Source organism: Methanosarcina sp. 2.H.T.1A.6 (assembly GCF_000979455.1).
In the GTDB taxonomy this organism is placed as follows: domain Archaea; phylum Halobacteriota; class Methanosarcinia; order Methanosarcinales; family Methanosarcinaceae; genus Methanosarcina.
Map to the genome: position 1 here is coordinate 114,354 of NZ_JJOY01000023.1, position 57,671 is coordinate 172,024.

The 57,671-nt window shown below is 43.6% G+C and carries 38 protein-coding genes (2 of these 38 cut by a window edge); 20 read left to right on the forward strand and 18 right to left on the reverse strand.

Annotated features, from left to right (window positions below):
- Positions 1–1,080 carry the 5' portion of an MATE family efflux transporter gene (locus EO98_RS05570; RefSeq protein WP_048139891.1) on the reverse strand. The gene continues 324 nt to the left of window position 1, outside the view, so 1,080 of the gene's 1,404 nt are visible here — the first part of the coding sequence; the start codon lies at positions 1,078–1,080; its stop codon lies beyond the left edge, outside the window.
- 633 nt (positions 1,081–1,713) lie between these two features.
- Between EO98_RS05570 and EO98_RS05575 the strand changes: the two genes are divergently transcribed.
- On the forward strand, positions 1,714–4,038 hold the full coding sequence (locus EO98_RS05575; protein WP_048139888.1) for an ATP-dependent DNA helicase: 2,325 nt from the start codon (positions 1,714–1,716) through the stop codon (positions 4,036–4,038).
- 76 nt (positions 4,039–4,114) lie between these two features.
- Here EO98_RS05575 and EO98_RS19100 read toward each other — a convergent pair whose 3' ends face one another.
- The 3 genes from EO98_RS19100 to EO98_RS05590 all read right to left on the reverse strand — a co-directional run bounded on the left by EO98_RS19100 (position 4,115) and on the right by EO98_RS05590 (position 13,560).
- Positions 4,115–7,360 (reverse strand): PKD domain-containing protein, encoded by a 3,246-nt coding sequence (locus EO98_RS19100; RefSeq protein ID WP_048139886.1) that lies wholly within the window; start codon positions 7,358–7,360, stop codon positions 4,115–4,117.
- Between the two features lie 771 nt (positions 7,361–8,131).
- Positions 8,132–10,891 (reverse strand): PKD domain-containing protein, encoded by a 2,760-nt coding sequence (locus EO98_RS05585; RefSeq protein WP_052735080.1) that lies wholly within the window; start codon positions 10,889–10,891, stop codon positions 8,132–8,134.
- A gap of 488 nt (positions 10,892–11,379) precedes the next feature.
- The gene (locus tag EO98_RS05590; protein WP_052734494.1) at positions 11,380–13,560 is read right to left on the reverse strand and encodes a PGF-pre-PGF domain-containing protein; all 2,181 of its coding nucleotides are present in this window, start codon (positions 13,558–13,560) and stop codon (positions 11,380–11,382) included.
- Between the two features lie 563 nt (positions 13,561–14,123).
- Here EO98_RS05590 and EO98_RS05595 point away from each other — a divergent pair.
- The 5 genes from EO98_RS05595 (at position 14,124) to EO98_RS05615 (ending at position 18,304) form a co-directional block, all read left to right on the forward strand.
- A complete protein-coding gene (locus EO98_RS05595) occupies positions 14,124–14,564 on the forward strand; it encodes a GerW family sporulation protein (protein WP_048139885.1) in 441 nt (146 codons plus the stop codon).
- Between the two features lie 104 nt (positions 14,565–14,668).
- Entirely contained in the window at positions 14,669–15,613 is a 945-nt protein-coding gene (locus EO98_RS05600; RefSeq protein WP_048139883.1) for a DUF2953 domain-containing protein, read from the forward strand.
- 34 nt (positions 15,614–15,647) lie between these two features.
- Positions 15,648–16,613 (forward strand): beta-ribofuranosylaminobenzene 5'-phosphate synthase, encoded by a 966-nt coding sequence (locus EO98_RS05605; protein WP_048140063.1) that lies wholly within the window; start codon positions 15,648–15,650, stop codon positions 16,611–16,613.
- A complete protein-coding gene (locus tag EO98_RS05610; RefSeq protein ID WP_048139881.1) occupies positions 16,610–17,620 on the forward strand; it encodes an NOP5/NOP56 family protein in 1,011 nt (336 codons plus the stop codon). Before EO98_RS05605 ends, EO98_RS05610 begins: the two co-directional genes overlap by 4 nt.
- Positions 17,621–18,304, forward strand: a complete 684-nt coding sequence (locus tag EO98_RS05615; RefSeq protein ID WP_048139879.1) for a fibrillarin-like rRNA/tRNA 2'-O-methyltransferase — start codon at positions 17,621–17,623, stop codon at positions 18,302–18,304.
- 225 nt (positions 18,305–18,529) lie between these two features.
- On the opposite strand, the gene EO98_RS05620 is transcribed toward EO98_RS05615, so the two are convergent.
- The gene (locus tag EO98_RS05620) at positions 18,530–19,045 is read right to left on the reverse strand and encodes a winged helix-turn-helix domain-containing protein (protein ID WP_048132653.1); all 516 of its coding nucleotides are present in this window, start codon (positions 19,043–19,045) and stop codon (positions 18,530–18,532) included.
- Between the two features lie 470 nt (positions 19,046–19,515).
- On the opposite strand from EO98_RS05620, the gene EO98_RS05625 reads away from it, so the two are divergent.
- The 8 genes from EO98_RS05625 (at position 19,516) to cobN (ending at position 37,254) form a co-directional block, all read left to right on the forward strand.
- The gene (locus tag EO98_RS05625) at positions 19,516–20,205 is read left to right on the forward strand and encodes a DUF2162 domain-containing protein (RefSeq protein ID WP_048139876.1); all 690 of its coding nucleotides are present in this window, start codon (positions 19,516–19,518) and stop codon (positions 20,203–20,205) included.
- On the forward strand, positions 20,202–20,831 hold the full coding sequence (locus EO98_RS05630; protein WP_048139874.1) for a MotA/TolQ/ExbB proton channel family protein: 630 nt from the start codon (positions 20,202–20,204) through the stop codon (positions 20,829–20,831). The genes EO98_RS05625 and EO98_RS05630 overlap by 4 nt, the downstream gene beginning before the upstream one ends.
- A gap of 25 nt (positions 20,832–20,856) precedes the next feature.
- Positions 20,857–21,252 carry a DUF2149 domain-containing protein gene (locus EO98_RS05635; protein WP_048139872.1) on the forward strand — a complete coding sequence of 132 codons (396 nt, stop codon included), beginning with the start codon at positions 20,857–20,859 and terminating at the stop codon, positions 21,250–21,252.
- 583 nt (positions 21,253–21,835) lie between these two features.
- The gene (locus EO98_RS05640; RefSeq protein ID WP_235283569.1) at positions 21,836–26,056 is read left to right on the forward strand and encodes a cobaltochelatase subunit CobN; all 4,221 of its coding nucleotides are present in this window, start codon (positions 21,836–21,838) and stop codon (positions 26,054–26,056) included.
- A gap of 332 nt (positions 26,057–26,388) precedes the next feature.
- The gene (locus tag EO98_RS05645; protein WP_235283568.1) at positions 26,389–26,751 is read left to right on the forward strand and encodes a ZIP family metal transporter; all 363 of its coding nucleotides are present in this window, start codon (positions 26,389–26,391) and stop codon (positions 26,749–26,751) included.
- Positions 26,752–26,771: 20 nt separating this feature from the next.
- Positions 26,772–26,921: a hypothetical protein gene (locus EO98_RS19105; protein WP_235283567.1), complete on the forward strand. Its 150-nt coding sequence runs from the start codon at positions 26,772–26,774 to the stop codon at positions 26,919–26,921.
- A 780-nt stretch (positions 26,922–27,701) separates the two neighbouring features.
- Entirely contained in the window at positions 27,702–32,039 is a 4,338-nt protein-coding gene (locus EO98_RS05650; protein WP_048139868.1) for a cobaltochelatase subunit CobN, read from the forward strand.
- 661 nt (positions 32,040–32,700) lie between these two features.
- Positions 32,701–37,254 (forward strand): cobaltochelatase subunit CobN, encoded by a 4,554-nt coding sequence (gene cobN / locus EO98_RS05655; protein ID WP_048139866.1) that lies wholly within the window; start codon positions 32,701–32,703, stop codon positions 37,252–37,254.
- 89 nt (positions 37,255–37,343) lie between these two features.
- Here the strand turns inward: cobN and tsaA are convergent, their stop codons facing one another.
- Positions 37,344–37,814, reverse strand: coding sequence for a tRNA (N6-threonylcarbamoyladenosine(37)-N6)-methyltransferase TrmO (gene tsaA, locus EO98_RS05660; protein WP_048139864.1), 471 nt, complete (start codon positions 37,812–37,814; stop codon positions 37,344–37,346).
- Positions 37,807–38,430: an FmdE family protein gene (locus EO98_RS05665; RefSeq protein WP_311135549.1), complete on the reverse strand. Its 624-nt coding sequence runs from the start codon at positions 38,428–38,430 to the stop codon at positions 37,807–37,809. The genes tsaA and EO98_RS05665 overlap by 8 nt, the downstream gene beginning before the upstream one ends.
- Before the next feature lie 1,435 nt (positions 38,431–39,865).
- Here EO98_RS05665 and EO98_RS05670 point away from each other — a divergent pair.
- Both EO98_RS05670 and EO98_RS05675 read left to right on the forward strand, forming a co-directional pair.
- Positions 39,866–40,654, forward strand: a complete 789-nt coding sequence (locus EO98_RS05670) for a winged helix-turn-helix domain-containing protein (RefSeq protein WP_048139860.1) — start codon at positions 39,866–39,868, stop codon at positions 40,652–40,654.
- 103 nt (positions 40,655–40,757) lie between these two features.
- Positions 40,758–41,681 (forward strand): ribose 1,5-bisphosphate isomerase, encoded by a 924-nt coding sequence (locus EO98_RS05675; protein WP_048140061.1) that lies wholly within the window; start codon positions 40,758–40,760, stop codon positions 41,679–41,681.
- Positions 41,682–41,762: 81 nt separating this feature from the next.
- On the opposite strand, the gene EO98_RS05680 is transcribed toward EO98_RS05675, so the two are convergent.
- The 4 genes from EO98_RS05680 to pyrH form a co-directional block, all read right to left on the reverse strand.
- The gene (locus EO98_RS05680; protein ID WP_342764029.1) at positions 41,763–42,539 is read right to left on the reverse strand and encodes an ABC transporter ATP-binding protein; all 777 of its coding nucleotides are present in this window, start codon (positions 42,537–42,539) and stop codon (positions 41,763–41,765) included.
- Positions 42,532–43,647, reverse strand: a complete 1,116-nt coding sequence (locus EO98_RS05685) for an ABC transporter permease (RefSeq protein WP_048139858.1) — start codon at positions 43,645–43,647, stop codon at positions 42,532–42,534. The genes EO98_RS05680 and EO98_RS05685 overlap by 8 nt, the downstream gene beginning before the upstream one ends.
- 25 nt (positions 43,648–43,672) lie before the next feature.
- The gene (locus EO98_RS05690; RefSeq protein ID WP_048139856.1) at positions 43,673–44,875 is read right to left on the reverse strand and encodes a hypothetical protein; all 1,203 of its coding nucleotides are present in this window, start codon (positions 44,873–44,875) and stop codon (positions 43,673–43,675) included.
- 170 nt (positions 44,876–45,045) lie between these two features.
- Entirely contained in the window at positions 45,046–45,747 is a 702-nt protein-coding gene (gene pyrH / locus EO98_RS05695) for a UMP kinase (RefSeq protein ID WP_048139854.1), read from the reverse strand.
- A gap of 189 nt (positions 45,748–45,936) precedes the next feature.
- On the opposite strand from pyrH, the gene larB reads away from it, so the two are divergent.
- Together larB and larC are read left to right on the forward strand one after the other, a co-directional pair.
- The gene (gene larB, locus EO98_RS05700; protein ID WP_048139851.1) at positions 45,937–46,758 is read left to right on the forward strand and encodes a nickel pincer cofactor biosynthesis protein LarB; all 822 of its coding nucleotides are present in this window, start codon (positions 45,937–45,939) and stop codon (positions 46,756–46,758) included.
- A 39-nt stretch (positions 46,759–46,797) separates the two neighbouring features.
- On the forward strand, positions 46,798–47,988 hold the full coding sequence (gene larC, locus EO98_RS05705) for a nickel pincer cofactor biosynthesis protein LarC (RefSeq protein WP_048139849.1): 1,191 nt from the start codon (positions 46,798–46,800) through the stop codon (positions 47,986–47,988).
- Positions 47,989–48,150: 162 nt separating this feature from the next.
- Here larC and asd read toward each other — a convergent pair whose 3' ends face one another.
- The 5 genes from asd to EO98_RS05730 all read right to left on the reverse strand — a co-directional run bounded on the left by asd (position 48,151) and on the right by EO98_RS05730 (position 52,945).
- Positions 48,151–49,179 carry an aspartate-semialdehyde dehydrogenase gene (gene asd / locus EO98_RS05710; RefSeq protein ID WP_048139846.1) on the reverse strand — a complete coding sequence of 343 codons (1,029 nt, stop codon included), beginning with the start codon at positions 49,177–49,179 and terminating at the stop codon, positions 48,151–48,153.
- A gap of 90 nt (positions 49,180–49,269) precedes the next feature.
- The gene (locus EO98_RS05715) at positions 49,270–49,452 is read right to left on the reverse strand and encodes a 4Fe-4S binding protein (RefSeq protein ID WP_048132683.1); all 183 of its coding nucleotides are present in this window, start codon (positions 49,450–49,452) and stop codon (positions 49,270–49,272) included.
- Between the two features lie 289 nt (positions 49,453–49,741).
- Complete coding sequence (locus EO98_RS05720; RefSeq protein ID WP_048132686.1) at positions 49,742–50,050, reverse strand: hypothetical protein; 309 nt, start codon at positions 50,048–50,050, stop codon at positions 49,742–49,744.
- 213 nt (positions 50,051–50,263) lie between these two features.
- Positions 50,264–51,319 (reverse strand): GTP-binding protein, encoded by a 1,056-nt coding sequence (locus EO98_RS05725; RefSeq protein WP_048139844.1) that lies wholly within the window; start codon positions 51,317–51,319, stop codon positions 50,264–50,266.
- Between the two features lie 1,125 nt (positions 51,320–52,444).
- A complete protein-coding gene (locus tag EO98_RS05730; protein ID WP_235283566.1) occupies positions 52,445–52,945 on the reverse strand; it encodes a hypothetical protein in 501 nt (166 codons plus the stop codon).
- Positions 52,946–53,211: 266 nt separating this feature from the next.
- Here EO98_RS05730 and EO98_RS05735 point away from each other — a divergent pair, with 266 nt between their 5' ends.
- Positions 53,212–54,207, forward strand: a complete 996-nt coding sequence (locus EO98_RS05735) for a radical SAM protein (RefSeq protein WP_048139842.1) — start codon at positions 53,212–53,214, stop codon at positions 54,205–54,207.
- A 1,509-nt stretch (positions 54,208–55,716) separates the two neighbouring features.
- Here the strand turns inward: EO98_RS05735 and EO98_RS05740 are convergent.
- Together EO98_RS05740 and EO98_RS05745 are read right to left on the reverse strand one after the other, a co-directional pair.
- A complete protein-coding gene (locus EO98_RS05740) occupies positions 55,717–56,520 on the reverse strand; it encodes a 2-amino-3,7-dideoxy-D-threo-hept-6-ulosonate synthase (protein ID WP_048139840.1) in 804 nt (267 codons plus the stop codon).
- A gap of 99 nt (positions 56,521–56,619) precedes the next feature.
- Positions 56,620–57,135, reverse strand: a complete 516-nt coding sequence (locus EO98_RS05745; protein ID WP_048139838.1) for a deoxyuridine 5'-triphosphate nucleotidohydrolase — start codon at positions 57,133–57,135, stop codon at positions 56,620–56,622.
- Between the two features lie 302 nt (positions 57,136–57,437).
- On the opposite strand from EO98_RS05745, the gene EO98_RS05750 reads away from it, so the two are divergent.
- On the forward strand, positions 57,438–57,671 hold the beginning of the coding sequence (locus EO98_RS05750) for a DUF2341 domain-containing protein (protein WP_048139836.1). 1,860 nt of this gene lie beyond the right edge of the window; 234 of the gene's 2,094 nt are visible here — the first part of the coding sequence; it begins with the start codon at positions 57,438–57,440; its stop codon lies off the right edge, out of view.

Consider the following 57,671-nt stretch of genomic DNA (forward strand, 5'->3'; position numbering starts at 1 on the left):
TTTTCCTTCAACTATCAGCTGGTGGTCTCCACTGAAAATCCCAAAAAGCTGCTCCGGAAACAGGTAAAGTATCAGGAAACCTGCAACAGACATAACTGTGGTAGTGAGGATGGCAAGTTTTACAGTTTCCCTGACGCGTTCAAAGTTTTTTGCCCCGTAATTGAAACCCACTATCGGCTGAAGTCCCTGGATAATTCCGAACATGGGCATGAGTGTAAACATCAGGAGCCTGTTGATTATCCCGAACACGGCAATGGCTATGTCTCCTCCGTAGAAGGCAAGGAGGTTGTTCAGGATTATTACCATGAAACTCCCTGAAAAGTTTCTGGCAAAAGGGGACACCCCTATGGCAAGGACTTCTTTTATGATTTTGTTGTCCGGTTTGAGGTCAGCAGGGTGGAGTCTGAGTGTACTTTTTCCGCTCAGGAAGTAACGGATAACATAAAGCACTCCTATTGCCTGTGCCAGTACGGTTGCAATGGCAGCTCCCCTTATTCCCATCCCGAAGCTAAAAATAAAGATTGGGTCAAGCACAACATTGAGGCCGCCGGAGATGAGCATGGAGTTCATGGCGACTTTTGCGTTTCCTTCGGAACGGATCACAGCGTTTGTCACCATTGCAAGAGAAAAAAGGATAGTACCGTAAAGGATTACTTCCAGGTATTCAAGTGCATAAGGGAGAATAGTATCAGTCGCCCCGAAAATTTTCAGGAGCGGCACGATATAGATAAGCCCTGCTCCTGTTATCAGGAAGCTCGAAAACAGGGAAAGGAAGATCAGGTTTGCAAATATTTTTTCGGCTTTTTTCGGCTCTCTCTCCCCAAGGCGGCGAGATATGATGGACGCACCCCCGATGCCGATAGCAAGGCTTACAGCCATTCCGATCATCTGGATTGGAAATGCAACTGCAATTCCTCCGATTGCCTGGATGCTTTCGGCCCCATAGGCCCTGCCTACGAATACCGTATCCACAAGGTTGTAGAAGGCTTGCATCAGCATTCCTATGGTTGCGGGTACTGACATTTTAAAAAGAAGTTTTCCGATTTTTTCGTCTGCCAGCATCCGGCTTATTTCGTCCATCCTTTAATTCCTCTGAACTGTTTCCGCATATTAATTCTAATTGTTTTTATATTAAAGTATGAAACTTACAAGAACAGTTAATTGAATATAGTCTTATCGGCTTTATGGTTTATACCATGAAGTCTGAAGATAAGGCAGGAAAAAAACTTTATCTGGCTGTCTTTCTTCTGTCTTTCATATATCTTTCATCTATCTTTCTTCTGTCTTCGGATAACTGGTCAAGCAATAACACCTCACTCAACAAGTAAAAATAAATCCTCTCCCTCTGTGTTGGTGTAGTACCAGGAATTCATTTTTATCTGGCTTATCCGGTGGACAGTATAAATGATTCAATGATTCAATGATTCAATGATTCAATGATTCTCGGAAAAATAGTTCTCCGAAAATAGGCCTCAAAAATAACTCTCAAAACGGGTTTCAATATATTTATCTACTGTTGTTGAGGATAGTTAATCACGGTTCTTAAAGATGGTTAATGACAGTTCTCAGAAAGATATTAAGAGAAACTATATGTTCCTAAGAGAAACTGTATGTTCTCCAGTATACTAAATAAATTAATAAATTTTCAAAATGAATAAATTCCGATGGACTGTTCGGGGTTCAGGAAACCGGAGAGGTATCAGGGTTAAGCGTATGATGCAAAAGAACGGATACATGCGATATTTTACAAAACAAAGTTGCTACCCAAATCAGGCAGAAGCCATGGAGAAGATTCACTCTGCCCTCCTGCATGAGAAAATAGTGCTTTTTGAGGGAGCGTGCGGGACAGGCAAGACTCTAAGTTCACTTGCTCCTGCCCTTCACGTGGGTAAGAAGCTCAACAAGGTCGTAATCATAGTCACGAATGTCCACCAGCAGATGGTCCAGTTTATCCATGAGACCAGGGACATCAACAGGGACAACAGCATAAAAACAATTGTTTTCAAGGGCAAGACATCAATGTGTCCCGAGAACCTCGACTATGAGGAGTGCAAGCTAAAAGGGGAAAACACCTACGATCTCCTTGAGTTTGAGAGGGAAGTCTCTTCAAAGGAAAAAGAACTCAAAGATGCCTCCGAAAAACACAAACGGACAAAAGACCCTTCCCTCTACGCCCTCAGGAACGAGCTTGAAAAAGAAATCGAGGAAGCCCGAAAAAAGGCCCAGTCTTTGAGAAACCACTCCTGCCCAAAGCTTTATGAGGTCCTCAAGTACGAAGGAAATGAATTTTCCTCCTGGCTCTTTTCTGATGTAAGAAGTCCTGAAGAAGTTATGGAATATGCGGAAGACCGGGACATGTGCGGGTATGAGCTGCTTAAAAAGGAACTCAAAAACACAGAACTTCTTATCTGCAATTTCCATCATGTGCTCAGTGCTGACATCTTCATGACCCTCCTTAAATGGCTTGAGAGAGACCCTGAAGATATCATTCTTATCTTTGATGAAGCTCACAACATTGAGGCTTCAGCCCGTTCCCATTCCTCCGTAATGCTTTCTGAAATAACCATTGAAAAAGCCCTTTCCGAGGTCGGGGAGATTCCTGAGTCTGACAGTTCTCCTATGTTCGGGGGAGGCTCCGGGCAGGGTCTCGGGATTCCTCTTGACCAGGACTATGCCTCCCGGATCTACGCAAAAAGGCTTTTTTCCTGTTTGCTGACCTCTATCAGGGATACTTATGACTCAAAGTTGAAGTTCGGGGAGAGGAACAGGCTTGGAAAACACTGGCAGGATATTCAGATTAGCGATCCTTATGAGCGCCTCGATGTCCTGAAAGTTCGTTTTTTGCGGGATGCAAAGGTAGAAGGGTTTGCAGACGAAGAAAAGGTTCTGACCCGGCTGCGGGAAATCGGAGAGTTCGGAGGCAGGCTGGAAGAGATTTATGCTGAAAACTACAAAAAAGGGCTTCTTTCCGTTCCAAAGCGTTCCCAGATCCGTTATGTTGCAGATTTTCTTTCTTCTTATCTTGTGCTTTCGGACAGGCAGAACTATTATCCGATCCTGAACATGCGCAGGGACTTTAAAAGCGATAGGGTAGTCGGCAGGCTTGAACTTTTCACCTGCATTCCCAAAAATGTGACCCAACCGTTGCTTGATTCCGTTTATTCGGCAGTGCTGATGTCGGCTACACTTCGACCTTTTGAGATGGTAAAATCCACACTGGGAATTACCCGGGAAGTGGAAGAAATCACCTATGGGACCACCTTCCCACCGGAAAGAAGGCTTACTCTTGCAGTTTCAGTCCCTCCCCTCTTTGCAAAAAACAGGGACAGCCCTGAAACCCTGGAAAGTTTGAAAGAAGCGCTTCTTGCTGCCACTGCTGCATCGCCAGGGAATGTGGTCGTTTATTTCCAGAGCTATGCGGAAGCCCTCCGCTATAAAAAACTCCTTGAGCCCGAACTTTCGATCCCTATTTTCCTTGATGAGGTCGGGGTCTCAGCCCAGGAGATCAGGCAGGAGTTTTTCAAAATAGGGGAACAGGGAGGAAAAGCTTTGCTCATAACCTATCTCTGGGGAACATTGAGCGAAGGCGTTGATTTCAGAGACTCCCGCGGCAGAACCGTGATCGTTGTAGGTGTAGGATACCCGGCTCTGAATGACAGGATCAAAGCTGTGGAGTCGGCATATGATACGGTTTTTAACTGTGGAGATGGCTGGGAGTTTGCAGTCCAGGTGCCAACGACCAGGAAGGTAAGACAGGCAATGGGGAGAGTTGTCCGCTCTCCGGGAGATTTCGGGGTAAGGATTCTCCTTGATGCCCGTTACCAGGGCTCTCAGATGCGCAAGCTGGGTAAATTTTCGGTATTCGGATACTTCCCTCCTGAAGAAAGTAGAGAGTTTCTCGATGTAGCTCCAAGGGACGTGGGAAGCCTGGTAAAAGAGTTTTTTGCAAATGTAGTGCCCTATTCCCCTGAAAAAAAGGAGCCGGAATCTCCGGCTTCAAGTCGGCTGGAGTTCGGGAGCTTTGCAGAAAAGCTCTAAAAAGGACATAGCCCGATTACTCCAGCCTTTTAATTTACTTTCGTTTAATCCCTGTTAAACCGACTTCACAGTGCTCTCAGGCCTTTGAAACTACTATGTAGTTGTATTTTGTTACCGAAGTGCTACCTGCTGCATTGGTTACTGTCAGTTTTATCGTGTAACTTCCTGCTGCTGAATATGTGTGCTTCGGGTTCTGGAGGGTTGAGTACGTTCCGTCTCCGAAACTCCAGTTCCATGCAGTAGGCGAACCTGTGCTACTGTCCTTAAAGTACACATTCAGAGGTGCAGTTCCCGTTCTTGGAGAGCCCCAGCAGTTTATTACTGGTTTTTGTGTCGTTGTTCCTGTACCGGTTGTCCCTGCAGTTATATAGCTGGATTTTGTTGCCGTATTGCTGCCTGCAGCATTAGTTACTGTAAGCGTTACAGTGTAGGTTCCTGCTGTTGAATATGTATGTGTTGGACTCTTCTGAGTCGAACTTGTTCCGTCTCCGAAATTCCAGCTCCATGCTGTGGGTGTACCTGTACTGCTGTCAGTGAAAGCCACATTCAGGGGTGTATTTCCGGAAGTTGGAGATGCCGAAAACGCAGCAATCGGTGTTTGTGCAGCTGTTCCTGTCACTACAATATAATTGTACTTTGTCATTGTAGTACTGCCTGCCGCATTGGTTGCTGTCAGCTTTATCACGTAATTTCCTGCTGTTGAATATGTGTGTTTTGGGTTCTGGTCTGTTGAACTTGTTCCGTCTCCGAAATCCCAGTTCCACGCAGTAGGTGTTCCTGTAGTAATGTCTTTAAAGGTTACAGTCAGCGGTGCATTTCCTGATCTTGGGGTGCCCCAGAAGTTTACGACTGGTTTTTGTGCCGTTGTCCCTCCAGTTATTGCGGTTATATAACTGGACTTTGTCACCGTATTGCTGCCTGCAGCATTAGTTGCCGTAAGCGTTACTGTGTAGGTTCCTGCTGTCGAATATGTATGTGTTGGACTCTTCTGAGTTGAACTTGTTCCGTCTCCGAAATTCCAGCTCCATGCTGTGGGAGTTCCTGTACTGCTGTCAGTAAAGGTCACATCCAGAGGTGCATTTCCGGAAGTCGGAGATGCCGAAAACGCAGCAACAGGAGTTTGTGCAGCTGTTCCTGTCACCGTTGTGTAATAATACTTTGTTAGCGTATTACTGCCTGCAGCATTGGTTGCTGTCAGTTTAATCGTGTAACGTCCTGCTGCTGAATATGTGTGTTTTGGGTTCTGTTCCGTTGAATTAGTTCCGTCTCCGAAATCCCAGTTCCACGCAGTAGGCGATCCTGTAGTAATGTCCTTAAAGGCCACACTCAGCGGCGCATTCCCCGATCTTGGAGAGCCCCAGAAGTTTACGACTGGCTTCTGTTCCGTTGTCCCTGCAGTTATATAACTGGACTTTGTTGCCGTATTGCTGCCTGCAGCATTAGTTGCCGTAAGCGTTACTGTGTAGGCTCCTGCTGTCGAATATGTGTGTTTTGGGTTCTGATCTGTTGAAGTAGTCCCGTCTCCGAAATTCCAGTTCCATGCTGTGGGAGTTCCCGTACTGCTGTCAGTAAAGGTCACATCCAGAGGTGCATTTCCGGATGTTGGAGATGCCAAAAACTCAGCAACAGGAGTTTGCGCCGCCTCTGTCCCTACACTTATATAACTCGTTTTTGTTAGCGTATTACTGCCTGCCGCATTGGTTACTGTAAGCGTTACAGTGTAAGTTCCTGCTGAGGAGTATTTGTGTACAGGGTTCTGGACTGCTGAATTAGTCCCATCTCCGAAATTCCAGCTCCATGCTGTGGGAGTTCCTGTACTTGTGTCCGTAAATAGGACATTAAGCGGCGCGTTTCCTGAAGTAACATTGCTGTTGAAGCTTGCAACAGGAGTTTGCAAAGAGGTTCCTGTCACTGTTATGTAATAGTACTTTGTTAGCGTATTACCGCCGGCTGCATTGGTTGCTGTCAGCTTTATCGTGTAACGGCCCGCTGCTGAATATGTGTGTTTTGGGTTCTGTTCCGTTGAATTGGTCCCGTCTCCGAAATCCCAGTTCCATGCTGTGGGGGATCCTGTAGTAATGTCCTTAAAGGTTACAGTCAGCGGCGCATCTCCTGACCTCGGAGAGCCCCAGTAATTTACGACTGGTTTTTGCGGGGCTGTTACTTTTATATAATCCGCTTTTGTTTTTGTGTCGTTTCCAGCCGCATTGCTTGCTGTAAGTGTTACTGTGTAACTCCCGGCTGCTGAATATATATGCACTGGATTTTTCTGGGTTGAATATGTCCCGTCTCCAAAACTCCAGTTCCATGCAGTGGACGTTCCTGCGCTTGCATCAGTAAATAAAACATTCAACGGCGCGTTTCCTGAGGTTACATTGCTGCTGAAGTCCGCATCAGGGGCTGCAGGATTGGAAGGAGTTACAAGAGGCAGGTAATCTGAGTATATGCTGTTTGGTATACTATACGCGGAATCGGAAATCCCATCTCCATCCTTATCCACTGCGGTATTGGAAAAGCCTGACCCATCGGGTTTTCCCCAGAAGTTCCCTCCAATATAGCTTCCATAGATGATGTTTTTGCCTGCGGTTTTTGCGGTATTATAAGAGTTTCCGGTTCCGCTTTTAATGATCATATTGGTGTTATTGAAGTAGTTGTTATAAATGAGGTTTCTATCGCTCAGGCCGCAAACATACATGCCGTAAGCACTGTTCGAAGTAACAGTGTTGCCTGAAAGGGTATTGCCGTCAGAGGAACCAACATGGATGCCGCGGGCGTCGTTAGAAGCCGTATTTCCGGAGATTGTATTGCCGCTGGAGCTCCCAAGCACAATTCCATAAACCCCGTTATTTGTAACTGTATTTTTCGAGACGGAGCATCCTTTAGAACTCACGAGATAAATTCCACGCCCGTTGCTCATGAGCTTGTTATTCTCAATTATACAGTTATTGCATCCGGACAGATAGATTCCTGAATAGCTGGACCCGCTTGCTCCAATAGCTTTAATCCCGCTAATTTTTACATTATCTGCCTGTACGGAAAGTACATTTATAGTTGAACTTTTAGCTTTAATTATTGTATTATCAGGGTTTCCGGACTCAGACCTGATAGTGAGATCACCTGTAGATATTTTTATATTTTCGGTATAGGTCCCGGGTTTTATGGTAATTACATCACCCGAAGCTGCATTGTTTACGGCAGTCTGTATTGAACTTCCTGGCTGGACAATTATCTCTGCCGCTGCTCCAATACCTGAAATTAATGAGAATATGATAAAAATTCCTAATAATGTGATTAATTTATTTCTAATTTCCAATTCCTCCATCCATTCAAGAAAGTTAGGGGTGAAATCTGTATCAGGGGCGAAAATTGTATTATTAGTAATTCATGAAAACATGTACTCAATGCCCAATGAATGTACAAATGTAAAGCTCTGCGTTTGCGCTGAATTTACTAAAATCCAGAGTAAAATCCCTGCGTCAATCAATTTAACTACGCGGGAATGTATATAAATAAATATAAATATACTGATTTAATCTATTACTTTTATAAAAATATAAAACAGCATGCTGCTCAGTAAAGTAATAGTTCAATTGTAAGGCAAGAATTAGTATTTTAACTTCGTTAAACAGCTATCCTTATTACATTCTTATCTTTTTTATTATTGGTAATCAGTCTCTTTCAAAACAGGCAATAATATGCTCTTGATGGGTTGCTATTCAAAAATTATTATTTATGAGGAAACCGGGGCTCTATATATCTATCCGGATTAAGAAACGATATGGATTCAGAAATTAAGAAATCAAGTTAAAATACTGAGAAAACTGAAACTGTAGAAAATAAGATTTGTAGATAATGAGATTTGTAGAAAATGAGATTTGTAGATAATGAGATTTGTAGAAAATGAGATTTGTAGAAAATGAGGTTTGTAGAAAATAAGATGAAGGGATAAACCCCTCATCAATCGCTTTTCTGTATCAAAGCTTGACATTTAGCTTTGATTTGATTTGATTTGATTTGATTTGATTTGATTTGTTTGATTTGATTTGATTTGATTTGATTTGTTTGATTTCCTTTTTGTATCCTTTTAGCTTTTTTACTTTCTTTTATACAGGAAAACTGCAAGCACGCAGGCTATCCCATAGACTATTTCAAATCCTGGAGCCTTTGTATCCTCTCCCTGTGCAGAGCTCTGTTCAACTTCTTCACCCATGCTTTTTTCATCTTCTCTCTCAATGGAGCGAATTTCCTGTCCAGGCTCTGTTTCTGCTGTAGCTTCTTCTGAGAGGCTTTTTGCCTTACCTGTTATTGCAAAGGAAGAGAAGCCCGGGACCTCGGCAGTGAAGTACAGGAATTTCTCATCTTCCCCTGATAGGGTAACTGGCAGCTGCACCCAGGCTTTGTCCTCGTACCTGTTCAGGGCAATTGAAGCCTTATCTATCCTTTTATCCTCCATCCAGGTCTTTTCAACCTTGAAACAGATGACAGGGTTTTCTATATTCTTTGAGGTTGCATACCCGCTGTTTCCTACCCAGACGTTAAAGGACTTGTAGACCTCTCCTTCAGGCAATTTGGAAACAAGTGCAGACTTATTTTTTAATTCCTCGGTAATCGTTGTGGTCTTGCCAGCTGTCTTTTTTGCATCAAAGCTCACATATACAACACAGGTGGCGTTCTTTGTGAAATCAAACTTTACGGCTTTGTCATTTGTTATGTAAACCTGTGAAAGCTCTTTGGTTTCAACGTTTCTTGCAGGTTCGGGGGAACCACCACCGCCACCGCTGCTGTGGCTGCTTCCTCCGCTGCTGTGGCTGCTTCCTCCGGAACTGCTCTCTTTCAACACCTCTATATCAAGAGTTTTTGAAACCGTACCATTTTCGTTGGTTGCGAGCAGGTTTACTGTATAGGTTCCCGGAGCTGTGTACACATAAACTACGGTACTGGAACTCACGTCAGCCACTCCATCATTGTTAAAATCCCACCCGATCTCAGTTGCTTTTTGTGAGCGGTCTTTAAAGAGGACCTCAAGGGGAGCATAGCCGCTCGTAACATTCGCACTGAAGTCTGCAACAGGAAGACCTTTATCCTCTTCTGCCTCCAGCACTTTTATTTCGAGAGTTTTTGAAGCTGAACCGTTTTCGTTGCGTACCGTCAGGTTAACGGTATAGTCTCCCGGAACTTCATATACATAAACCGGACTCTGGTCGGTGGAGTCAGGCTGTCCGTTGTTGTCAAAATCCCAGCTCCAATAAACTGTATTTTGTGAACGATCGGTAAACTGGACAGTAAGAGGAGCAGGGCCCTGAATAGCATTGGTGCCGAAATCTGCAACCGGGATTACAGGCTCGGGTACAGGCTCAGAGGTTTGAAGAACAGTTATTGCACCGATTTTTGAAGTCTGACCGTTTGAATTGCTTACTGTAAGTGTTACCGTGTAAGTTCCTGCTGAGGAGTATGTGTGTGCAGGGTTCTGATCTGCTGAATTCGTTCCGTCTCCGAAATCCCAGTTCCATGCAGTGGGAGTTCCTGTGCTTTTGTCAGTAAATAAGACATTTAGCGGTGCATTCCCTGAAGTTACATCGCTGCTGAAGTCTGCAATAGGGATTAAAGGTTCAGGTACAGGCTCAGAGGTTTGAAGAACCGTTATTGCACCGGTTTTTGAAGTCTGACCGTTTGAATTGCTTACTGTAAGTGTTACCGTGTAAGTTCCTGCTGAGGAGTATGTGTGTGCAGGGTTCTGGTCTGCTGAATTCGTTCCGTCTCCGAAATTCCAGTCCCATTTAGTGGGAGTTCCTGTGCTTTTGTCCGTAAAAATGACATCAAGCGGTGCATTCCCCGAGTTAACATTGCTGCTAAAGTCTGCAATAGGGATTACAGGCTCAGGCAAGTTAGAAGCATGTGTAAGAGGCAGGTCATCTGAATATATGCTGCCTGGTATACTGTACGCGAAATCGGAAATTCCATCCCCATCTTTATCCACTGCTTTATCGGAAAAACCCTCCCCATTAGGTTCTCCCCAGTAGTTCCCACCAATATAGGTCCCACCAATAATATTTTTTCCTTCCTTTTTTTCAATATTATAAGAGTTTCCAGCCCCGCTTTTAATTGTCATTTTGGTGTTATTGAAGTAATTGTTATAAATGCGGTTATTGTCGCTCAGGCCGCAAACATACATGCCGTAATCACTGTTCGAAGTAACAGTGTTGTCTGAAAGGGTATTGCCGTCGGAGGAACCAACATGGATGCCGCGGGCGTCGTTAGATGCCGTATTTCCGGAAATGGTATTACCGCTGGAACTCTCAAGCAGAATTCCATACACACCGTTATCCGTAACAGTATTTGTCGAAACTTTACAGCCTTTAGACCACAATATATGAATTCCACGCCCGTTGCTAGTGAGCTTGTTGTTTTCAATTATACATTTGTTGCATCTTGACAAACAGATTCCTGAGTAACTGGCCCCAGCTCCAATAGCTTTAATCCCGCTAATCCCAACATTATCTGCCTTCACTAAGAGCACGTTTTCTTTTGAACTTTTAGCTTTTATTATTGTATTCTCAGGGTTTCCGGACTCCGACCGGATAGTGAGGCTATCGATACCGAGGCTATCTTTAGATATTATGATATTTTCGGTATAGGTCCCGGGTTTTATGGTGATTATATCACCTGAACTTGCGTTGTTTATGGCAGCCTGTATTGAATCTTCTGGCCAGACAATAATCTCATCTGCAGTTCCGATTCCAACACAGAATATCAGAATGAGAAAAGCAATTAGTAAAACGGTTAATTTATTTCGAATTTCGAATTCCTCCGTCCATTCAAGAAAGTTAGGGGTGAAATATGGATGAAATTCCATCTATCAACAATTAACTTAAATTTCCTTAAAAATTTATAAATGTGCATATTTAACAATAAATATTTTATAACTGAATTACTTATTCACACACCGGATCCTTTATATTAAAGACTTTTATTTAATTGGAAAACGCGTGAAACAATATAAATATACTGATTTGGATTAATACTTTTAAATAGATATAAAAAAGAATATTTACAGAAGAGTAAAGAATATTCGAATTGTAAGATGATAGTCAGTCTATTTTACTCAATTAGGCAGCTTCTTTTACAACCTCAGGAGAGGTAAAAGTCTGGGTAATATCCGGATAAAAGATTTCCGAGATAAAATGAGGGTAAAAGATTTCCGAGATAAAATAAGGATAAAAGATTGGGCAGAAACTGATAATGTAGAAAAATAAGATGAAGGCGTAAAACCTTCATCAATCATTTTTCTGTATCAAAACTGATACTTGACTTTTGATTTGACTGCCTTTCTTTTGTATTCTTTTAGTTTTTTTGCTTTCTTTTATGCAGGAAAATAGCGGACATGCATATTATCCCATATCCAATTTCGAACCCGGGGGCCTTTGTGTCTTCTTCCTGCCCGGAATTCGGTTCAACTTCTTCCTCTATACTTTTCATCTCTTCTTCTGCGGCGCGAGTTTCCTTCTCAGGCTCCGTTTCTGTTGAGTCTTCTTCGGAGAGGCTCTTTGCTTTTCCTGTTATTACGAACGAAGAAAATGCCGGAGTTTCGGCTGTGAAGTACAGGAATTTGTCGTCTTCTTCTAATAAGTTGACTGGCAGCTGTTCCCACTTTTCTTCACTGTACCTGTTGAGGATAATCGAATCCTTATCGATCTTTTTATCCTGGAGCCAGGATTTTTCAACCTTAAAACAGACGACCGGGTTTTCTATATTTTTTGAGGTTGCAAATCCGCTGTTTCCTACCCATACATTAAAAGATTTGTAGACCTTTCCTTCAGGCAGTTCCGAAACCAGAGACGACTTATTTTTTAATTCCTCAACAATCGTTGTGGTCTTTCCTACTGTCTTTTTTGCATCAAAGCTCACATAAACAACACAGGTTGCATCCTTCGTGAAATCAAATTTTACAGCTTTTCCGTTTGTAATGAATACCTGTGAAAGTTCTTTGGTTTCAACGTTTCTTGCAGGTTCAGGGGACCCGCCGCCGCCGCTGCTGCTTCCTCCGTTGCTGTGGCTGCTTCCTCCGTTGCTGTGGCTGCTTCCGTCAATGCTCTCGTTCTCTACAGTTATCAGAGTAGTTTTTGGGGATGTGCCGTTTTCATTGCTCACTGTCAGCTTAACTGTATAAGTTCCTGTGGCAGTATACACATAAACAAAGCTTGCCTCTTTTGAGTCCTCGATTCCGTCATTGTTAACATCCCAGCTTCTCGAAGTTGCATTTTGTGAAAGGTCAGTAAAGAGGACTGAAAGGGGAGCAGAGCCGCTGATGACATTTGTGCTGAAGTCTACTACGGGAAGATTGTTATTTTCATTTACATTTTCATTTTCTTCCTTTTCTTCTTCCTCTTTTTCCAGCACAGTTATAATAGCAGTTTTTGAATCCGTGTCTTTCAGGTTGCTTACTGTAAGGTTAACGGTATAGTTTCCTGCCAGGGAATAAGAATGCGTTGGATTCTTATCAGTTGAAGTAGCTCCGTCTCCAAAGTTCCAGCTTCTCGATGTTGCGTTTTGTGAAAGGTCGGTAAAGAGGACTGAAAGAGGAGCGTTCCCACTTACAGTATTTGCCTTGAAATTTGCCACAGGAAGCACAGGTTCAGACTCTGTCCTGGGAGTTACCAGGGGCAGGTAGTCAATAACACCCTCTGCTATCTGGTATGTTTTTTCAGCTATCCCATCGCCGTTAGTGTCCAGGTGGGTCTGAGAGAATCCATCTCCTGCAGGTGTTGCCCAGTAGTTCCCAGCTATATAAGGACCATCTATGATGTTTTCACCTGTGGTTTTTTTAGTGTTTAATTGGGGGCCATTCCTGTCATGTAATTCGTCTACCTGCAGGTTAATGTTATTTGAAAAATAATTGTTATAAATAGTTGCCTGTTCGTCGATTATGTGGATGCCGATTCCACAGTTTTTGAATGTATTCCCCGTGACTACGTGGCCGCCGCCACCCCATGTAAATTTTATACCAGCATCACATTTTTGAAATGTGTTTCCTGTAATTTTATTATTCCAGCTATCATAAGTGGACACCCCGAATTTGCTCCCTGTAAAGAGGTTATTCATTATTGTCTGATTTCCATACAGGTAGCTGTTACCTATACTTACACCGCAGCCTTCAAACCTGTTATTTCTTATTGTGCACTCTATGCCACCCTGGTCAAAGCCTACACCCTTCGTGATTGTCAACCCTTCTATACGTGACTGCCTGTATATATCAAAGCCACCAACCGAGGGATATCCCGAAGCTCCTTTTATTGTTACAGATGTGTTTACTTGTATTAGTTCATCCGGATAAGTTCCTGGCTTTACTATTATAGTGTCTCCGTCAACTGCGGCGTTTAGTGCAGTCTGTATTGTTTCATAGTCTGCGGATTTGTCATTATCGTCCACATAAATTGTTGCAGCTGATGCACTCCCTCCGATAACCAGATAAAGTGCAAGAATTATTACAAATAAAATTATACCATGTCTTTTTGCTTTCCACACAATAAACCCCTCAAAATATATTTTTGCGTTTCATTTTAATTAAAATCACAAGTTTTTGCTTTCGATTATGATAATATGTTCTTGTCCAAAGGCTGCGCTGTTTTTATAGTATATATACTAAGCTTTAAGCCCGACTTTTTGATTTTTAATATTAGTTATTTTACAGAATTAGTACTGTTATATAATATTAACTAAATCATCATATATTATCCTACTAAATCATTTTATTTTTTCCTACTGTCTATTTTTCACTGTCTATCTTCCCAAATAAAAAGAGCCCTATGTTTTCGAAAGCCCTCCCTCAAAAGTAATCCGGATATTAATTTGAAATCAGAGGAGAAGGCAGGCATAGATTTGGAGGGGTTCCAAAAAAGGAACTATGATTCTCGCTCAAAAAATTACGTTGCGAATGGAAGAGTTACGCTTGAAATTGTGAATACAGGATTAACTCAAATATGATGAAGTCAATATTTAATAAAACTAGGCTGGAAATCTAAAAGAAGATAGACAACCTTTATTATCCATCTAAACAAATCATACAATACACATCGGGGAATAAAAATATGGGCGTAGAAGATACTATTAAAGAAATTGCAGGCGAACTTGAAAAAATTGCAACTACTAAAACTGTCGTCGGAGATCCTATTACAGCTGCCGGAAAAACAATCATTCCTGTTTCCAAACTTACCATGGGGTTCGGAGCTGGAGGCGGGGAGGGCAAAAAGGATAATGAATCAGGGTACGGAGGAGGCGGAGGCGCAGGTGCGAAGATAGAGCCTGTTGCTTTTATTATGCTTTCCGAAGATGATGCAAAAATCTTCCGGATCTCTGAGAAAAGCGATGTAGGATCAATCCTCAATTCCCTTCAGGAGGTCGTGCCTGACATTCTGGAGAAGATCAAAGGTAAGACTGGCAAACATAAAAAAGAAGAGGGTTCGGAAGGCGGCAAAACGGAAGTTAAAGAGCATACGGAGTTCGAAGAGAAAGGGGGAGTTTTCCAGTAAATCCCTCCTGGTTAAACCTTTTTAAAGGATTTTCCAGGGACCGGAACTAAAGGTCAGGGTATTTAAGATCGTCAGGACTATCTTTCTCCTTCAACTTGTTTAGCATGCTTATTGCCTACCTCTTCCTTCTGGTTTTTCTGCTTGTTTTATTCATACTTTTTACAGCTATAGGTCTCACTTTCAAGCTCAAGGTTCTGAGTGTGGAAGAAAAGAAAGAGCTGGGAGGAATATTTACTGTAAAATGGCTGTTTTTTTCCCATACTTTTTCAATCGAAGAACCTGAGGAAAAAAAATTACTTCCTGAAGAGCCGGCTGAGGAGGAAATGAAAAAAGGAACTGGAGTAGAAACCGGAACTCCACAGGGTAAAAAAGAGCCTGAACAAGCTGAAAGCAGAAAAGAAGACAATCTAAAAGCAGAACTCAAAATGCAGATGGAAAAAGATAGGGAGCCCGGAGAAAAGAAACCTGAAGAGGAAACAATAATTATTGAGGGTAAAGAGAAAATTGAAATTAAAGAACAGGCTGAAGGCAAAGAGAATATTCCGATTAAAGAAAAAACTGTGGGGAAAGAGAAAAGAGGAATATTTGCCCGAATAAGAAGGAAAAAAAGAGTTGGTAAGGAAGGTGAAGTAGAGGCAAAGAAAGGAATGACCACCATGGAAAAACTTCACTGGGGTCTTGAAGCTTACAAAGCCCTTCGAAAACCTCTGTTACGTCTGTTTTCCGATATGTTTAATGCAATAAAAATCAAAAACCTGAAAGCTGACCTTACTTTCGGTCTTTCTGACCCCGCAGATACAGGGATGCTTTGTGGGGTTATACATACTCTTCTTGGAACAGTTTACAGCCGCTGCCGGAGCTGTAGTTTTTCCGTATGTCCTGTGTTTATGGAGTCACTGCTGGATTTTCGGGGGAGTGCGGAGATCCGTATAAAAATATATTCGCTGATTTTTCCATTCCTTAAATTTATATTTAACGGGAAAACTTTATCTTTTACTTATTTGATTGTTAAGGAAAAACTTCGGAGTAGTTCGAAGGTTAACTCCTAAGCTTTATGAATAAGCAATGAGGATACAGATGAATATGATTAATGTAATGTCACCATCCAGACTGCATCTTACCCTTATTGATCTCAATGCAGAGATCGGCAGGGTCGATGGGGGGGTAGGAATTACTCTCGAGTCACCAAGCCTGGAAATTTCGGCAGCTGAAGCGGATGTTGTCGAAGTGGTGGGGGATTCTCTTCTCGCAGGCAGGATGCTAAAAGCAGTAAAAGCTGTGCTTCCTGAAGGGAAAGGCATCAGGATTCATATTAATAGGGATCTTTCTGACCATGTAGGGCTTGGCTCCGGAACCCAGGCCGCACTTTCTGCCGCAGCAGCTGTAAATGAAATTTACGGGCTTGGAAAAAGTGTCCGGGAACTCGCAGTTGCTGTCGGTAGAGGCGGGACGTCCGGAATAGGGGTTGCTGCTTTCGAAAGTGGAGGTTTCATCCTGGACGGGGGGCACAAATTCAGGGATAAAGGTGCATTTTCTCCTTCCGCAGCCAGCCGTATGCCTCCAGGACCCGTGCTTTTCAGGAGGGACTTTCCTGACTGGCATATTGTCCTTGCAATTCCCAATACCAAAGGTGTTCATGACGCAGAAGAAGTCGATATTTTCAAAAAAGTCTGTCCTATCCCTCTTAAGGAAGTCCAGGAACTCTCTCATGTAATTCTCATGCAGATGCTCCCTGCGCTAATCGAAGAAGATCTGGAAAGTTTCGGCAGGGCAGTCAACCATTTCCAGACTGTGGGCTTTAAAAAGCGGGAAGTTGAACTTCAGCCCCGACCTGTACTCGATGCCATGAAATATATGCAGGACAACGGAGCTAGTGGTTCAGGAGTCAGTTCTTTCGGGCCAGTAGTCTACGGGATTGTCGGAAGTCCGGGAGAATGCAAAAAACTCCAGAAAGAAGTCCAGAGTATGCTGGATGAATCACTTGGTGGAGAAGTACTGCTTACAAAGGCAAAGAATCGGGGCGCGGACATCTTCGGAGGCTCCAATTGAAAATCAACACCTGGTTTGGAGTCCTTGAGATAGGCAGCAAAGGAGAAGTCCTTGCCTCCGACTCTTTTCCAAAAGATATAAGAGAGCTTGCACTCCGTTCCCTCTCTTTGAGGGACAGCAGGCAGAATCTTCCTCCCGAAGGTTTTGACCTGAAAGCTGCAGCTATCGAGTGCAAGTTTGTAGATTCCCTTTCTGAATATTATTCCCTTTTACATGAAGTCACGCTGGAAGCTGCAAAACACCAGGTCTCAGAAGCTCTTACCCCTGACCAGCGCATAGTTCAGGCAGTAGAAGCCCTGGATGACATCAATGAAACCACCAACTCCCTTTCTGAAAGGCTTTTTGAGTGGTACGGGGGTTATTTCCCCGAAAGCGGGCTCAATGGTGAAGCTCTTGCGCTTTTTATTGTAAAATACGGCTCCCGTGAAAATGTTGCTCCTGATGATCCTCTTTACTTAAAAGCCAGGGATTCCATGGGTGCAAAACTCGAAGCTGCAGATGAAGTGCTCCTTAAAGGTTTTGCAGAGAACGTATGCAGTCTCTATGAACGACGGAAGCAAATCGAAGCTTACATCGAGAGCAGTATGGAAATCCTTGCACCTAACCTGACCATAACAGCGGGGCCCATGCTCGGGGCAAGGCTCATAAGCATTGCAGGCAGCCTTGAAAAACTTGCTGCTTTTCCGTCCAGTACTATTCAGGTTATCGGGGCCAGCAAGGCCCTCTTCAAACACCTCCGGGAAAGGGCTCCGTCCCCAAAGCACGGGATAATCTACAGCCATCCCCTTGTCAATACCTCTCCATGGTGGGTGCGGGGAAAAGTTGCAAGAGCTCTTGCAGCAAAACTTTCCCTTGCCGCTCGAATCGACTTTTACTCCGGGAAAATAGATCCTTCTCTGCCAGAGAAACTGGAAGAAAAAATCCAGAAAATACGGGCTTTAAACCCCAGGCCTCCGCAAAAAAGGCCGGAAAGTGGGGCAAAACCAAAGAAAAAGAGGAGGAAGTAAATGACTGACGTAAGGAAGCTTTCCGATGGGATTTTTGAGGTTACGAAGGGCAAAAAGCAGCTTGCCACAAAGAACCTGGACCTGGGAAAGACTGTTTACGGAGAAAAGCTAATTCCGGTTGAAGGGGTCGAGTACCGTACCTGGGACCCTCGCCGGAGTAAGCTTGGAGCCATGGTCCTCAAGAAGTTTAATATCCCCCTTAAGGAGGATTCAAAGGTGCTCTACCTGGGGGCAGCTTCAGGTACAACGGTCAGCCATGTCTCTGATATCGTCTCTGAAGGGGCAGTATACGCTGTTGAATTTGCTCCAAGAAGCATGCGCGACTTCATAGGGCTTGCTTCCCGGCGCAAAAATATTTTCCCTCTCCTTGCTGATGCGGGAAAACCGGACAGTTACGCCCATATTGTTGAGCCTGTAGACCTGATCTTTCAGGATGTTGCCCAGCCCAATCAGGCCGAAATCGCTGCAAGAAATGCTGCACGCTTTTTGAATGAAGGCGGGCATCTCCTGCTTTCGATTAAGGCTCGCAGCATCGACACTGCGGCAAACCCGAAGGAAGTCTTCACGGAAGAAGTAAAAAAGCTTGAGCAGGCTTTTGAACCCAGATTCGAAATCCTGATGGCCAGAGATCTTATGCCCTATCATGAAGACCACCTTGGAGTTCTGGCAAAGTTAAAGGAGTGAATCCTGCTCTTCCGGAATGCTGAATTTTTCGGAAATTCGTGAACTGCCCCCAGGCTAAAACCCAGGGGGTTTACGCTTCTTTTTCTAAACCCTCAGCAGGAAACCCGTTAAATCTTTAGATCTAGCGAGTAGTTGGCTTGATCAGGATTCTCTGAATGGTAGTATAAGTTACTTTCACAGAGGCTATTTTCATGGAGATTTTTAATAAAAGCTGCTCTGGCTGCTTCATCTCCTTATATTCACAAGCAGCCTTTTTTTCGTGACCGGAATTAGCTTCTTCCACTCGACGATGGCATCTTCGTAAAACTTATATTCGTCTACAGTTTTATCCGAGAATTTGCCGTCCACCTCATATACATAAAAACCCTCTTCCCCGTCCGTAGAGACAACTTTTATCCTGTCTCCCATTTCCCTTACTTCGACAGCGGCTACGTTTTTCAAAGCTTCAAGCAGACTCGTACCTTCCTCTACCTCAAGCTTCCTGTTTTCTGCAAAGCGGTCCAGGAAAGAATATACATTGTTCAGTTTTATGCTTATCATATGAGTATTCCCGAACTTTTTTCTTTCTATAAGTTCGGCTTTTTCCAGGATTTTTACATGTTTTGCAGCTACGGGCACGGAAATCCCTATTTCCCTCGCAAGGCCGGAGATATGCTTATCCCCTTCACTCAGAAGCTCGAGAATAGAAAGACGGGTGTCGCTTGAGATCGCTTTGAGTAGGTTTTCTCCGCTACCGTTCATTCCTGAATCCCTCTAATTCTTACTACCATGATGGTCCTGTATTTTACCTCCCTTACTTATAATTATTGCCCCCTATAAAACAAGTAATGTATATTATCGCATCTTTTAATTGCTTTTTTTATCTATTTTTATAACAAATTTACTTTATTTACGGTTCCTGACTTTTTATTATTTAAAAAAATATGTCAGTTAACAGAGTGAATTATTGCATAATTTTTGTTAATTTCTGCTTTTTATTTGTTATTCACTCAGCGCAATCTTATTTTTAAATGGATTTTATATTAACGCACTTTCATAACGATTACTTCACTTTTTTAATTATTTATCGTCCTCTCTCGCAACGGGGTGCCTGAAATTTTATCTTTAGTTCAAAAAATGTAATCAAGAGGCATTTGTTACCCAGAAGGATAACGAACATTACCCAAAAACCAGTTTTTATTTAATTCTACTATAGATGCTCAGAAGGTACTATGGACTCTTCTACGTTGACTGTTATTGGAATTTTAATAGGTATCCTTATCTTCGGGATTAAAACTGGATTAGGTTGTGGATTTTCAAATATCACTAAGAGAGAAATTCTTACAATTGCTGGCAGTTACTTTTTTCTTGCCCTTTTATTCGGAAGCGTTGCTGACCACATAAGCCTGGATGCCTTTGAGCGTCTTTCTGCAATGGGTATGGGAGTTCATGTTCTTGTCTCCCTGCTCCTTATAGGGGCCGGGATTTACACCCAGAAAAAGTGGAATTCAGGAAAAGATGTTTCCAGACACACTTTTCTGGCTATATCCATGCCCTGTCCGGTCTGCCTGGGGGCACTTGCGGTATCCTGTATGCTGCTTTCAGAAAGTCTCAACTTTTCCGGGATAAAAATAGGGCTTCTTGTAGGAATTGCTTTTTTTACTGCAGTGGTAGCTTCTTCTTTTCTTTTCAGGTTTGGGAAGACCCGGCTGGGAAAGACTCCCGAAACTATGGGAAGCGCCATGATGCTTCTCGGAATTTATTATCTTCTTGGAGCTCTGCTCATCCCTGCATATATGAAAACAAAACAGATGAACTTAGCTCCTATGGCTCCGGGAGAATCAGGCATTGTTCCCCTTCTGGCTTTTGGGGTCTTAGTCCTTGCAGGTTTTTTTCTCGGCCATGTGAGGTCTAACCAATGAGCAATATGGATTTGTTATCACAGACGATGTACATATTTTCATCGGCTCTGCTGTATCCGGTAATGATACTTCTGACCATCCTTGTCTTTGTTTCACTTATTCAATTAGGAGAATTCCTTTCTGAATATTCGAAAAGGAACAGGGACCGTAACACCCTGGAAATCGGTTGCAAAAAAATACGGGACAGTCTTCCTAATTCAGCTTTTTCGGAAGCATCAAGGGCTCTTGAGAGTCTAAAACAAAATTACATGGTCACATCCTTTGCAAAAGAGGCTGCAAAATACCTCGAAGAGCAGAATTTTCCTGCAATCGAGAAGCTCTCTGAGGAATATGAGATTAAAATGGCAAAACGCCTTGAAAACACGAAGATCAGTTCAACGGTTGCCCCTATGCTCGGACTTATGGGAACGCTTATTCCGCTGGGACCTGCCCTGATAGGGCTTTCGCAAGGAGACCTCGAAACCCTGGCACAAAACCTGATGATTGCCTTTGCAACTACCGTCGTAGGGCTCTTTTCTGCCGGAATAGCCTATGTGCTTACCCAGGTCAGGAGGCGCTGGTACTGGGAGGATATGTCGGACATCGATTATATTCTGGATATACTCGAGGAGAAAAGCGGAAATTGATTGCTTTCTTAATAGGAGGAAAACCATGCGAAAATCCAGACGGTACAGGCGAACCGGGCTTTTAAATGATTCCGATGAGCAAAACCCCATGACCGGGGTTGCCAATCTCTTTGACGTTGCAATGGTCTTTTCCGTGGCTCTGCTGGTAGCCCTTGTGATGTCTTACCATCTTCCTGAGCTTCTTAGCTCGAATGAGGATATTACAATTGTAAAAAATCCGGGAGCTGAGGATATGAAGATAATCATCAAGGACCAGGGGAAGCCCATAGAAGTCCTGAATATGACCGAAAACATCGGTGGAGGCACAGGGGAAGCTCTGGGGACGGCATATAAGCTGGCTGACGGCAGGGTGATTTACGTCCCTGAAGATTCGGAGGGTAATGGTACCTCCACCTCTACTGATTCCTCCGCCTCCGTTTAATTTTTTTCAACAATTAACGCAAATTTTATTTGTAGTGGTCTGCATTGGTGGGATTTATCTAGGAGTCAGGAATCAGAAGTTTTTATTTCGTATGTGAAATGCGGCGTAAAATAAAATTGCCGTATTTTTTCTTTTTATCTGACTCCGAGTTTCCTATTTCTATGACTTTGGCTTATTTTTATATTTTTCGATTAAAGTGTATTTTTCATTTTTATTTTAATAGTAATGCCATAAAATTGCCTTTCTGCCTTAAAAGCTAATAATTGTAAGCCAAAAACTGTGTTTTATCTATATTTGTTCCTTAATGCTCCGAACGTTACTCTCTCAAAACAGAATCGGCTGCTCATTATTTTTTAAATGTTCTGGAGTGAATTAAATCTCAGAACAAAGCTTCACTCCAACTTTTCAAATTTTAAGGCTGTTTCTGTACAAGTTCCTATATTAAAAAACTTTCAACTAATATTTGTACTGTGAACTCATCATCCTGTTATTTTTTCTTCGGGGATGTTCCAGAGTTCATGAAATATTGTCTGGGGATATCACATTGAATAAATATACAATGTCATTAATTTTAGTTCTATTGTTGTTATTAACAAACGTTGTATCGGCAGATGAACAGGAAATAAACATTACTAACAGTACCAATGATTCTTTGGGCTTAACAGTTACGGAAGTTTTAGGTACTGGAAATACCTCTGTTAACGAATCTTCAGGTTCTCATATCGCGAGCACAAAACCAAAAATAGCTTATGTATTATCAAGACCTTACGACGTTACATTGATGGAAAAGGTGGCAGCATATCCTGAAATAAGTTCACAAATGGATATACGCGTCTATCTTGGGACTTCATATTCAGATCTAAGTTTTGATCTTAGTGATAGGGATATGGTCGTTTTGTCAAATTTGGATTCTTCTGTAACTGAGACCATTGTGCCAACAGTAAACAATGCTAAAACAAATGGTGCATATGTTATTTCGCTTGGTGATACTCTTGAAGCATATGGGCTTCATAACGTAAATACGTCCGCTCCAGAGTACTCATACATTAATCAATATTTACAGTACGTGTCAGAAACAAATTTCTATCGTTTCAATACTTTCATTGGAACAACGTTCTTAGGGCTGAATTATTCAATCGAGGCTCCTCTCGAAAGGCCAATATATGGTATTTATAATCCCGTCGCACCTCAAATATATGAAAACCTCACCGATTATCTGGCATGGTACGATGCAAGTGGTATCTACAATCCCGAAAACCCCACAATTGCCATAATAATTGACAGTTATAAATATGTGGAAAGGGACATGCCTCTCCTTGACGCCCTGGTCGGGGAAATCGAAGGAAAAGGATACAACTCGATTGTGGCAACATATGCTTACAAAGATAACAAGTCCATGAGTTATCTGATGCTGGATAATAAGTCTATTGCAGATGCTGCTATTGTAATCTCCCGTGGCTCACGCCTAAACTATTCTGATAACGAGCAGGGAATTGCCGATCTACAGACGCTGAACATCACAGTCCTTAACGGGATTCGCCTGTTTTCAGGAGTGAGTGTGGAAGAGTGGGAAAATAGTATCCAGGGAGTGCCAGCCGACCAGCAGTACCAGGTAGCATATGCAGAACTTGACGGGATGATCGAGCCCATAGTCATTAGTGGTAAAGCCACAGATGAAACAACCGGAGTCGAATACAACCTGCCAATAGAATATCAGGTGGATTGGCTGGTTGACAGGGCAATAGCATGGGCTGAATTACATGAGAAAGCTAATTCCGAGAAAAAGATAGTAATTCCTTACTATAATCCCGAAGGCGGTAAAGCTGATGTGGGGGCAGATATTGACTATTACCTTGATGCACAGGCGAGCCTTGCAAAACTGCTTGAAGCCATGAAAGAACGTGGATATAATGTTGGCAATGCCCCTCTTCCAAATGCTACTGAAATTGCAGCACTGATGGTGGAAAGAGGACATAACGTCGGCAACTGGGCCCCCGGAGAACTTGAGAAATGTGTTGAAAACGGCAGTACAATACTCATCCCCGAATCCCATTACATGGAATGGTTCAAAGAACTCCCGCAGGACAAACAGGATGAAATGACATCTATGTGGGGAGAGGCACCTGGTGACATTATGGTCTATGAGAATTCCACAGGCAAATATCTGGTCATACCGGTGCTTCAATTCGGTAATGTAATTCTTGTACCCGACCCGCAGCATGGATGGTCTTCAAGTGAGAAAACATTGTATAACAATGCATCTTATCCACCCACCCACCAGTGCTTTGCTTTCTATAAGTATATGTCCAGAGAATACAAGGCCGATGCCCTGTTCACGATATTCTCAAGTGTGGAACTGATGCCCGGAAAAGAATGTGGACTTTCCGCAAAGGATTGGGGGGCTCTTTTGCTTGAAGACATGCCTCATGTCCATGTTCTTCCAATGGATGCCGAAGGTGTATTTGACAGAAGGAGAGCAAACATGCTCATCATTGATTTCATGACGCCTACAATAGTGCCTGCAGGTCTCTACGGGGATTTTGCCAACCTGCAACAGGAGATTACCTTATTTAAACAGGCTTCTGACAGTGCGGTGAAAGAGAATTACAGGAAGGATATAATTAACCATACAAGGAATCTCAACCTTGACAATGACCTGAATGTTAGTCTTGACTCAATTGCAGGTGATACAAACCTTACGGATGCTTTCATTGATGATCTTGCAGATTACCTTTACGAATTGAAGACCTCTTACATGCCTTATGGTTCTCACATACTTGGCGAAGTACCGGAAGGTGAAAGCCTTGTTATGCTCATAAAAAGCATGTTAGGGGATGAGTATGTAGAACATGTCGAAGCACTTGGAGGAAACGGGGAACTTTCAATCTCACTTTTGAACGAGACTCTCTCGAACGGAACGTCTCCTCACGATGCACAAATAATGTTGCTTGGTCGGAACTCTACAGAACTCAGCAACGACCTTGATCTTTCATTAGAATATCTTGAAAGGATACAGCAATGTGATTGCGAGATTACAAAGATACTTGATGCACTTGATGGCACATATATCATCCCCGGACCTTCCGGAGACCCTATCAGGAATCCGGATGCTTTGCCAACTGGCAGGAACCTGTACACATTTGATGACAGGCTCATCCCGACAAAAGCAGCATGGGATGTTGGGTCACAGCTTGCAGAAGAGATGCTAAAGCTAAAACTTGAAGAGGATGGCCAGTATCCTGAAAAGGTGGCTTTCCTATTGTGGTCTGTCGAAACCACAAGAAACCAGGGTGTTATGGAATCCGAGATATTCAAACTCCTGGGAGTTGAACCTGAGTATGATAATAAGAACAGGGTGACAGACCTGAAGCTCATCGATTCTAAGGAACTCGGAAGACCAAGGATTGATGTGATGGTAGTTACCTCGGGTCTTTACCGGGATGTTTATCCAAGCAAGATCGAACTCATAGATAAGGCTGTAAGGATGGCAGCTGCTGCAGATAATGATACATATCCCAATTATGTAAGAATACATTCTGATGCAGTATACCAGAGCCTTATTGCAAAAGGATACAATGAGTCACTTGCATACAACCTGTCAGTTTCAAAGATATTCTGTCCGCCGCCCGGAGGATACACACCAGGTATTCAGGAAGCTATCACCAGTGATACATGGGAAGATGCAGACAAAATTGCGGGTCTATACATTGACAGGATGGGATATCTCTATGGGCAGGAGACATGGGGAGAACATTATTCCGATGTATTTGAACTGAACCTTGCAAACGTTGATACTGCAATTTTTAGCAGGACTTCTAACCTTTACGGTGTACTTGATCACCCAATGGTAGCTGCCTATTTTGGTGGCTTGAGCATGGCAATTGAAAAGGTTAGTGGTACTGCACCTGATATGTATATTAACGATCTTAGCAGTTCAGCAGAAATTGAAACCCTTAACGAGTTCCTTTGTAAGGATTTGCGTTCACGTTATTTAAATCCAAACTGGATAGAAGGAATGATGGGGAACGGATTTGATGGTACGAGATATATGGATTCGGTCTTTGAGGTCATGCGCGTATGGGACGTAACAAATCCGGATCTTGTTACCGATGGTATGTGGGATGAGATGTATGATACATATTTCATGGACAAGTATGATACCGGTGTTACTGAGTTCCTTAAATCTACAAACCCATATGCTTACCAGTCAATGACTGCTACAGCATTAGATTCTATTCGTACAAGCTACTGGGATGCTTCTGACGAGGTTACAAAAAGCCTTGTTAAAGAATATGTGGAATCCGTGGTTAAAGATGGTGTTACATGCTGTCACCACACTTGTGGGAATGCCCTGCTTAATGAATACGTTCAGGGTGTAATGTCCGTTCCAGGTGTTGTTGACCAGGCAACTGCAGACGAATATAAGAGATTGATGCAGGAAGCAACTGAATCTTCCCAGCCGCAGTCCGGTGAGAGCAGCAGCCACAGCAGTAAAGGTCACCAGACGAGTGTTGCCGAAAAACTCAACCAGACTGCTAAAGAGAACACTGAAGAATCAGCCAGCAACCAGACTGTTCAGAATTTCGATGCAGGTTATGGAACAAATTCCCCTGAACCTGCTCCAGACATCCAACAAGTTGCAGATTCCAGTTATGTGGAAGGCTACGAGATGCAGAAAGAAGATCCTGTAAAGGAAGAAGAAAGTGGAGGTATGTCTTTCTCTGGTACTGATATTTTCGGAGTTCTCTTCGTAGTAGCAGCAGTTGGTGGAATCTATCTCGGATTCAGGAAAAAGAAGTTTTAAATCTCCCGTGAAACGCGGAGTGACATAATAACGCCGTATTTTTTTATGGGGTAAAAGTATCTACTTAGTATGAAAGTATGTGAGATTCTCTTCCTCACATATTTTCATGCGGTTATAGTGGCTAATAAATCATATGAAGCTTTATTGCACCCACTTTGACTTCTGTAAATATCACGATTATTTACAATATAACGGCTAACATGTATAATATTTGGCAAATGGGAAAACAAATTCTACATCTACGTACATCTGCGGAATATGGATTCCTTGATCTTTTTTTCTACATATTTTAAACCCTATCCCGCATATTTTCTTTATTGGGGATGCTCGGGATGGGGCTTCTGGACTATATGGTCGAGCACATCCATATGGACACCCTTCCTGATGGGAACGCTCTTCACATAAGTAAAAACCGTAATCTTCGGAAAACCGGCTTGTTGACGGCAGTTGGGATTGCCATGCACAATTTTCCAGAAGGAATTGCAGTTCGGTTTTCATCCCTCAGTTCAACTTATCTGGGTTTTTCGGTTGCTGTAGTCATAGCAATCCATAACATTCCTGAAGGGGTTGCAGTTTCGATCCCTATCTACTGTGCCAGCGTCAACCGGAAAAAAGCCTTTGCTTATTCTTTCTTTGCAGGGCCCACTGAACCTCTGGGAGCGGGGATCGGATATTTTTTCTTTTCCGCTTCCTGACTCCAGAAGTACTCTTCCTCATGCTTGCTGCAGTCGGCGGGGGCGTGGTCTTTATATGTTTTGATACACTGTTGCCTCTCGCTATAAAGTCTGGATATGAACATCTGATTTTTTTGGGGGTGTTTTCGGGCATGGGTGTGGTTGCCCTGAGCCTCTATTTTATGTATTGAGATTTTTTAACCTTTTTACCAGAAAGGCTAATAATTGTGAGCCAAAAACCGTTTTTTATGTATCTTATCCTCTTACTCTCCAGCGTTGAAGCTCTCAAAACAGACTCGATAGCTCCTTATTCCTGGTTATTATTTTCTCCCGGGTGCTCAGGGTTCATGATATCTTTTCAGGAGATAAAAATGCAAGAAAAATCTATAATAATACTGGTTTTATTTCTGTTCTTGTTAGCATCGTTATCAAATATTTTGTACTGGTGGAGGCTGCCCCGGATTCAGAGGACTGAGGAATTGTGAACTACTCCCGCCTTAGAGTTCAAATTTGTATTTAAGGACCGGCGTAAAACAATAAGTGTCATATATTTTCTTTTCTCGGGTAAAATATATCACTTTTTTAGAAAATCATTTCAGTTCTGATTTTCTCCCTAATTCAGGGCTAATTTTGCTCAAATTATTACAAAAATACTATCTTCTCCCCATTTTACCCGGATGGCTAACAATCGTGAGCTAAAAACCGCGTTTTATGTATGTTATTCCCTAATTCTCCGAATGTTGAAGATATAATACGGAATCGGCGGCTCAGTATTTTTTTGAGGGTCTGGGGTTGAATTCTAAGTCCGAATCGATAACTTCCACGGTCACTTTAAAAATTATACGGCTGTTTTCCTGTAAGTTCCTAATATTTGCAAACTTTTACTCAAAAATCAACTAGTAATCCAGGCATCCTGGTTATTTTTCTGCCGGGGTGCTCCAGGGGTTCATGATACATTGTCTGGGGATAAGATGCGTACGTCACAAAGTAGGTTACTGGTTTTATGTGCAGTTGTCCTTTTACTACTTGCACAGAACGTATCGGCTGATGAAAATCAGGTAAATATTACTTTTATCTGTTATGATGGAAATGCTTTGAATGCAGCAGAGCAGTCCAATCCGTACAATGCAAGTATAAATGTAACATACATTTCGGCTTATTCCAACTTTACTAATACCACTTTTGAAAACCAGGATGTAATATTTACTTATATGCTCTGGTCTCAGTTCAAAGATATCGGGGATGACCTCGAAAGTGCTCATAAAAATGGGGCTGCACTTATAGATATCACCTCTATGATGGATCCGACATACATCAACACCTCAAGTTATGACCTGATCCTTCCCGGGATCAAGCCTTATAATTCCACTGAAGAAAAGTACTTCTACAGCATGGGTCCGAAAGGAGTCCTGCGAGAAAATACTGAAAATTTCCTTATCTATCTCGCAAAAAATTACGGGGATAAACCAGAGCTTACGGACAGCTGGGTTTACGATGACCCTATCGAATTCCCCGAAGCCGCGCTCTATCATCCGGACGCTCGCTCCTCTTTGAATGAGTCGGAGCCTGACTGGTTTGAAAACACCACGGATTACCTTGAGTGGTACTCTAACTCAGACAGCATAAACGAGTCCCATCATGTTTACGATAAGAGCAAACCCACCATCGGGATCTGGTTCCATGCCTCCGATTATACGGCCGGCAACCTTGAGGTCATAGACTACCTTATCCGTGACCTTGAAGGAAAGGGCTGCAACGTAATTGCAGGTTTTGAGACCTTTAATGATATCCACAAGTTTTACTTTGACGAAAACGGAGAGCCTCTTGTCCAGTGCGTAATTTCTCTTAAAAGTTTCCGTTTGAATTACGAGGACCCTGAGAAAGGGATACAGGAGCTTGAAGACCTTGATGTTCCGGTCTTAAGAGGCATGGTGGTCTCAAATCCTGCAAGTTCTATAGATGTAGCTGATCGCAACAGGGGCATTCCCAGCAGTGAGGTTGTGTACAAGACTCTGCTTCCTAGCATTGACGGGATTTTTGAGTACATTGTAATAGGGATTGATAATTACGACTCCGAAACCGGAGAAAGCAGCTACGAGCCCCTGCCATATCAGGTTGATTGGATGGTCAACAGGTCGATCAGCTGGGCTGAACTGAAGTTAACGGATAACGAGGACAAGAAAGTCGCGGTAATATACTACAACTACCCTTCAGGAAAAGACAACATTGGGGCAAGTTACCTTAACACCACCCAGAGCATGTTTGATCTTCTCAATGAGATGAATGAAACCGGGTATGAAGTCTCCGGAATTCCGGATAACAGCAGTGCACTTCTGGAAATGATGCAGGCACAGGGTATCAATGCCGGCTCCTGGGCTCCGGGTGTCATGAATGAAATGGTCGAAAACAGGACTGAATGGGGACTGCACCTCATACCCATGGAAACCTACAAAGAGTGGTTTGAGTCCGAAATTCCGGAGGATCTGAGGTCTCAGGTAATAGAGGAGTGGGGATCGCCCTGGGCTGAAGATCTTCCTCAGAATAAGAGCCTCATGATCTATGAGAATGAAACCGGAAAGTATATTGTAATCCCTTCCGTACGTTTCGGAGATGTCTGGCTCATGCCCCAGCCTGCCAGAGGTTTCCTGCAAAACGATGACACTCTTTACCACAGTAGCCTTGTGCCACCTCCGCACCAGTACATAGCTTTCTACCTCTGGCTGAACCATGAATGGCAGCCTGATGCAATCATTCACATGGGGACCCACGGTACGCATGAATGGCTTCCGGGCGCTACTTACGGTATGAACCGGACTTCCGATTGGGCGCCTTTACTGCTGCAGGACCTGCCAAACATCTATCCTTACATAGTTGCAAATGTGGGAGAAGGGCTGACCGCCGAGTACAGGGGCAATGCCCTGATTATCGACCACCTGACTCCAACCCTTGAACGCAGCGGGCTTTATGGGGAATTGCTCAACCTTTCAATCAGTGTGGAGCAGTATTATGATCCTGGAATTTCTGCACAGACAAAGGCAGGGTACCAGACAGCCATAATCGACCAGATAATCGCACTTAACCTGGACGTTGACCTGGGAATCGAGAATGCGACTGCGCTTCGGGACTATAATGAAGTGGAGTTTACTTCTTTTGTAAAAGATGTCCTGCACGAGTATCTGGAAGATGTGGGAAACGAAAACATTCCTTATGGAATGCATATCCTTGGCCAGGTGCCCTCAACAAATCTTACAGACCCTGAGAAAGACGAACTTTCCGGAATGGTAAGGTCCATGCTTGGAGGAGACTTCGAGGATAACATCACTGCTGCCTTCTATCCGGAATCCGTTTACCCTCTCGGGATTCCGTCAAATGATACGAAAGTTAACAGGCTTGTCTGGGAAGTCGTGACCAATAATACGGAGGTTTCCAGGGCTCAGCTTGACGTTTACGGGAAAACCGACAGTTCTGTTACATTTGACCTTGAACAGGGTCTGGTCTACAGAGACAGGCTTCTTTCCAGTGATGTGGAAATTGCCAGAATTCTTTCAGCCTTAAACGGAGGTTTCATTCCTCCGGGACCGGGCACGGACCCCATAATGAATCCTGATGCAGCACCTACGGGGCGCAACTTCTACGGCATCAACTCAAAACTCTATCCTTCAAAGGCGACCTGGGAACTTGGAAAATCCCTTGCAATCCAGCTGCTTGAGGACTACCACGCTCAGTATGGGGAGTATCCGGAAAAGGTTTCATTCTCAAGGTTCGGGGTAGAGTTTATTCGCGACCACGGGACTCTGGAAGCCGAAGTGCTCTATATGCTCGGGGTACAGCCGGTCTGGGACGAGTACGGGTATGTAAAAGGTGTTGAAGCTATCCCTGAAGAGGAGCTGCTGCCTAACTACGACCCGGCAAAGCCTGGAAGGCCAAGGATTGACGTTGTATATACAACCGCGGGTATGAGGGACGCTTTCCCGGATAAGATCAAAATGGTAGATCGCGCCGTGAAACTTGCAAGTTCACTTCCTGCCGGAAACTATCCCAACTACGTAAACGACAGCACCCTTGCAATATATGATTCCCTGATTGCAGCAGGATATGACAGCGAGACCGCAAAAAAGCTCTCTACAATGCGCTGCTTTGCAGTAATGGATGGGACTTATGAAATAGGGGTCTCAAACGCTATCAGTGCAAGTGGGAGCTGGGATGACGAAGAGACGATTGCAAATGTATACCTGGACAAGATGGGATACGCTTACGGGGAAGATTTCTGGGGTATAAAATCCAGGGAACTTCTTGAAGGCAACCTGAAAAACGTTGAAGCCTCCGTACATTCGGACTCTTCAAACCTCTACGATACTCTTGATAATGACGACTTCTTCCAGTACTTCGGTGGCCTGAACCTGGCAACAAGGCATGTCAGAGGAGACGGAAGAACTCCCGAGATGTACGTTTCGGATACCAGAGACCCTGAAAGGGCTCAGATGACAGGAATGGGTGAGTACCTGAGCAAGAACCTGAGGTCCAGGTATTTCAATGAGAAGTGGATCGAAGGGATGCAGGGCGCCGGGTATTCAGGCGGCAGGATGATGTCCGAGTTCGTAAACAACCTTTTCGGCTGGGAGGTCAGCGATCCTGATCTTGTGGACGACAGCGTCTGGGAGCAGACATATAATACCTATGTTAATGACCCTGCCATGAAAGAATGGTTCAAGCAGAACAATCCAGATGCTTACCAGTCGATTACGGCAAGGATGCTTGAATCTGTCAGGCACGGATACTGGAAACCTTCGGACGAGGTTATCAATAATCTCGCAAAAGAATACGAAGAATCGGTAGCTGAAAACGGAGCTTCCTGCTGCCACCATACCTGCGGAAACCCCCTGCTTAACGAATTCGTAAGCGGGATGGTATCTGTCCCTGGCTACGCTGAAAAACTGAATGCAGCAACCCAGGCCGAAACTCAGGAAATCGAAGAGACTTCAGGCAGCAGCAGTAGCAGCAAAGGACATCAGACGAGTGTTGCCGAAAAACTCAACCAGACAACCAGCTCAAACTCCGAATCCGCGGAAAGCAACCAGACTGTTCAGGATTCAGATGCAGGGTATGGCGTTGATTCTCCAGAAACTGTTCCTGATGTCCAAAAGGCCTCTGACTCCGATTATGTTGAAGGCTATGAGATGCAGAAAGATCCGGTCGCAGAATCCGAAAATGGAGGGATGTCCTTCTCGGGATCTGATATTTTCGGGATTCTCTTCGTGATTGTAGCAGTGGGGGGAATTTACCTGGGATTCCGTAAAAAGAATATGTAAAATACGATGGAAGGAGAGCACTTTTCATTCTGTGTTCTTTTCCTTTCCTTTTTTAACCCTCTTTTTTATTCTCTTCCTTTTTTATTCTCTTCCTTTTTTATTCTCTTCCTTTTTTATTCTCTTCCTTTTTTCAACTCTTTTTTGGGAAAGACCGCTCTTCTGCATCGGGCGTTACATGAATGACATGATAAAGCGAATGACGTTGCACTGATTAAAATATTTGTAATTTTAATTCTCTTTTAAATAATGTCCAATATGTAACGGTGGGCGATCGGTAATTTCTCTATTTTTGTTATCTATATGGCTAATAACTATTATTCAAAATCGCAGTTTTTTATGTAAGTAAAGTAAACTTGCGTTCAAATAATCTGATATGTTTGTGTTTTGAGGTGAACAGTTGACAATTTACTGAGGCTATAACTATCTAAAACATCTTTCAATAATCACATTTGAATGGTGTTTTTCTCTAAATTAATTAGTAAAGTTTACTTTTGTTGTTGATTTGCGGTGTACTTTTATTTCTCTGTAGATCTGATTTGCCTTGTCTGCCGGCGGAGATCTAAAGCTGAAATTTAGGAGTTTCCTGCAAGCAGCATACAGAATCAAGATCTTAATACTTTTTTTATACAGTAATATATTTATTTATTCAGGAGTAGGGATTATGAAAGAACAGTTGAATAACAAAAGAAACCCTCTTAATGAAAGAATTAAAGCTTCCGGATTGATAATTTTAATCCTTTTAATGCTGTTTTCTACTTCTCCGGCAGCAGGAAGTGAAGCCATCCAGTATGAACTTGTTGCCAACACTACCAGTGATGCTGAAGGCAACTACCTTCTTTCCGGGATTCCCGACGGAAACTATACGCTTGTTGCTCTTTACAACGAGGACAAATGGCGCCGTGCCGATGAACAAATTCAGGTTCAGGGCACGGATCTTTCGGTAAATCTTGATACCTCAAGCAGGGATATCGATGCAAATGAATCCCAGGCTCTTCTTGACCTTCCTGGCAGTGGGGTTGACCTGACGGGGAGTGCTGCAATCAGCGGGCTTACCCGGCAGAAAAAGATGGGAGGCGATCCTATATCTCTGGGGTTCACAAACGTTCTTTTGTTAAGGGAAGTGGTAAAAGAACCCCAGGGCAACTCCAGCACAGGCCAGCATCTGGACATTGCTATCGTGACCGGGTACCGGAGCCATGAGCTTCCACTCAAGAACCTTGCAGAGGAGGTCAACACTAACAGCGGCCTGAACCTTTCTCTTAGTTGTTTTATGGCTGACTACGTGATGGAAAATAACGTTGACCTGAGCGGGATGGACATCATTTACATCAACATGCTCAGCCCCTCAACGGCCCAGAAGCTCACACCCACTGTGGATATGGCGATTGCTAACGGGTGTGTGGTTATTGACGATGACACTCTTCTGAATGAGAGCATCCCGCTTTCTGCAGACCAGATCGAGGGCTACAGGGAAAAGCTGAACAATTACTGGCTTAATGGGGCTTATGACCAGAGCAACCTGAAAAACCTTGTATTCTGCATCGCCAACGACTGCTGCGGCAGGTCTGACCTCCTGTATGAGGACCCTCACGCTCTTCCTGAAAGGGCGATCTACCACACTAATATGACCGGTTACTTTACCGATTCTCTGGATACCTACCTTGCCTGGTACTCTAACAGAAATGATGGAGGGCACATCTACGATCCGGCCAAGCCCACTGTTGCAATTACCATGTACCAGAGCTATTTCCCCTTCCAGATTGAGCCTATAGATGCTTTGATTTCAGAACTGGAAGCCAGGGGCTACAATGTTATTGCAACTTACGGGTCCGATTCCCTTTCCTCTGGGGACTTTTTCAAGCAGGGGGATGATGTCCTTGTGGATGCGATTATTTCGTTTACTTACTTTGGCAACAAGTTTGATGCTGAAGGGCTCGATGTGCCTGTAATCAACGGCATTGTTAACAATTACATGAACAGGACCGAGTATGAAGCCAGTAGCAATCCGCTTCCTGCAGATAAGATGATGAAACTCGATTTGCAGGAACTCTGGGGGGCTATTGACCCGGTAATAATGGCTTCAACGGAACTGGACGCTGAGACCGAGACCGAAGTGTCAGTTTCCATAGACTATCAGGTGGACTGGCTCGTTGACCGCGTCGAAAGCTGGGTGAATTTAGGGGAAATTCCGGAATCCGATAAAAAAGTTGCTATAATTTATTATAACCACGGAGGGGGAAAGGATAACATAGGGGCTTCCTATCTCGATGTCGTCCCCAGCATATCCAGCCTGCTTGGCGCTATGGCTGCCGACGGATATGACCTGAATGAAAGCCAGGTCCCTAACCAGACCGAACTCCTTGACCTGATGCTTACTCAGGGTATCAACATAGGGACCTGGGCTCCGGGGGAACTTCAGAAACTGGTTGATACAGGCAAAATAGTTCTCGTCCCGGAAAGCACCTATGAGGGATGGTTCTCTGAGCTCCCTCAAGAGAGGCAGCAGAAGGTCATTGATCAATGGGGGCCGGCACCCGGGAAGATCATGGTCTGGGAAAACGAAAGTGGAAAATATCTCGTAATTCCCAGAATCGAGGTCGGAGATAATGTGCTTCTGGCTCCACAGCCTTCAAGAGGCTGGCTTGATGACAATAATGCTCTCTATCACGACAAGGACCTGCCTCCTCACCACCAGTACATTGCATTCTACTTATGGCTTCAGCATTCTGAGGAAGAAGGTGGATTCGGCAGTAATGCCCTGGTTCACTTTGGCAGGCACGGGACTCAGGAATGGCTGCCTGGCAAACAGTTCGGACTTTCGCGGTATGACTGGCCTTCCCTTATGATCGGGGATTTGCCCGTGATTTATCCTTACGTTATGGACGGGCTTGGAGAAGGCAATGAGGCAAAGCGCAGAGGAGGTGCAGTCATCGTTGACCATCTTGTTCCCCCGATTATTTCAGCAGGAAGTTATGGGGATTACGCAAACCTGAGTACAGCTATCCAGAACTATGAACAGGCAGTGGCAGACGACTCTTTGAAATCAGCCCACAGGTCTGAAGTTTTAAACCTGACCCGGTCCCTTCACCTGGATGAAGAGTTCAACATGACAGAGGCTGAAAACAACGAGAATTACTTTAATACAACTTTCCTGGAAGGGCTCGAAGCCCTGCTGGATGATTATAAGAGCCAGTCAATGCCTTACGGGCTGCATATCCTGGGCACAAGCCCTAAAGGGGAGCAGCTTGTGGGTATGGTAAATTCAATGCTAGGCACTGATTTTGCTGATTCTGTTCACAAATTCAATGAAACCGAAGGTGCCCAACTCTATCTGCTGGACCTGGTCCTGAACCGGGGGGTCAATTCCACGGATGCTCAGATGCAGGTGCTCGGGACAGGCAGTGAAACCGTCGCTAACTTCCTTGCCAGCGCGGAAGAATATGCTGCAAACCTGGCTCTTGGGGAGGAGGAAATCTCTCAGGTCCTCAATGCCCTGGACGGCAGGTTCATCCCCGGAAACCTGGGAGGTGACCCTGTTAGAAACCCTGAAACTCTGCCTTCGGGAAGAAATTTCTATGCTTTTGACCAGCGGATAGTGCCAACAGAAGCTGCCTGGACTCTCGGGCAGGAGATGGCTGATCAGATGCTTGATGCCTATGTTGCCGAGCATGGGACATACCCGAAAAAGGTAGCTTACATTCTCTGGGCCGGCGAAACCACAAGGCACGAAGGAGTTATGGAGGCAGAGATTCTCTACCTGCTGGGGGTCAAGCCTGTATGGAAAAGTGGCAGGGTAGTTGATGTGGAAGCTATTCCCATGGAGACCCTTGGAAGGCCCAGAGTTGATGTGGTGATTCAGATCTCAGGCCTTTACAGGGATATGTACCCTGGCAAGGTGCTCCTGCTGGACAAAGCCGTAAAGCTGGCTTATGCCCAGGAAGATTCTCCCAACTATGTCCGGGAAAATGCTGAAGCTCTGAAAGCCTCTTTGATGAGTGAAGGTTCCCTGAATGAAAGTGATGCCCTGGACCTGGCCCTGCTAAGGATTTTCGGGTCTTCGGACGGAGCCTACGGTACAGGTCTTCCCAATGCGATCGCTGCAAGCGATACCTGGGAGAGCAACGATGTGCTGGCAGACCTTTACATCAGCAAGATGTGCAACGCCTACGGAGAAAACGTCTGGGGCGAAAACCTGAGGGGCCTTTTCGAAAAGAACCTCGCAGGTGTTGAAGCCACAGTGCACAGCCGGAGCACGAACCTCTACGGGACTCTGGACAATGATGATTTCTTCCAGTACATGGGAGGCCTGAATCTCGCAGTCAGCTCTGTTTCGGGAGGAAAGTATCCGGATTCTTTTATCACGAACATGCTGACCGGAGGAGATGAGAAGGTCGAAACTCTGGGACAGTTTCTCGCAAGGGAAACTTATTCCCGTTATTTCAATCCGAAATGGATTGACGGTATGCAGGGGAATGGCTATGCAGGAGCCAGGGAAATGGCAGACTTCATTGAGAACCTCTGGGGCTGGGAAGCCACAAACCCTGATTTGATCAGCGATGAAATGTGGGATCAGGTGTATCAGACATATATGGCAGACCAGGAGCTTCGCGAATGGACCCGGCAGAATAATCCCTATGCATACCAATCCATGACAGCCAGGATGCTGGAAACTGCTCGCAAGGGCAACTGGGATGCTTCGGATGAGGCCCTTGAAAGCCTGGCCGCGGAATATGCAGAGTCTGTGGTCGAAGATGGGGTCACCTGCTGCCACCATACCTGCGGAAATCCCCTCCTCAACGGCTACGTATCGGGCCTGGTTTCTGTGCCCGGTTTCAGTGAAGCAATAGAACAGGCTACACAGGAATCTCTTAAACAGGAAGTGCCTGAAAAACACAGCAGCAGCAAAGGGCATCAGACGAGTGTTGCCGAAAAACTCAACCAGACTGTTAAATCAAACACTGAAGAGCCTGTCAGCAATCCAGCTGTTGTGGAGAATGATGCCGGTTATGGAGTGGATTCTCCTGAACCTGCCCCAGAGGCGAAAACTTCTTCCGACTCTGATTATGTTGAAGGCTATGAGATGAAGAAAGAGTCTGTTGAGAACGAGGAGGATGGGGGAGGTATGTCTTTCTCCGGTGCCGACGTTTTCGGGATCATTTTCGTGCTTGTAGCAGCCGGTGGGATCTACCTGGGGATGCGGAAGAAGAATATGTAAATAAGATCTGAAAAGGGGTAATCCCCTTTTTCTTTTTCAGATAAATTCGAAATTTTTATTCTTTAGTTTGATGATTTTTTATTTCTTGTTTACCGATTGGCTGCGTTGATTTTTTGTTCTTTTTCAGTTGTTGTTTCTTCTTTCTTTTCTTCAATCTCTTTTATGTAGGGCTTAATATCCAGCACAGGTGTCCCGTTGATTGCATCTAGGCCTTTTACATGGAGGATATTACCTTCTACTTTTAAAAGCTCTACAATTGTAAGCCCTATACCGTTAGGGCGGTAAGGGCTCCTGCTGGCAAAAACTCCCGAAATTTCCCCGTCATAGCGGCGGCGGTGGATTAGTTTATATCCTTTTGATTTGCTGAAATAAAAGAGGATATACAGTTTTTCAAAGTCTTCTATCCTGTAAAGCCCCTCTGCCAGGTCTTTCTTCAGGATGATTTTTGAAACCTGCTGGTAGATCTCTTCATTATACTCCGGCTCAAGGTAGTCATTCTCAACATAGCCTATAGGATTAAACTCGATTTTTTTGGGAATTTTCTCCGTATTTTCATTCATCTTTTGCCTCAAAACAGGAGATGCAGACTATTTTCCCATTTTTTACCCTTCCCAGGGGTTCCATATAGCCTTCCCCGCACTTGCTGCATATAAGGGTAGGATAGATTATGGCTTTTTCCGGAGGCTCGATTTCCACTTCACTGACACGGAAAATGTCTTCTTCCGGCATTTCCAGAACTCTCTTGCTTTTTGCTTCGTGTGAAACTTGAAACTCCTTTGCCTCTTCAGGGCTTGCAATGCCTGCCCTCAGTTTTGCGAAGAGCGCAGTGTGCTTTTCGTCCTGGGGGAGTACGTCGGGTTTCAAGGAAATTCTCAGGGCTTTTTTATCCCCTCTCTTGAAAAATGTATATACATGTTTTCCGTGCTCTTTAAATACGAGATTTCCTTTTCCGCAGGTACAGCCGTTTATTGCCTGAATCGCGTCCACTGCACATGATCGGTTTTCCACAACTGCAACAAGTTCTTCATCTTTGCTCCTGTCCTTGAAACGTTCTGCAGCCAGCATAGCCACTCTGTACCCTATAGAAATGCCGGGGCAGACATGTCCGTGGAACTTTACAGCAGTATCAAAATTAGCGTCATTGAAATCCAGGTTTTCAGCTCCTACTTTAATTATTTTTCCTGTTCTATCAAATTAATTTAATTAACCCGTTTCATATTCTCTGACTACTATTTATAAATTCTGTATTTAATTCTTATTACAAAAAAAGTCTGAAGTATTAATTGCAAATCAATCAATTGCAAATCAATTACTTGAATTGTTTTAAAAAACTGTATAATTGTGATGTACCTCTACATCTCTGTACTCTTTTACCCTAATGTTCTGCAGATATCAGGGAACCCGAGCTTCCACGCAACCTTTTTACTTCTTGTTTAATATATATACATTTGCCGTTTTCCGTTCTTGAATTTGTCCACCTCTACATGGTTGATATTTTTTAATCAAATATAGCCTGAGAGCAAAAAACCCAAAAATGTGGAAGTAACAGAAAAAACCCAAAAATGTGGAAGTAACAGAAAAAACCCACTAATGTGAAAGCACCGAAAAACCAGCAGGGGTGTAAATTATTCCGGCAATTAATAATTTTTTTCATCTCGTAAAAAAAGTTAAGATTATTTTATAATTAGGATAATAGGGACCGTAATTTTCCGTCCGAAGGTCCCTACTGATGATCCAACCCCTTTAGACTGAGAGTAAACCCTTTAACTCTCAATCTCTATCATTTTTTATGGTTTCTAATTATATAACATAAACGACGTGAAATATTGTTTATTATTCAAATTACCCCTACTCTTATTTTTTTTGGCCATCTTTAAAATATCTGTCTCGATCAAATTTTTTGTTAACATCAAATCTTTCAAAACCGTTAAAACTGATCCTGGGATTTTCTTTTGTTTTAATCCTAAATATTTATTTCAGGATTTGAACCTCTACAATTTGATTTTTTTTCAATTCCGAAAGTTCAAATCTGGTTTTTCGGTTTATTTTTTCTCCAATCTGTCCCTTCCCAATTCATAATTTCGCCAATTTGGATCAAACTGATCAACTTTATTTGAACAACATCAAAGAATTTTCACGAAGTCCAATATCCGGATACTACCATAATACAAAGTTTTTTTATGGATTAAAACTCTTCCAAAAGATTGATGTTAGAATTGGGAGCCGTTTGCCACCTCTGATCTGGCTCCCAATTGTGTGATTCAACCCCGACGATCAAGAGAAAACCCCTTAACTCTTAATCGTCAACTTTCTCCTTATGTTATAAATGTATATAACCTAAACGACCTTGAAATTTACTTCCAATTAAATTATTTAATGGCCTCAAAATCAAGTTCTTTTGACTTGATATTCATTTCTTACATCCTCATTTCTACTGATTTCTCACTCTATAATATTTATTTGGATTTATACTATTCTGTTCATACCGCCGATTGTAATTTTTCTTATACAGACACGCCCCTGTCCCCTGCTAATCGATAATACTTTTTGAATAAATACAGCTGAAAAATGCGAAAGATATTTATCAAGTATTTGCGTATATATCAAAAACATGAACAGCCACCTTCTCGAATTAATTTTTCTCTCCGACAAAAGGAAGGGTATTCTTTTATTTTTGCAGGATGGTCCAAAAACTATTGAAGCTATAAAAAAATATCTGAATGCCAGTGCGGTAGCTGTACTCCCCCAGCTAAAAAAACTAAAGGACGACTCTCTAGTATTCAAGCTCGCAGATGTTTACATCCTGTCTCCTCTTGGCATAGCGGTAGCGGGGAGAATGCAGGCAATGGTGAGTTTATTAAACGTTTTTGGTAATTGCTATGATTACTGGGCAAATCATGCAATTGATTGCATACCTCCCTCTTTAAGGAACAGAATTGGAGATCTGGAAAACTGTACATTCTCCGCACCTCCTGACAGGACCCGCCTCTTTGAACCTCACAGGGAATTTGTGGGAAACCTTGCAATATCAAGACGGATAAACGGTATTGCCTCCATTTTCCACCCCCTTTACCCTTCTTTTTTTCTTACTTTCGCAAAAAAAGGAGTGGATATCTCTCTTCTTGTAACCCATCCGGTTTACGAGAGAATTATAGAGGAATATCGAACTGAATTTCGAGAATTTCTGAATTTTGAGAATGCATGTTTCTATGTATGTGACGAAAAAATTGAATTTTCTCATGTTGTTACTGACAGGTTCCTCTCTCTAACTCTTCCTTTTCCAGACGGCACTTTTGACCATAAACAGGATGTCCTGTGTTTCGATCCTCTTGCCCTTCAGTGGGGAGAAGACCTTTTTGCTTATTACAGGGACAGATCAGAAAAAATAACTGAGATCTGAATTTAACTGAGATCTGAATTTGAATGAATCCGGGATTTTATCTCCCGAGGTCGGAAGCAATCGGAAGATAGCTATAAATCGGGCTCTGACTATCCTTTATATTATGGAAAAAGTTAAGGAAACCGCAGAAAAGATCCGGACAATGGAAATCCGGGGCGCAGGCAGGATTGCAAAAGCTGCTGCTGAAGCCATCAGGGATTATGCTGCAGGGCTGGAGGCAGCTTCAATGGAGGAGTTTAGTGCCAGCATCCAGGAAGTTTCTAGTTTTCTTATCAGTACCCGCCCCACAGCTGTTTCCCTTCCGAATGCTGTAAAACTTGCTTCGAGATATTCTTCCGGGAATGTAGAAGAAGCAAGACAGGAAATCATCACAAATGCAAACCTTTTTATTGAAAGAGCAGACTGCGCGCTTGGAAAAATCGGGAAAATCGGGTCAAGAAGAATTCAGGATGGAGATGTTATTATGACCCACTGCAACTCCCATGCTGCTCTTTCCATCATCACTACGGCATTTGAAGACGGAAAGGATATTTCGGTAATCGCTACCGAAAGCCGCCCAAGGCGTCAGGGCTTATTGACAATCCGGCACCTTAATGGCTTTGGCATCCCGACAACCCTGATCGTGGACTCTGCCGTACGTTACTATATGAAAGACGTGGACAAAGTTATTGTTGGTGCGGATGCAATTGCAGCCAACGGAGCTCTTGTAAACAAGATCGGAACTTCTCAGCTTGCTCTTGCTGCCCATGAAGCCAGAAAGAGTTTTATGGTAGCTGCCGAGACCTTCAAGTTCAGCCCGAGCACCATTGCAGGAAACCCCATAGAAATCGAAGAAAGGGCTGCAGACGAAGTCGTCGATCCTGCAATTATTGCAGACCTCTCCCACGTACAGGTCAAAAATCCGGCTTTTGACTTTACCCCTGCAGAATACATTGATATGATCGTAACTGATATTGGAATTATCCCGCCTGCGATGGCATATACTGTCATAAAAGAACACCTGGGCTGGGAACCTGGCGAAATTTGAAGGATTAAATTCTTTTCTTTACTTCTTTTTTCCTTTCCTTTCCTTTTTCTCTCTTCTCTTCTTTTCTCTTCCTTATCGCCTTTAATTATCTTTAATCGTCCCGTCCGTGATCCTGAGCACCCTTGAACACTCTTTTGCAACTTCGGGGTCGTGGGTAACCACAAGAATTGTCTGCCCCTTTTTGCTCAACTCCTTGAATGTACGGACAATGGAATCACGGGTTTTACTGTCCACCTCCCCGGTTGGCTCATCTGCAAGAATCAGGGCAGGCCTGTTCGCAAGGGCTCTTGCAATAGAAACCCGCTGCTGCTCTCCTCCGGACAGTTCCGAAGGTTTATGATCGAGTCGGTCTCCCAGGCCCAGGTCCTCAAGAAGGGCTTTTGCTCTTTCCTCCCTCTCTTTTTTTGGCACCCTGGAAAAGCGCATGGCAAGTTCCACATTTTCAAGGGCAGAAAGTGTAGGAATCAGGTTGTAGTGCTGGAAAATAAAACCTATTTTCTCTCTTCTTACGCCGGGAAGCAGTTTTTCCGGAACTGAAGTAAGGTCTGTCCCGTCAAGGATGATCTTTCCGTCAGTGGCTTTTTCAAGTGTGCCGATCAGAGCAAGAAGGGTTGATTTTCCTGAGCCCGAGGGTCCCATTATGGCAAGGAGTTCTCCTTTTCGTACGGTTATACAGGCGCAGCGAAGGGCATGGACAGGAATTTTACCCTGGATATAGGTCTTGGAGAGGTTTTCAACCTGCATGATAACTTTCTGTTTGTCGTTACCGGATTTTTCTCTCACAGATTCTTCGTTCCGGACCTCTTTTTTTCCAGATTTTTCTGCTGATGCCAGTCTCTCCGTTTTTTCTTCACGCATGCTTCAAAGCCTCCATAGGACTCATTTTTGAAGCCCTGTAAGCTGGGTAAAGCCCGGAAAGAGCACCAATCAGCAGAGCAAAAACCATGGCAATTATAAGAAGTCTCGGAGTTATCAGGAAAAGGACGATCCTTGTCGTTGCAAGCCAGGCGTTCATGACATAGACAGCCCCAACACCAACCAGGATTCCAAGAATTCCGCCTAAAAAGCCCATGAATGAAGCCTCTCCGAGCGTCAGGAGCAGGATGTCCCGCGTTTCTGCGCCTATGGCTTTCAAAATCCCGAATTCCCGTGTCCTTTCTGCAACGGACATGAGCATCGTATTCATCACGCAAAGCCCGCCTATGATTGCTGCAAGGAGCCCTGAACTGATCGTGATTACGCTGAAAATCATGAAGGACTGCTTTGCCTGCACTTCAAGTTCTCCCGGGGAAAGGGTGCTTGTGCCTTTTACGCTTAATTCGATGCGTTTTGAGAGCATCTCAGCATCCACCCTCTCGTCAGGCACGGCAAAGATATAGGAGACCGAATCTCCCACGTTATACAGGTCCTGGGCAGTCTCAAGGGGAATGATTACGGCATTATCAAAGATCGAGCCGGTATAATCAAGGATTCCGACAACGGTGAAATATTTGTCATGGATTTCAAATTTGCTGCCTGTCTGAAGTCCGTATTCTCTTTTGATGTTGTTTCCGACGACCACACTGTAGGAATCCCCCGGATTGAGGAAGCGGCCTGCTTTCAGCTCAACAGGGTAAAGGGCAACGCTTGATTTTTCAGGAGGGACGCCAAGGATTTGTTTTCCTGTCATTCCCATCTTGTCTTCATCAAAGGTGGTCATCAAAAGCCCATAGGCGTCTTTTACCCCGGCTACGCGAAGCACGTCGCTTACCTTATCGTCCGTGAGCCCTCCTCCAAAGACCCCGCTTTCCGCAAAAACCCGGATCTTGTCGCTGGTTACACTCATGGAACGCTCAAAAGTCTGGTGGAAATTCTCAGACATGGCGCCCATAACTATAACTGCAAAAATCCCGAGGGCTATCCCGCAGATTGTCAGTGCGCTCCGGACTTTCCTGTTAGTTATGTTTCGGATGATCAGGTCAAACATAATGGTCCCGCATATGGATTGATACTTAGCGCCCTTCTTTTTTCCCTTTCCTGTTTTTTCCCTGAAAAACCGCAAAGCACAGGAAAATCCCAAGCGCTGCCTGAAAACCGAATGCCGGAGATTCCTCCGAAGGGTTTATTTCGGCTACGGGCTCAAAAACCCGCAGGACTGTTTCATGGCTGTCCATGACTTCGCCTTCCAGACTCAGTACATAGATCTTTACGTTATAGTCCCCTCTGGGAACTCCCTGCCAGATAATTCCTACTGTATCTTCTTTTCCTGCGGTCAGGATATCTGCGGTTTCTTCAAAAACCTGCACATCTCCTTCTTCAGGAGTCAGTACAACCCTGATAATTCCATCAAAGGGCACCTGGGATTTTCCGACGACTGTAACGCTTGCTCCGTATTCATCCACATCGATATCCGTATCAAGGATTTCTACTTTTTCTTCTGCCCTGAAGTCCGATGTATAAGCTGTAGTAAGGGCAGGGGAATGGGAATGCACCTTCAGGATAGCTGTATAATTTCGGTCTTTTTCGAGAAGGAAAGGCCAATTCATTGCTTTATAGTATGCGTCAGTTACAGGGACGTTTTCCAGGCTTTCGGAGTATATGATGTCCGTGCCGGAAAGGAGTTTAAGGTCCAGGTCTGCAATGCCGGGTTCAGGCACCTGCACGAATCCGAGATTTGCGGAGCTCATAAGGGTTATCAGAACGGAAGCTTTTTCGGAGTCTGCAGAGAAGTCCACAACTTTCAGGTTTGAGAGATATGGATTTCGGTAAGAAAAAGAAAGCTTCCGGGATTCAAGATTCTGGCTGCCATCCTTTACAAAAAGCTGTGCTGTATAGGAGTCCCTATCTTTTCCAAAGTCCTCTTCAAGCCCCCAGAAAAGGACTTTTGTAATCTCCTCCCCCCTATCTACGGAGCCCAGATGGAAGGTTTCCGATTTCAGAATTTCTTTTCCTGAGCTCAGGGTAAAAACAAGAGAAACGTTCTCAAGGGGTTGTTTAAATCTGACCGTTGCATCGCTCAGGTCATGATCTGAGAAAAAATCAATAATAAACTCATCATTGATAAGGGTACTTTCTTCTCCGGCAATTGTCCCGGTCATTGCCCCTGAAACAGGACTTGCCTGAACACCGAAGAAAATCAGGAATACAATTAAAGAAAATAAGCGAAAAGTAAACTCTCTCACTTTTAAACAGTTCTTTTTTTCCGGCAGACTCAAGCCCGGTTCCTCCTTCTTTCCAAAAGCTGCCGGGAACCAGATTCGGTAACCTATCTGGCTCTCTGCAATATGGATATATGCAGGAACCTCTATGTTTAAGTTTTGATGTTATCCTCTGTTTTTAGTTTGATACACCGGAGAAGGGCTTGAAAGCCCTGGATTCAAGCTTTTTATTTTCTTACTGTAATCCAGGTCCCGCAGGATATAGGAGATTTTTTGGCAGCCTCTTCACCCAGAATTTCTCCAAGCAGGGCAGGGTCCCGGGCATCCATAACAAGGGCATCGAGCTTGCAGCGTTCGATGATCTTTGCGGCTACGGGGTCTACAGGGGATTTGGAGCCAGCCTTCATTTCGATTGCCATAACTATGCTTATGAGTTTTTCAGGTGAGATTGTGTCATATTTTACTGCGCTCGAGTCACAGTTTGGGTCTGAGGAATAAACTCCGTCAATCGAGGTTGCAATTGTCAGCAGGTCTGCTCGCAGATATTCTGCAAGGATTGCAGCCACAGCATCAGTAGTCTGGCCGGGAGTTACCCCTCCCATTACCACGACTTTTCCTGAGTTCATAGCCTTCGAGGCTTCAAGATAATTTAAAGGAATCTCAGGGTATCCATCGGGTCCGAGAGCTGCAATAAGCAGTCTTGCGTTCAGACGGGTGATCTCAATGCCTATGTAGTCGCAGGTTACTTCATCTGCCCCCATAGCCCGCGCAGCACCTATGTAGTTCCGTGCCGCTTCTCCGCCTCCAGTTATTACAAGCAGCGTGTGTTTTTTTGAGATGTCCCGCAGGACTGTTGCGTATTTTAAAAAACGATCCGAATCAAGGTCTTTTGCGAGAATTGAACCGCCTAATGAGAGTACTATGAGCATGATGATCTCTTCACATTAACAATTCGGATTTTTAAATGTATCGCTGATATTTTCATCGTAGATTACCAAAAACCCCAAATAACGAGAAATCCTAAAGACCTCCCAGACCAATAAACTACTGATAGGGCACTTACCATTAAGATGTTTATTCCTGAATATATAAAATTTCAGGTATAACTTGGGTGGCGCATGGATCTCACTAATATATTGAAGGCCGTAAAAGAAGGGAAAATGGACCTTGAAACTGCAGAACAGCAGGTCTGCAGTCTGGGTTTTGTTTCCTATTCTAACATTGCAAAACTTGATTCCCACAGGAAAAGCAGGACCGGAGTAATCGAAGCTATTCTTGCCGATTGCAAGGAACCTGAAGATGTTGTGGAAATTGCCAGGATAATGGCAAGAGAAAGTAAAAGGGCTCTGATTACCCGTGTCTCTGCCCCACATCTGGAAGCCTTAATGAGGGCTTTTGGTCCGGAGAAACTCGAATGGAACAGCAGGGCGCGCACGGTGGTTATCCACGATGGCACTCCTGCCCCAAGTACCGGAGGAGTCGTTGGGGTCATATCGGCAGGCACGGCAGATATCCCTGCTGCAGAAGAGGCCAGGGTTATTGCTTCCGAAATGGGCTGTGAAACCGTTGCCGTGTACGATGTTGGGGTTGCCGGCATCCACAGGCTGATCCCGGAACTCCATAAACTCAAACTCAGGAACCCCGGAGCAATCGTTGTTGCAGCCGGAAGAGAGGGGACCCTCCCAACCATAGTCTCAGGGCTTGTCGATGTGCCGGTAATAGGGCTTCCCGTATCCACCGGTTATGGGGCAGGCGGCGGAGGAAAAGCAGCCCTATTGTCAATGCTCCAGTCCTGCTCGACCCTTGCCGTGGTAAATATTGACGCGGGATTTGTTGCAGGAGCTTATGCAGCCAGGATCGCCAATATGATTGCTGCCGCTGCCGGAACACAGGGGAAAACCAAAGACGAAGTGCAGGAAGAAGAACCGGAAGAAGAGTAACTGTGGATACTTTCAGAGCAGAATTCAGGGAGGAATTTTATGAAAACACTGGTCTTTAATCCCTTTTCAGGGGCAGCAGGGGATATGATTCTGGCGTGTGCTCTCGACCTCGGAGCTGACCGAAAAGAAGTAAAGGAATTGATTGAAGCTTCGGCGCCCGTATCTATGGATGTAAAGGAAGTGATGAAAAAGGGAATAAGAGCCCTTGATGTTCGCATAAACGTGCCTGAAAGCGAGCCTGTCCGGACATATCCTGAAATCGTAGATCTCGTAAAGGCTGCAAAACTGCCTCGTAAGGTTGAAGCAAGTGTTCTTGATATCTTTTTGAAAATGGCCGAAGCTGAAGCCGCAGTCCATGGGCAGCCTGACCTTGAAAAACTCCATTTTCATGAGGTGGGGCAGAGCGACGCCCTTGCCGATGTCATAGGCGCTTCTGCAGCCATCCATTCTCTTAACTGCAGCTCTGTTTTCTGCACCCCTATCAACGTGGGCAGCGGAACAATAGAATGTGCCCACGGAACCCTTCCTGTGCCAGCTCCTGCAACCCTTGAGATTCTCAGAAAGGGAAAACTCTATTTCAGAGGAGGAAATGTGAATAAGGAACTGCTGACCCCTACGGGGGCTGCTATTCTCTCACATTTTGCAAAGCCTGTTGAGGCTTTTCCTCAGGGCAGGGCGATTGCCATTGGATATGGGGCAGGAGATGCCGAGCTTCCGGGACCCAATGTGCTCCAGGGAGTGCTTCTTGAACCTGACATCCACCTGATTCAGGATATAATTGAGGTTCTTGAGACCAATGCCGACGATGTAAGCGGGGAAGTCCTGGGCAACCTTTTTGAGGAACTGCTCTCGATGGGAGCCAGGGATGTTGCGATTATGCCCGCAACCATGAAAAAAGGAAGGCCTGCCCATATTATCAAGGTCATTTCAAAGCCTGAAGACAGCGCAAAACTCGCCCGGAAGATCATTATTGAAACAGGATCTCTTGGAGTCAGGGTTATGCCTGCGCGGCACAGGCTCATGGCTGCCCGAAACATCGAAAGTATATATATAGAGTTCGAAGGTCAGGAGTTTGAAACCGCAGTCAAGATTGCCAGGGACTCGGAAGGTGTCTTGCTCAATATCTCTGCGGAATTTGAAGATTGCAAAAAGATTGCAAAAGCCAGCGGGATTCCTGTTCGCGAGGTCATGCGCAGGGCAGAAGAGGTTGCAAGAATACTCTTTTCCTGAAACTCTAAAAGGATCTGATGTAAAGTAAAAACAGACAAATTGTGCTGCTGTAATTAATAAAAAATTCCATACATTAAAACTAATTTCATAAAAGTAAAGTAGAAAAGTAAATGTCTGAAGCTCTTAGACTTTTACTTTTCACTTCTATTTCTATCTTTAGTTTCAGAGTTTGCCTATCGAGTGCAGGAGTTCTGCATTAAGGACACTTGCACCTGCAGCTCCGCGGATTGTATTGTGCCCCATCGCGATGTAGCGGATTCCTTCTCTGATTCTGCCCACAGAAACACTCATGCCTTTTCCCATATTGCGGTCAAGGCGCGGCTGAGGCCTGTCGGCTTCGTCCCGAACTATGAGGGCTTTACGCGGCTCTGATGGGAGTTCTCCAAGTTTCGGGTCGAATTTGAGGAAAGCTTCCCTTACTTCTTCAGGGGTGGGTTTATCCCGCATGCCTGCCCAGATAGCTTCCGTGTGCCCATCGATTACAGGGACCCTGTTACAGGAAGCACTGACCTTCATATCTGCAGGCACGATTTCGGATCCATTAAATTCCCCGAGGAGCTTTAAGGTTTCAGTCTCCATTTTCGTCTCTTCGCTTCCTATATAGGGGATAACATTGTCATAGATTGCCATGGCTGAAACTCCGGAAAAACCTGCGCCGGAAATCGCCTGCATTGTTGCTACCTGTACGGTTTCTAGCCCGAATTCCATGAGGGGCTTTAAGGTAACTGTCATGACAATTGTGGAGCAGTTAGGGTTTGTAATAATGTATCCGTCCCAGCCCCTTGTGTCCTGCTGGACCTCGATGAGTCCCAGGTGTTCGGGGTTTACTTCCGGAATTACCAGAGGGATATCCTTTTCCATTCTGTAGGATGATGCATTGCTTGCAACTGCAAACCCGGCTTTTGCAAACTCGGGCTCCACTTTAAGGGCGAGGTCTGCAGGAAGAGCCGAAAAGACCACATCCGCATCAACGGCTTTTGGGTCTACAGGAACAACCTCTATGTTTTCGACACTTTCTGGCATGGCTGTATCCAGCCTCCAGCCTGCCGCTTCTCTATACGTTTTGCCAGCGCTTCTTTCGGACGCTGCAAGGGCTGTAATCTCAAACCAGGGATGGTTTGCAAGTGCTTCTACAAATCTCTGCCCGACAGCGCCTGTGGCGCCTAAAATACCCGCTTTAACTGCTACCATTTAAAAAGCTACCTCCGTAGAGATAAAAAATAATCTGATAAAAAGGAAAAATAAAAATGGAATAAATAATTTATTCCATGCTGCCTGTTTTTACTCTTGTACTTTGATTGCCTGGTTTGGGCATGCTTCTTCACATGCACCGCACTCTACACATTCGTCCTGGTCGACTACTGCAAGTCCCTTTTCTTCATCGAGGGTAATTGCTTCAGAGGGGCATTCATCGACACAGGTTCCGCATCCTGAACATTCATCTGCATTAACTAATGCTGGCATATTTTTTCACACTCCTATTGATTTGCTCGATATGTACCTGGAAATTATATAGGTACGTTTTTGAAACTTCCATAGAATATCGAAAAATTTGGTCATAACGCCATTACTCAGATAAACATAAAAACTTATCGCTTTTTAGCAAAAAGCAATTTTTAGGAATCGGAATGAGCTAAGGCTCAAGCTCCCTAAATTTCTGTTTTTGAAAGTCCGTAAAAAGAAGACGGAATAGAAGTAGAAGGAATAAAAGAAGAAGGAATAAAAGAAGAAAGAATATGAGAAAATATGCTTTTTAACATACAGAATCATGCATTGCAATTCCTGAATCCGTAAGGCGGTACATCCCTTCTTCAAACTTGAGGAATCCTTCTTTGAGCAGGAAATCCATATGAAACTTAAAGAAGAAATCGTTTAACCCTGATTCTTCCTTCAGCTGGTTTTCAGGTTTCCCAAAGATACCAACTGTTCGGAGAAGTTTCCTTCTTGCAGGGTTTACGGAAACCTTTTCCATCATCATATGTTCCAGCTTGACAGCTTCGCCTTCTGTAGTTTCTCCCTTAGAGGAGAAATAAGCATCGAGTTCGTCAATTTCATCATGCATATTGAAACTCCACTTCTTATCCTTTAATATCTCAGTTTTTCTAATATTTGATTTTTCTTTATTGATTGAAACCGGATTTTTAAAAATATCCGAAATAATAACGAAATAGATTTTTGAGGGTTTTTTCTATTGATAGAGTGTAAATGCAGTTAAACTTTGATCTTTATTGGTATTCACTTTCTTTCACGCTTTTGCCAATATTTGTCCTCATGCTCACTTCTTTTTCCTGATCCCGTTTATGTTCGTAAGCGTACCGCGATGCTGTTCCTTTCTCTCAAAAGAGGTGTTTGACTCCCTCAGCTTCTCTTCAAGTGTGCTCTCTACTATTCCTGTGAGCTTATCCTTCGGAATCTTTGTAATTGCGGAAAGCAGCTTGAGTTCGAGCTTTTCATTTTTGCGGGGCATAAATTCCACCTGCGGAGATTCTTCTGAGGAAGTCACACTGCCCTTGACCATGAAGTCCGGGAGTTTCAGGGAAAGTTTAACATGCCCTACAAAATCAGAGTTAATTTCCTTCACTCTGTCCCTTATGGTTTGAAGGCTCTCTTCGATAAGGAGCTTGCCTTTTTCAGGGTTAAGATTGCAGGACTCAAGGGTATAGAGAACCGAGTGAGCCGAGACTTCCGAAAGTTCAATTGAATTTTTCTTTTCCTGAGAAGGCTTCCCAATCCCGGGGACTGCAAGATGGATGAGCAGGTTTTCAAACTGTTCATCTCCTAATTTTGCCGAAAATTTCAGGATCCTGGCTTCAGGGTTCAGTTCGGTAAGCATCTGTTCTGTTGCCATGACGATTTCTGCAGGCGCTACGTCTACCTTGTTTATCCCGAGGATTTCAGCTTCCTTTACCTGGGTCTCGATAAACCTTGGAATTTCTTTTGCCTCAGTGCCGAAACGCCCGGGGTCTACTATGGTCACAACCGGAGCAAAGGATAGTTCTGAGAGTCCCATCATTTCGATTTCTTCCCTGATCTGTCCGGGAAAAGCAATTCCTGTTGGTTCGATTATCACAATATCGGGCCTGAATTCTTCTTCAAGAGTCTGAAGCGTGTATTGCATACTGATTCTGAGTGTGCAGCAGATGCAGCCGCTTGTCAATTCTTCAGTTATAATTCCTGGGCGTTTGAGTGTTTCTCCGTCAAGCCCTATTTCTCCGATTTCATTTACGATAATCGCAGTCCGTTTCCCGGCATCGCTAAGCTGCCTGCTGATTTTCTGAATTGCGGTTGTTTTCCCGCTTCCGAGAAAACCGCCTATGATCATGACTTTCATGTTTTTCCTGTCCTTATTATCCTGAAAAAAGATTCTATGTCGGGCTGACAAATATATTATATTTACTCCTATATATAAAATTGTCAAAGCCTCTATTCGGGAATTTGTTTCATGGACCCTTACCTGAAATAATTTTTCCTTCTCAGGATCGGTGGTTTGATGGGCTATCGTTTGATAGGCTTGCCAGGGTTCCTGTATCAAGGAAATATGCCATTTTTTCCAATCACGAAAAGGAAACCCTTAAAAGAGATATTTCTTGCAACATGAAAACCAGTGAATAACCGGGTTTGATATGCAGGTTGAAAACCTTCCCTTTTTTTATTTCACTGTACGCGGACAGGTTCGGGCGTCACGCAGGGGTATGAAAATAAATCACGAAAATAATGTTTGCCATAATTTGGAAACAATAAAAATAATTCCAGAGAGCACCCAAAAACTACTTTCTGTTGTAAAAATCTTCTGAAAATAGGTCTGCGTTCCCATCCTAAAACCTGGAAGTTCCGAACGGCTTTAAGAGATGCTTTTATTTTTGTTTGGGAAGAGATATTGAGGTACTGGACTCACGGGTTGCGAGTTTTTAGTTTAGGTTTCTTTATCCCTTTAATTGCGGAGTAGATCTTGTATTAGTGTGGGGTGTTGAAGGGATGAGAACGCAAGTTATACTATGCATTCCATGTATATAACACCTTTGTACATATACGTAACACACAATGTTATTTCCCCCGAACATCCTTATTATGTCATTATAACTTTAACCCACAGGTTTAATGTTATAGAACCATCATAATCTCGCTAAAGCCCCTGTATAAATCATAATCTGACGCTCTCTTTATATCATATTTGCATCTGATTTTATGCCATATTTGAACCTGAGTTTACGGATGTTTGGACGTGAACACAGATTTTACCGTCCTGCGAAAAAAGCATTGGAAAGGTCATTATAAAATTCGATTTAAAATGCAGATCGTCAGTAGATAAAGATGTAAATTCTCTGTTAATCGTAGGGAGTGAAAGATCCAATTAATGATACAGGGATCTGAACAGGTATATGAATAATTATAGGTACGGAATTTCAATAAAAAACGGAATTGCTGGAAAATCCAGCAGAATTGACGGTCTCTTATTTTATTGTCCCTGAGAAGATTCTATTACATTGCCTTCTTCATCAACAATTTTCATTTTGCCGTCTTTCATACTCATTTCGGAAACAATTTCTCCTGACTTGTCATAAGCAGTCCAGAAAAAGGTTTCTTCATCTTCGGACCATAAGTATTCAACTTTGGAGAAGTCCTCATCTTCAAGGTTTGTCTCATAAACGGCTTTGCACATCGGGACTCCATCAACGGTCTCGATCCCGGTGATTTTCATTGTAACTTCTTCGCCTGTCTGGGGGTTTGTTGACTTCCAGGAAGAACCTACAGAACACCAGTCGCTGGAATCTCCGGTGGATACCATTTCCACTTCAACTTCCTCTTCTCCTGCATCCTCAGCAGAATCCTCTTCGTCGCTGAGTTCGACCGACTCTTCAGGAACATTTGTGTCCTCTGCGTTGTTTTCACTGCACCCTGAGGACGCAGCAAAAATGGCACATATGAGTATTACAAGTACTGCAAACCACTTCTTCAACAAAACTCCAATTCCTCCTCGATAAATTTCAAATTTTAAATCGTATTTATTTTATTTATATATGCTGATTTCGATTTTCTCTGGAATAAGCGGCTTTTTTTCAATCCAGAATATATAAATTAATGTCCAAAGAAAAGAATCTTCCTTATTTCGAAGCTGGCTCCAGACTATTTAAATTATATTTTCAGAAGAATTTATATACTATCTGGTAAAGATGAAAAAAGCCGGAACTACAGGAAGAAATAGTTATTTTGAGGAACATCTAAATGCAAGGCACACAAATTACGCCGGAAGTAAAATCTTTTCTTATTTCAATAGGTTCCGTTTCTGTGGACCCTTCGCTTATTCCCAGGACGCGAGGTTCTACTGCAGGTCCAGGGGCAGGCACCAGCTCCATCTTTTTCAGGTCAGGGAAAAAGCGAGTCAGGCTCAGCGTAAATAAGAACTCTCCGCTTTCCATTGAAGCAGCAGGAGATGAAGAAACAGTAGCGCTTTTACATGAAGGAAAAGAACTTATCAGGGGAAAACTTGAGCCTGCCCTTGCCCATTGTCCTGAGCAGGCTTTCATTACGCTCTGTGAGAGGTGCATCTTTGACTGCAAATACTGTCCTGTGCCCAAACTTCAGGGGCATGTAAAGAGCGACGAGGAAGTCCTGAGCATAGTGGATGAGGTCATGAGGGCAGGAACCCTTAAAGCCATCTCTCTTACTTCAGGAGTCGAAACCTCAGTCGAAGGGGAAGTTGAGCGTGTGCTCAAACTGCTTCCTGCCCTCAAAAAATACAATGTTCCCATAGGAGTTTCGGTGTATCCGATAGAGGGCTGTTCCCGCAAATTCTATGATGCCGGAGTTGCCGAAGTCAAATACAATGTTGAAACCATGGACAGAGAGATTTTCCAGAAAGTCTGTGGAGACCTTTCCATTGACTACATTCTTGACAGGCTTAAAGAAGCTGTAGAAATTTTCGGAAAAAACAGGGTATTTAGCAACTTTATAATCGGGCTTGGTGAGAGCGACGCTTCTGTCCGGGAAGGAGTCGAGACCCTTGCAAAGATAGGAGTAATTCCCATCCTTCGCCCGGTAAACCCTCATCCCCTCAGGTCCGGAGACTGTTTTACCGAACGTCCGTCTCCTGAGCGTCTTTTAAAGCTTGCGCAAATGGAGGCTGAAGTCCTGAAGATGTATGGGCTTGATCCCGGGCTAGCAACGACAATGTGCCTGAAATGCACAGGTTGTGACCTTGTGCCCTTCGTAGACTTCTGATTCAGGCACAACTTCTGATTCAGGCACAACTTCTGATTCAGGCATAATTTCATAGAAGGCATTTTTGGTCCGGAGCAACAATCCTCTCTGAGGCCCGGACCCGGGTTTTTAATTTTTTGCTGTTTGAGGATTCTTTAACTCCTTATGACTTTCATATTTTTTAAGAACTTTTCAATCTCTTACTCTTCTCCAAATAGAGATCCCCCAGTTTCCACTGGAACCTTCTGCAGATTAACTTTTTTTCCGATTCGTATTTCTTCCTGATCTATTTATTTTTATCGTTTTCAATATATTTTTCAATTATTTTTCGGATTTTGTTTTCAGGGGGTGAGCTTCTTTTTCCTTTCTATGGGGTTGCTTTGTTTTTGTGCCTTTACCCTGAGCTACTTCCCTGTTTTATGCCATTATTGTTGCCTGATAGGGGTATATGTCTCTCCTTTTTATCGATTTATTTTCTCCGGGCCTCCTTCTTTCTATATGAACATCATTATCCTCTGCTTGTTTCTTTAATTCATCCGGATGCTATTCTCTCTAACTCTCTCGAGATATATCAATCCCATCAATCTCATGTTTTTGTTCTTTCCGGCAGAATTCTGCAAAGCCCCTTATTTCCACTGGAATCTATGGGTGAACAGAATGTTCTTTTCCTGATCTATACAGGAACAGGGCTCTTATCTGACAATCTTTCAATGAATGGAAAGTCCATTTTAAAAAAAAGTTCCCTTTGTTGGGAGTCTCGCATCTACCGATTTTGATTGAGATTTCTTACAAGGTCAATATGGTCCCGAGTAATCTCCACTATGTTTCTGGACATATCTCTAATGTGGTTCCAGGGAGTCTCTGGCATCCAGGGTGTAGTGAAACTGTCAACAATGTCACTTTCTCTTTTTCCTGTAATATAAATAGAAAACAAAGATTATCAAAATAAAGAACATTACAATGAGTAACTCTTTAGGTACTGTTTGAGTAGTCATTGTAGTAACTGGGCTCGCAACACTGGTCACACTATTTTTTAATGTGGGGGAAAGATATATATTTTTGGCTCTTCGTTATTTTGTATGGGTTGAAAATAATGTTTCAGTTGAAAAGTGACTCTGCCTAGAAGAGAAACATTGATCTTGCATGTGGTTTTTCCACACTTAATGTTTTCAAATAGTATCTGTGTTGTACTCACATTTAGGAAGTAACTATAAATTACCCCCCGAAATAGTGAAGAGCCTTATTTTTCTATAACTTTTGTAATTCCGAATGAGTTTTTCAACTAAGTGGTATCTGTCATTTAAAGCTTAGTTGAAGTCTTGACGTCAGTTCTTCATTTTTGTTTGTTATGTATCTGAAGGATAATTTTTTCCTGAAAAATAGCTCATACTTAATTTCTACTGGAAGAAATCACGAGAAATTTCCTGAAAGGTAAATTTCCCGCTCCTGTATATATAAAATCAAAATCTTAATTAAGTTCATTACTTTTTTAATTTATTAATTTACTTACTTCCTTTAAGCGTCTGGGTTTCAGACATTGCTGCCCAGTTTTATCACTTCTTCTGCAGTCATACCTTCGTGGACGATTTTTGCAATTCTCCGCACAAGACCCGTGGGGTCTTCTGCCTGGAAGACGTTTCTTCCTATTGCAACACCACGTCCACCTGCTTCAAGGGAACCCTCGATCATTTCCAGCAGTTCCTTTTCTGACCCCATCTTGGGACCGCCTGCAATAATCACAGGTACGGGGCATCCCTCGACAACCTCTTTGAAAGTTTCAGGGCTTCCGGTGTAGTTTGTTTTGACAATATCTGCCCCGAGCTCAGCCCCGATTCTGGCCGCATGTTTTACTACATCCACGTCGTATTCGGAACGGACCTTTCTCCCGCGCGGATACATCATCGCAAGGAGAGGGATTCCCCATTCATCACATTTTCCTGCAACATAGCCGAGCCCCTGCAGCATTTCATATTCGTCTTCAGCCCCTATGTTAATATGAACAGATACTGAGTCAGCTCCGACTTTTATGGCTTCTTCCACAGTTGTTACAAGAACTTTATGGTTCGGATCAAGAGCAAGGGAGGTTGAGGCTGAGAGGTGGATTATCAAACCCACATCGTGTCCGTATCCTCTGTGCCCGTGTTTGGCAAGTCCCATGTGCCCTAGTACGGCATTAGCTCCACCTTCGGCAACCTTATTTACAGCGTCCTGAAGGTTTGTAAGCCCTGAAATGGGGCCAGCACCAACTCCATGGTCCATGGGAATGATAATGGCATTACCCGTAGTTCGGTTGAAAATACGCTCCATCCTTACGGATTTCCCTATAGTACTCATAGGTTGTGATATACCGATCTAATAATATATACTTTATCTATATATTTTCTACAGGTGCCTCTTTCCTACGTCAAAATACTGTTTCTCTTCTCAGAAAGCTCATTTTGTATTTTCGTTCTGGTAGACTCCGGAATATCCTTCTTCTACTTCGCTGTTAAGGGTATAGAAAAGGAGCTGCATAATCCTGGCGTTTTTCTTAAGCCTGAAGCCCGCTGAGTTATAAACTACAAGCATAGATTCGCTGCGTCCCCTGTAACCCGCATCCCATACCGCAGTTTCAAGGGTTGCTCCGCAGCGAATAAGACTTGACCTTGGCTTTGCAATTGCAGCCAGGTTCATGGGAATATTTACGATCTCGTTAAAGAGTACTTTATATATCCCCTTCGGAAGGTGAATCCACCCATCGCTCCCGAATTCCAGGGGTTTTGCGTCGGGAACTTTCCTTTCTGAGTTGTCAAAGTCGACAGCTCCCGCACCTTCTATTGTTTTTATCTCTTTCAGGGTCAGCTCAAGCCCGTTTGGCTGGATCTGGGTTTCGATATCAATTGCGTTTTCAAGCAAAGGAGGGTTTGCCTGTATAAGTTTTTTCAGTTCATTGCTGGATAGAAGCGTCATTGGAAACTGTAATTGTAAAGATTCTTTATTACCGTTTCGGACTCTCTATCTTCTCTCTCACTATATTTTTATATAAATTACTATTATTATTTTAACTATTATTATTTTAACTATTATTATTTTAACTATTATTATTTTAACTATTATTATTTTAGCTATTATTCTGTGCAAGTACTTATGAAAAGGTTTATTGTTTTTGGGTTAATAAGTATGTAAAATAAATAATATCTGTTATGGTTAATAATTTCTTTATAGTATTTTTTATCGTGTTTGATTAAAGGGCTTAAAAGAGGCTGCTAAATATGAAAAAGAGACTGATCACATGTGGGATTATTTCTATTTTTCTCCTGGTTTTGATGACTGGCTTTGCGCTGGCTACAGCGAATGATCTATTGGTTCCATCTGTAATAACTGATACGGAAGCCTATTCTCAGGAGATTGTAATTACTGAACATTCCGGAAAAAATCTAACAGGTTATCAGGTTCCTATCAACCTGAATTCTTTTAACTTTAATTTCTCACAGGCAAAAACAGAC

Coding starts and splice junctions, on each gene's coding strand:
- EO98_RS05635 (WP_048139872.1), top strand. CDS start 20,857: ATGCGAAAATCCAGACGGTACAGGCGAACCGGGCTTTTAAATGATTCC.
- EO98_RS05615 (WP_048139879.1), top strand. CDS start 17,621: ATGACTGACGTAAGGAAGCTTTCCGATGGGATTTTTGAGGTTACGAAG.
- cobN (WP_048139866.1), top strand. CDS start 32,701: ATGAAAGAACAGTTGAATAACAAAAGAAACCCTCTTAATGAAAGAATT.
- EO98_RS05585 (WP_052735080.1), bottom strand. CDS start 10,891: ATGGAATTTCATCCATATTTCACCCCTAACTTTCTTGAATGGACGGAG.
- EO98_RS05740 (WP_048139840.1), bottom strand. CDS start 56,520: ATGAGTACTATAGGGAAATCCGTAAGGATGGAGCGTATTTTCAACCGA.
- EO98_RS05605 (WP_048140063.1), top strand. CDS start 15,648: ATGATTAATGTAATGTCACCATCCAGACTGCATCTTACCCTTATTGAT.
- larB (WP_048139851.1), top strand. CDS start 45,937: ATGGATCTCACTAATATATTGAAGGCCGTAAAAGAAGGGAAAATGGAC.
- EO98_RS05620 (WP_048132653.1), bottom strand. CDS start 19,045: ATGAACGGTAGCGGAGAAAACCTACTCAAAGCGATCTCAAGCGACACC.
- EO98_RS05675 (WP_048140061.1), top strand. CDS start 40,758: ATGGAAAAAGTTAAGGAAACCGCAGAAAAGATCCGGACAATGGAAATC.
- EO98_RS05625 (WP_048139876.1), top strand. CDS start 19,516: ATGGACTCTTCTACGTTGACTGTTATTGGAATTTTAATAGGTATCCTT.
- tsaA (WP_048139864.1), bottom strand. CDS start 37,814: ATGAATGAAAATACGGAGAAAATTCCCAAAAAAATCGAGTTTAATCCT.
- EO98_RS05725 (WP_048139844.1), bottom strand. CDS start 51,319: ATGAAAGTCATGATCATAGGCGGTTTTCTCGGAAGCGGGAAAACAACC.
- pyrH (WP_048139854.1), bottom strand. CDS start 45,747: ATGCTCATAGTACTCTCATTAGGCGGTTCAATTCTCGCAAAAGACCTT.
- EO98_RS05595 (WP_048139885.1), top strand. CDS start 14,124: ATGGGCGTAGAAGATACTATTAAAGAAATTGCAGGCGAACTTGAAAAA.
- EO98_RS05630 (WP_048139874.1), top strand. CDS start 20,202: ATGAGCAATATGGATTTGTTATCACAGACGATGTACATATTTTCATCG.
- EO98_RS05670 (WP_048139860.1), top strand. CDS start 39,866: ATGAACAGCCACCTTCTCGAATTAATTTTTCTCTCCGACAAAAGGAAG.
- larC (WP_048139849.1), top strand. CDS start 46,798: ATGAAAACACTGGTCTTTAATCCCTTTTCAGGGGCAGCAGGGGATATG.
- EO98_RS05720 (WP_048132686.1), bottom strand. CDS start 50,050: ATGCATGATGAAATTGACGAACTCGATGCTTATTTCTCCTCTAAGGGA.
- EO98_RS19105 (WP_235283567.1), top strand. CDS start 26,772: ATGCTTGCTGCAGTCGGCGGGGGCGTGGTCTTTATATGTTTTGATACA.
- EO98_RS05575 (WP_048139888.1), top strand. CDS start 1,714: ATGATGCAAAAGAACGGATACATGCGATATTTTACAAAACAAAGTTGC.
- EO98_RS05745 (WP_048139838.1), bottom strand. CDS start 57,135: ATGACGCTTCTATCCAGCAATGAACTGAAAAAACTTATACAGGCAAAC.
- EO98_RS05715 (WP_048132683.1), bottom strand. CDS start 49,452: ATGCCAGCATTAGTTAATGCAGATGAATGTTCAGGATGCGGAACCTGT.
- EO98_RS05685 (WP_048139858.1), bottom strand. CDS start 43,647: ATGTTTGACCTGATCATCCGAAACATAACTAACAGGAAAGTCCGGAGC.
- EO98_RS05680 (WP_342764029.1), bottom strand. CDS start 42,539: ATGCGTGAAGAAAAAACGGAGAGACTGGCATCAGCAGAAAAATCTGGA.
- EO98_RS05735 (WP_048139842.1), top strand. CDS start 53,212: ATGCAAGGCACACAAATTACGCCGGAAGTAAAATCTTTTCTTATTTCA.
- EO98_RS19100 (WP_048139886.1), bottom strand. CDS start 7,360: ATGGAGGAATTGGAAATTAGAAATAAATTAATCACATTATTAGGAATT.
- EO98_RS05645 (WP_235283568.1), top strand. CDS start 26,389: ATGGGGCTTCTGGACTATATGGTCGAGCACATCCATATGGACACCCTT.
- EO98_RS05650 (WP_048139868.1), top strand. CDS start 27,702: ATGCGTACGTCACAAAGTAGGTTACTGGTTTTATGTGCAGTTGTCCTT.
- asd (WP_048139846.1), bottom strand. CDS start 49,179: ATGGTAGCAGTTAAAGCGGGTATTTTAGGCGCCACAGGCGCTGTCGGG.
- EO98_RS05600 (WP_048139883.1), top strand. CDS start 14,669: ATGCTTATTGCCTACCTCTTCCTTCTGGTTTTTCTGCTTGTTTTATTC.